Genomic DNA, 54,217 nt, shown 5'->3' with positions numbered 1-54,217 from the left:
AGTGCCCCGAGCCGGAGAGCTGGAGGCCCACCACGCCGATGATCACCAGCGTGATGGAGACGATCTTCAGCACGGAGACCAGGTCGTCGAGGAAGACCATGCCGTAGATCGCCGTCCCGGCCGCGCCGATGCCCGTCCACACCGCGTACGCGGGCCCCACGTCGAGTTTCTTCAGGGACAGCGTCAGCAGTCCGAAGCTGCCGAGCGCGAAGGCGCAGAAGGCGACCGTCGGCCAGAGCCTGGTGAAGCCGTGCGAGAGCTTGAGGCAGACGGCGAAGCCCGTTTCCAGAATCCCGGCGACCACGACCAGCAGCCACGCCATGCAGGTGTCCTCCCGTACCGTCCGACGGCTGCCTTCGCCTGGTTGTCCCTCGCCCGGGTTGTCTCGGTGGTGCGATTATCCCTTTACCTCACCGAGTGGGCGGCAAACGTGGCCGTCGGCAGTGGCCCGGGCCGGGTCAGTCGCCCTCCCGCCGTTCGCGGGTGGCGAGCAGCCTCCGCAGGGAGTACAGCCGGGCCGGGTCGGCGTGGCCGTCGGTCACCCACTGGTCCAGGGCGCAGTCCGGCTCGTCGTGGCTGCAGGCGCGCGGGCAGCCGTCGGTGCCGGGTTCCAGATCGGGGAAGGCGTGGATGACCCTCGTCGGGTCCACATGGTGCAGCCCGAAGGACCGGACGCCCGGCGTGTCGATCACCCATCCCTTGTCGTCCGGAAGGGGCAGCGCGAGCGCCGAGGTGGTGGTGTGGCGGCCGCGGCCGGTGACCGCGTTCACCCGTCCGGTGGCCCGCTTGCGCTCCGGCACCAGGGCGTTGACCAGGGTGGTCTTGCCGACGCCTGAGTGGCCGACGAAGACCGTGGTCCGGTCCGCCAGCCGCTCCCGTACCCGGTCCGCGGCCTGTCCGTCGGCCAGTTCGTCGCGGTTGGTGACGACATAGGGCACGCCGAGCGTCCGGTAGGTCTCCAGGAGGTCGTCGGCGGGCGCCAGGTCGGACTTGGTGAGGACGAGCAGCGGCTCCAGCCCGGCGTCGAACGCGGCCACCAGACAGCGGTCGATCAGCCGCGGCCGGGGCTCGGGATCGGCGAGGGCGGTGACGATGGCCAGCTGCTCGGCGTTGGCGACGACCACCCGCTCGAACGGGTCGTCGTCATCGGCGGTCCGGCGCAGCACCGAGGACCGCTCCTCGACGCGCACCACGCGCGCGAGGGTGTCCTTGGCGCCGGACAGGTCGCCGACGACCGCGACCCGGTCGCCGACCACGACGCCCTTGCGGCCGAGTTCACGGGCCTTCATGGCGATGATGGTGCGGCCCTCGATGAGGACATGGAGCCGGCCGCGGTCGACGGTCAGGACCATGCCCTCGGAGGCGTCCTCGTGTTTGGGGCGGATATGGGTGCGCGGGCGGTTCCCCTTGCGGTTCGGGCGGACCCGTACGTCGTCCTCGTCGGTGTGCTTGCCGTAGCGGCGCATGGCGGAACGCCCTCAGGCTCCCCGCGCCGCGGATGGTGTCGCGTCGAGCATTCCGGTCCACAGGCCGGGGAAGTCCGGCAGGGTCTTGGCCGTGGTCGCCACGTTCTCGATCTGGACGCCCTCGACGGTCAGGCCCAGGACCGCGGCGGCGGTGGCCAGCCGGTGGTCCTCGTAGGTGTGGAAGATCCCGCCGTGCAGCGGGCGCGGGCTGATCCGCAGCCCGTCCTCGGTCTCCGCGACCTCACCGCCGAGTTCGTTGATCTCCTTGGCGAGGGCGGCCAGCCGGTCGGTCTCGTGGAGCCGCAGATGGGCGATGCCGCGCAGGACGGACTCGGAGTCGGCCAGCGCCGCGACCGCGGCGATCACCGGGGTCAGCTCGCCGACCTCGTGCAGATCGGCGTCGATGCCGGTGATCCGGCCGCCGCCGGTGAAGGTCAGCCCGGCGTCGGTCAGCTCGCAGGAACCGCCCATGTCGGTGAAGATCCGGCGCAGCGCGTCACCGGGCTGGGTGGTGTGCTCGGGCCAGTCCGGGATGGTCACCCGGCCGCCGGTGACCAGGGCGGCGGCCAGGAACGGCGCCGCGTTGGACAGATCGGGCTCGACGACCAGGTCCCGGCCGAGCAGCGCGCTCGGCGCGACCCGCCAGACGCCCTGCTCGCCGCCCGCCTCCGGGGTGTCGACCCGCGCGCCCGCCGCGCGCAGCATGTCGACGGTCATCCGGATGTGCGGCAGGGAGGGCAGCGCGGCGCCGATGTGGCGCACCTCGACCCCCTGGTTGAAGCGCGGCGCGGACAGCAGCAGCGCGCTGACGAACTGGGAGGACGCCGAGGCGTCGATACGGACGGGGCCGCCGTCCAGCGCCCCGCCGCCGTGCACGGTCAGCGGCAGCGCGCCGCGGCCGTCGTCGTCGATGCGGGCGCCGAGCGCGCGCAGCGCGTCGATCACGCCGTGCAGCGGGCGCTCGTGCGAGCGCGGGTCGCCGTCGAAGCGGACCGGGCCGTCGGCGAGGGAGGCGACCGGCGGCAGGAAGCGCATCACGGTGCCCGCGTTGCCGACATCGATGGTGGCCGGGCCGTGCAGTCCGGCGGGGATGACCCGCCACGCCTCGCCGCCGCCGGAGGAGCCGCCCGCGCCGAAGGCGCCGTCGGAGACCGTCTCCTCGATGCCGACGCCCATCGCGCGCAGCGCGTCGGCCATCAGCAGGGTGTCGCGCGAGCGCAGCGGCCGGCGCAGCCAGCCGGGTTCGGCGGCGAGCGCGGCCAGGATCAGACCGCGGTTGGTGACGGACTTCGATCCGGGCACGGTGACGGTCGCGTCGACCGCCCCGTCAGCGGTCGGGGCGGGCCAGAGGGCGGTGTGGTCGCCCGGGGAAGTCTCAATGCCGGTCATGGGTCTCACTTTAGTGGCTCACCGAGAGTGCGAATCTCGATCAAAAGTGGCGAAACCCAGTCGAAACACAGCGCTGGTACAGGCGGTGGAGGGGTGCGCCGAGGGTGTGTACGGGTCACAGCCGCAGCAGCCAGCGGCCGCCGCCGATCAGTGAGCACAGCGAGACGACGTGGAAGAGCAGCAGCCACACCACGGCCGGGACATTGGTGAGCCGGGCCAGCTGGTCGGGGTCGGAGTCGTACGCGCCGCCGCGCCGCCGCTTGCCCTGGAGCTCGAACGGCGGACGCACGCCGCCGATCAGCAGGAACCACACCACGCCGTACGCGAACGCGGCCTGTACGTCCGGCTCGGTCAGCCAGGAGACGAGGAAGAAGGCGGCCCCGGCGGTGACGACCGTGAGCACGCCGTACGCGTTGCGGATCATCACCAGCATCGCGGCCAGCAGCGCCGTCGTGCCCCACAGCAGCGCGGTGATGTGGTTCGCGGCCAGCAGCCAGGCGCCGAGCAGCCCGATCAGGGAGGGCGCGGTGTACCCGGCGGCCGCCGTGAGGACCATGCCGATGCCGGTGGGCTTGCCGCGCGAGACGGTCAGCCCCGAGGTGTCCGAGTGCAGCCGTATGCCGTCCAGGCGCCGCCCGCTGAGCAGTGCGATCAGTCCGTGACCGCCCTCGTGGGCGATCGTGATCGCGTTGCGGGATATGCGCCAGGAGGTGCGGAAGACGACGACGGCGAGGGCTATCAGCCCGGTGGAGGCGACCAGCCACAGCGTGGGGTCGGGCTGAGCGCCCACGACCCGGTCCCACAGATCGGCGGCGTTCGTTGCGTCCATGTGCGGGCGGCTCCTCGCGTCGGTTTGCGTCGTGGCAGTGTGGCACCTATGTGCGGTCGATACGCAGCGAGCCGGAGACCCGAGGATCTCGTCGGGCTCTTCGGGGTGGAGAAGTGGGAGCCGGAGGAGACTCTGGCGTCGGACTGGAACGTCGCGCCCACCAAGGACGTGTACGCGGTGCTGGAACGCCCGCTCAAGGGCCCCGAGGCCGAAGCCGCCGGGCCGCGGCCGGTCCGTCAGCTGCGGGCGCTGAAGTGGGGCCTCGTCCCGTCCTGGGCGAAGTCCCCCGAGGGCGGCCCGAAGATGATCAACGCCCGGGCCGAGACCGTGCACGAGAAGCCCTCGTACCGGCGCCCGTTCGCCTCGCGCCGCTGCATCCTGCCCGCCGACGGCTACTACGAGTGGGTCACCGGCTCGGGGGAGCGGCAGCTGGAGGAGAAGGGGAAGCGCAAACGGCCGCGCAAGCAGCCGTACTTCGTGACCCCGGTGGACGGTTCGGTCATGGCGATGGCCGGGCTGTACGAGTTCTGGCGGGACCGCACGCTGCCCGACGAGCATCCCCGCGCCTGGTGGGTGACCTGCACCGTGATCACCACCGAGGCGGAGCGGGAGCCATTCGCAGGCGGCGGCGTCGGCGCCGGGGGAGAGGGCCCGGGCTCGCTGGCCGATATCCATCCGCGGATGCCGCTCGTGCTCACCGAGGACCGCTGGGACTCCTGGCTGGATCCCGCCCGTACCGACCCCGAGGATCTGCGTCCGCTGCTGGCGCCGCCGCCCGCGGGGCTGCTGCGCGCGTACCCCGTCGCGACCGGGGTGAGTGATGTCCGTAACAACGGCCCGGAGCTGCTGACGGAGCTGGAGGCTCCGGAAGAGGGCACCCTGTTCTGATGACGCGCACCCCTCCGTCCGGCACCACGCCCGGCACCACGCCCACCACCGAGACCGTGCCGACCCCGGTCGGCGACGCCCGCATCACCTGGCACCACGCCTCCGCCGCGCACACCGCGCTGGCCGTCTCGCACGGCGCGGGCGGCGGCATCGAGGCGCGCGACCTGCGGGCGCTGGCCGCCGCGCTGCCGCCGCTGGGGGTGAGCGTGGCGCTGGTGGAGCAGCCGTGGCGGGTGGCGGGCAAGAAGGTCGCGCCCGCCCCCAAGACCCTCGACACCGGCTGGCGCGCGCTGTGGCCCGCGCTGGAGCGGCCCGGTCTGCCGGTCGTCGCGGGCGGCCGCAGCGCGGGGGCGCGGGTGGCCTGCCGTACGGGGGCGGAGCTGGGCGCCCGCGCGGTGCTGGCGCTGTCCTTCCCGCTGCACCCGCCGGGCAAGCCGGAGAAGTCCCGCGCCGGGGAACTGCTGTCCACGGGCCTGCCGACGCTGGTCGTCCAGGGCGGCCGCGACCCCTTCGGCCGCCCCGGGGAGTTCCCGGAGCTGCCGGAGGGCACGGAGCTGGTCGAGGTGGAGCACGGTGACCACGGCTTCGCCGTGCCGAAGTCGGCGGACATCACCGAACCCGAAGCCCTCGCCGTGATCACCGACGCGGTGGGGGAGTGGCTGGTGCGGCTCGCGGGCTGAGCGCCGTGTGCGCGAGGTCACGGGAATGCGGGGCGGGGGGCTGGTGTTGTAGGCGTCGTAGGTACTGACCGCGACCAAGAGGCACCAGCACGAGGAGAGGGAGTTCCCCACATGGGTTCGCTTGCTTGCCCGGCCCGCCCGCAGGCGGCTGACCTGGACTGGCGTCAGCTGGAGGCGGAGCAGACCGCGAAGATCGAGGCGGCGGGCGGACCGGATCGTCGTCTATTCTCCGATTCGAGCGGGTCCGCATCCGGCCCCGCCGCGAAAACGGAGGAGGTGGGTCAGGTCACTGGGACCGACGCAGAGACCGACGGCGTCATCGAGGGAGAGTCGGCCGAGCAGCGGCAGGAGACGTCCGCCGAGCGCAACGCGCGCTTCGAGCGGGACGCCCTGACGTTCCTCGACCAGATGTACTCCGCCGCGCTGCGGATGACCCGTAATCCGGCCGACGCAGAGGACCTCGTGCAGGAGACGTACGCGAAGGCGTACGGGTCCTTCCACCAATTCCGCGAGGGCACCAACCTCAAGGCGTGGCTGTACCGCATTCTCACCAATACGTTCATCAACTCGTACCGCAAGAAGCAGCGCGAACCCCAGCGCAGCGCGGCGGAGGAGATCGAGGACTGGCAGCTGGCCCGCGCCGAGTCGCATATGTCGACCGGTCTGCGGTCCGCCGAGTCCCAGGCCCTGGATCACCTTCCGGATTCGGATGTCAAGGAGGCCCTTCAGGCCATTCCCGAGGAGTTCCGGATCGCGGTCTACCTCGCGGATGTCGAGGGGTTTGCGTACAAGGAGATCGCCGACATCATGGGGACACCCATCGGTACGGTGATGTCCCGGCTGCACCGTGGGCGCCGTCAGCTGCGCGGCATGCTGGAGGACTATGCCCGTGGGCGCGGGCTCGTCCCGGCGGGCGCGTCCGGTGCGGCGGCGGACGAGTCGCACGATCGGAAAGGCGCGGACTCATGAGCTGCGGAGAGCCGCACGAGACGGATTGCTCCGAGGTCCTCGACCATCTCTACGAGTTCCTCGATCGCGAGATGCCCGACGGCGACTGCGCCAAATTCGAGGTGCACTTCGACGAGTGCTCCCCCTGCCTGGAGAAGTACGGCCTGGAGCAGGCCGTGAAGAAGCTGGTCAAGCGGTGCTGCGGGCATGACGACGTGCCCAGCGACCTCCGTTCGAAGGTCATGGGCCGCATCGAGCTGATCCGGTCGGGCGAGGCCGTGCCCGAGCGTGAGCTCACCGCGGAGACGGCGGACTCCCCCGAGGCGCGTACGCCCACCACCGCCCAGGAGTGACCCTGGCCCGCGGAGCGCGGGCGGCGTTTACCGAAGGTCCGATCATCACCCGAAGGGGTGCAATCGGGCGGTCCATCCGCTCCCGCCCGCCGCATGCGGCCCTATTCTCCCCAATCTGACCCGCCCCTGACGTGGGGCGGCGACCGGATGCGGATGGGGAGGAGGGCGGTCGTTGCGGGCACTTCCTCTCGGGGCGCGCGCCTATGTGCTGAGCGCCGTGCTCGCCGGGGCGCTGTGCGCGGCCCCGGTGCTGCGTCCCCACACGGCCGTCCCCTGGGCCACGGTGATCCTGCTCGCCGCGGTGTACGCGGTGGGGTCCCGTACGGTGCGGGCCCCGTCCCCCGAATGGTGCGGCCCCGTCCTGCTGGCCGGGGCCTTTCTGCTGCCGCCCGCCGCCGCGGCGCTCGTCGCGGTGCCCGGGGCGCTGCTGGGCCGGGTCGAGCGGCACCCCGCGCCGGTGCGGCGCGCCTGGCGCGCCGCACAGCTCTCACTGGCCGTCTGGGCCGCCGCGTACGCCTTCCGGGCGCTCGGTGGCCCGTACGCCCTGCGCGCCGCCGAGAACCCCGGTGTGCCCGGTTTTCCGCGGGCCCTGGCCGCCGCGCCGGCCGCCGCGCTCGTGCTGGGGCTGGTCACCGCCGCGCTGGAGGGCGGGGTGCTGGTCCTCGCCGAGCGCCGCTCGGCCCGTGCCGCCTGGCGCGGCCGGCCCCTGAGCGCGCTGGCGCCCCAGCTGGTCCACGGGCCCGCCGGGCTCGCCATGGCCGTGCTGTGGCGCAGCCCGTACGGACCGGCGGCGGCCCTGCTGGTGCTGCTGCCGATGTACGTCTGCGCCTGCGTCTTCGCGCTCTGTCACCGCGAGCGCGCCGCCCACCAGGCCACCATCCGCGCCCTGGTCCAGGCGGTCGACATCAAGGACCGCTACACCCGGGGCCACAGCGAGCGCGTCGGCCGCGCCTCCGTGATGATCGCCCGCGAGCTGGGCATGAACGGCGACCGGCTGGAGGCCCTGCGCATCGCGGGCATCCTGCACGACGTGGGCAAGCTCGGCGTCCCCACCCGGCTGCTGCGCAAGAACGGTCCGCTGACCCCCGAGGAGCGCCGCGTCATCGAGCTGCACCCCGAATACGGCCATGAGATGGTGCGCGGCATCCGCTTCCTGGGCGAGGCGCGGACGGCCATCCTGCACCACCACGAGCGGCTGGACGGCAGCGGCTATCCGTACGGGCTGGCCGGTTCCCAGATCCCGGAGTTCGCGCGGGTGGTGGCGGTCGCGGACGCCTTCGACGCGATGACCTCGACGCGTACGTACAGCCGGGCCCGCCCGGTGGAGACGGCGGTCGCGGAGCTGAAGCGGTGCGCGGGCACGCAGTTCGACCCGCGCATGGTGCGGGCCCTGGCCCGCGCGCTGGACCGGCACGGCTGGCACGCGGCGGTGACCGCGGACGCCCGTACGGAGGCCCGTACGGAGGCGGTGACGGGCGCCGCGTCCGCCGCCGACGAGCGCGGAAACGTCCCGCCGCCCCCGCTCGTACGCGCCGCCACCGCCCCGCGCGCCCCCGACGCCACCCCGCCGCCTCCGGAAGCCCCGCGCCCCGGCGGCGCCCCGTGACCCCCGCCCGGCGCCGCGGCGCGCCCGGCTCCGCACGCGAGCGAGAAGCCGGTGGCCCGGATCCGGACCGGGATCGGGACGCGGCGGTGTGGGCCGCGGGGCAGGCGGGAGTGGCCCGCCGCCTCGATGGGGAGCCCATGGGACTCCGGCGGCTTGCTGAAGCGCACGCGCGGGCGGTTCGGCGGGCCCGTGGGGCGCGGGGCGGGAGCGTGCGGCCCGCACCACGGCGGGGCGGCGGGGGCGTCCTCGCCGCCGTGTACGGCGCCGCCGGGGCGCTCGCCGTGGTGGCGCTCGCCTGGACGGAGTGGCACGGGATACGCGAGCCGGGGGCGGCGCTCGCCTTCGGGCTGCTCATCGCCCTCGGGGAGGCCATCCGGTGCTGCGACACCCCGGCCGCGCTCCCGCGCGCGAGCGGGGCGCACGAGCAGCGCGGCGAGCCCACGCCCCTCGCCGCCGCTGGCGCCCTCGGGTACGCCCTGCTGGGGCGGCTGGGCGGGGAGCCCACCAGCCATGGGGTGCTCCAGGTCGTCACCGTCGTCGTGGCGGCCTCGCTGACGGGCCTGGTGCCGCGCATGGCGCTCGGGCGCCCGGCCGACCCGGGCCACACCGCCCGCCGCGTGCTGACCGTGGGATTCGCGGCCACCTGCTTCCAACCGTTGCACCACACCGGCCGGTTGGCCTCCTGGCTGGGGCACGGCCCCGCCCTCGTCGGCTACTTGCTGGGCGTGCTGGCCCTGACCGCGCTGTGCGACGCGGTGCTCGCCGCCGCCCTGGCCCGCGCCCGCACCGGCTGGCCGTACGGTCCGCTGCTCCGCGACGAGCTGCGGGCGCTGACCGGCATAGGGTCGGCGATCTGCGCGACCGGGGTGGTGATGGCGCTCACGGTGGCCGTCGCCGGGCTGTGGGCGCTGCCGGTGCTGGCGCTGCCGCCGCTGCTGATCCAGTACTCGTTCCGCCGCTACGCCGCGATCCGGGCCACCTGCCGCCAGACCATCGCCTCCCTGGCCCGCTCGACCGAGATCGCCGGCTACACCCCGGCCGGACATGCCCGCAAGGTCGCCGGGCTCAGCCGGGCGGTCGGGCGTGAGCTGGGGCTTTCCGAGCCCGCCCTGACTGTGCTGGAATACGCGGCGCTGATGCACGACATCGGGCAGCTGTCCCTGGTGGACCCGGTCCCGGCCGGGGCGACCGAGCCGCTGCCCCGCGCCGAGCAGCGGCGGATCGCGCGGCTGGGCGGCGCCGTGGTACGGCAGACGGGGGTCCCCGCGGAGGTCGCGGTGATCGTCGAACGGCAGGCGGACCCGTACCGCGAACAGCCGCTGTCCGCGCGTATCGTGCGCGCGGTGAACGCGTACACCGAGGCGGCGGGCGGCCCGGCGGCCGCGGGACAGGGGGGAGCGGCGCCGCTGCGCGCCCTGGAGCGGCTGCGGCTGGGCACCGCGCGGGACTTCGACCCGGCGGTGGTCGAGGCGCTGGCGACGGTGTTGTCCCGCCCGGCGTACGACCGCCCCCGGTGAGGAACCCGGTGAGGAACCCGGTGAGGAACCCGGAGGGAAGGCCGGGGTGGAACCCGGTGGGTAACCGGGTGAGGAACCCGGAACTCGCGGGTAATGAGCGGGTCTCCCAAAAGGCATGGTTGGATGCGAGAGAGGGGTGTCGGGCCGATGGCCGGTGGCAAGGAGGTGTGGTGGGCATCGTCTCCCGGCCGAAGGGGGAGGGGCTGGGCTGAGATGTCCGCGGATGTGTGGCAGGTTGTCTTCCAGGGAGGGCGACGCCGTCCGCGTAGGGCTCTGGTACGGGACTACTTCGATACCGGCAGGCGGGAATCGTGAAGATCTTCGGCAAGGTACGGCACCGGCCGTCCGCCTCATGGCGGCAGGCCACGGACCGTGCGTTCACGCTCATCGGCGATGGCCGGTACGAGGACGCGGGCGCGCTGCTGACGCGCGCCGCCGATCTGGAGCCGTGGCTGTCGGAGTCCTGGTTCAACCTCGCGCTGCTGCACAAGTTCCGGCACGACTGGGAGCAGGCCCGGGCCGCCGGGCTGCGCGCGGTCGCGCTGCTGGACCGCGAGGCGGGCGCTCCCGACTGGTGGAACGTGGGCATCGCAGCGACCGCCCTCCAGGACTGGCCGCTGGCCCGCCGCGCCTGGCAGGCGTACGGGCTGAAGGTGCCCGGCGAGGCGTCCGCGTCCGGTGAGCCGCTCGGCATGGAGCTGGGCAGCGCGGCGGTGCGGCTGTCGCCGGAGGGCGAGGCCGAGGTCGTGTGGGGCCGCCGGCTGGACCCGGCCCGGATCGAGGTGCTGTCCATCCCGCTGCCGTCCTCCGGGCGGCGCTGGGGCGAGGTGGTGCTGCACGACGGCGTTCCGCACGGGGAGCGCGTCACCGCCGCCGGGCCCGCGTATCCGGTGTTCGACGAGATCGAGCTGTGGGCGCCGTCCCCGGTGCCGACCTGGGTGGTGCTGCTGGAGGCGGCCACCGAGGCCGACCGGGACGCCCTGGAGCGGCTGGCGGCGGACGCGGGCTTCGCGGCGGAGGACTGGTCGTCGTCGGTGCGGCTGCTGTGCCGCTCCTGTTCGGAGAGCCGGATGCCGAGCGACGAGGGCGAGGGCGACCACCTGGACCCGCACGACCACAGTGAGCCGGGCCACCCCGGCCCGCTGGGGCACCGTACGGCGGGCTCGGGCTCGCTGTGGGTCGCCGAGCGCGAATGCGGGATCGCGGCGCCCAGCGGGCTGGTGCGGGGGCTGCTGGACGGCTGGGTCGCCGACAGCCCGGACACCCGGGAGTGGCGGGACCTGGAAGAGGTCTGCTGACGGCCCGGAAGGGGCCGCGGGGGCCGCTGATCGGGCGCTGCTCCCCCTGCCTTCCGGGTGGGCCGTACCCTGTAGGGCGACGCATCACGGTTACAGGGAAGGCCTACGGCGGACGATGTCGCAGCAAGGGACCACGAAGCAGCAGGTGGACGACGAGTTCGTCGTGGACACGGAGGACTGCGAGGAGCGCGAGCGGGCGTACCGCGAGCGCGGCACCGCCCGCCCGATCACCGTTGTCGGCAATCCGGTGCTCCACAAGGAGTGCAAGGACGTCACCGAGTTCGACGAGAAGCTGGCGGCGCTGATCGACGACATGTTCGCCAGCCAGCGGGCGGCGGAGGGCGTGGGCCTGGCCGCCAACCAGATCGGCGTCGACCTCAAGGTCTTCGTCTACGACTGCATGGACGACGAGGGCGTACGCCACGTCGGCGTGGTCTGCAACCCGGTGCTGGAGGAGCTGCCCGCCGACCGCCGGGTGCTGGACGACTCCAACGAGGGCTGCCTGTCGGTCCCCACCGCCTACTGCGAGCTGGCCCGCCCGGACTACGCGGTGGTGCGCGGCCAGGACGCCGAGGGCAAGCCGATCGCGGTGCGCGGCACCGGCTACTTCGCGCGCTGCCTGCAGCACGAGACCGACCACCTCTACGGCTACCTCTACATCGACCGGCTCTCCAAGCGCGACCGCAAGGACGTGCTCCGGCAGATGGCCGAGGGCACGGCGCGCTACGAGACGGTGCCGAACGACTGAGCGCGCTCACCCGCGCGGCACCGCACACGGCGAAGGGCCGGACCCCGCCAGGGATCCGGCCCTCGCGCTCTACGCCCGGATCAGAAGTCGTCGTCGAAGGAGACCGAGCCCTCCACCGCGACCTGGTAGGCCGAGGCGCGGCGCTCGAAGAAGTTGGTCAGCTCCTGGACGTCCTGCAGCTCCATGAAGGAGAACGGGTTCTCCGAGCCGAAGACCGCGGGGAAGCCGAGGCGCTTCAGGCGCTGGTCGGCCACGCACTCCAGGTACGCCCGCATCGACTCGGTGTTCATGCCCGGCAGCCCGTCGCCGCACAGGTCGTGGGCGAACTGCAGCTCCGCCTCGACGGCCTCCTTCAGCATGTCGGTGACCTGCTGCTCCAGCTCGTCGTCGAAGAGGTCGGGCTCCTCCTCGCGGACGGTGTCCACGACCGAGAACGCGAACTCCATGTGCATGGACTCGTCGCGGAACACCCAGTTGGTGCCGGTCGCCAGGCCGTGCAGCAGACCGCGCGAGCGGAACCAGTACACGTACGCGAAGGCGCCGTAGAAGAACAGCCCCTCGATGCACGCAGCGAAGCAGATCAGGTTGAGCAGGAAGCGCCGCCGGTCGGCCTTGCTCTCCAGCCGGTCGATCTTCTCCACCGAGTCCATCCAGCGGAAGCAGAACTCCGCCTTCTCCCGGATGGAGGGGATGTTCTCGACCGCGGCGAAGGCCGCCGCCCGGTCGTCCGGGTCGGGCAGGTAGGTGTCCAGCAGCGTCAGATAGAACTGGACGTGCACGGCCTCCTCGAAGAGCTGCCGCGACAGATACAGCCGCGCCTCGGGGGAGTTGATGTGCTTGTAGAGCGTCAGCACCAGGTTGTTGGACACGATCGAGTCGCCGGTCGCGAAGAACGCCACCAGGCGGCCGATCAGGTGCTGCTCCCCGGGGGAGAGCTTGGCGAGGTCGGCGACGTCCGAGTGGAGGTCGACCTCCTCCACGGTCCAGGTGTTCTTGATCGCGTCCCGGTAGCGGTCGTAGAACTGCGGGTACCGCATCGGCCGCAGGGTCAGCTCGAACCCGGGGTCCAGCAGGTTCTTGGTATGGCCCGGCGCGGTGTTCACGGTGGTCATCTCGGATGCGGTGGGCATTACTGGCAGGCCTCGCAGGACTCGGGGTTTTCCAGGGAGCAGGCGACCGCGTCGTCGTCGGCGGGCGTCGCTTGAGCGGGGACGGTCGCCGTGGCGGCGCCCCCGCGGGCGCTCTGGGCGATCCGGGTCGCCGGGCGGGAGCGCAGGTAGTACGTCGTCTTGATGCCGCGCTTCCAGGCGTACGCGTACATCGAGCTGAGCTTGCCGATGGTCGGCGCCGCCATGAAGAGGTTCAGCGACTGGCTCTGGTCGAGGTACGGGGTACGGGCCGCCGCCATGTCGATCAGGGCGCGCTGCGGGACCTCCCACGCGGTCCGGTACAGGTCCCGTACCTCCTGGGGCACCCAGGAGAAGTCCTGGACCGAGCCGTTGGCCTCGCGGAGCGCGTCACGGGTCTGGGCGTCCCAGACGCCGAGCTTCTTCAGGTCGTTCACCAGGTAGTTGTTGACCTGGAGGAACTCACCGCTGAGCGTTTCGCGCTTGAAGAGGTTGGAGACCTGCGGCTCGATGCACTCGTACACGCCCGCGATGGAGGCGATGGTGGCGGTCGGCGCGATCGCCAGCAGCAGCGAGTTCCGCATGCCGGTGGTGGCCATCCGCCGCCGCAGCGCCTCCCAGCGCTCGGGCCAGGTGACCTGGGCGTCGGCGTAGTGGTCCGGGTGCAGCACGCCGCGCGCGGTGCGGGTCTCGGCCCAGGCCGGGTGCGGGCCGTGGCGCTCGGCGAGGTCGCAGGACGCCTCGTACGCGGCGAGCATGATGCGCTCGGAGATCCGGGTGGACAGGGCCTGAGCCTCGGGGGAGTCGAACAGCAGGCGCAGCCGGAAGAAGACGTCCTGGAGGCCCATCAGGCCGAGCCCGACCGGGCGCCAGCGGGAGTTGGAGGCCCCGGCCTCGTCGGTGGGGTAGAAGTTGATGTCCACCACGCGGTCGAGGAAGGTCACGGCGGTGCGGATGGTGCGGTCCAGCCGCTCCCAGTCCATCTGGCCGTCCTCACCGAGGTGGGCGGCGAGGTTGACCGAGCCGAGGTTGCACACGGCGGTCTCGCCGTCGTCGGTGACCTCCAGGATCTCGGTGCACAGGTTGGAGGAGTGGACGACCCGGCCCGGCTCGGCGGTCTGGTTGGCGGTGCGGTTGGCGGCGTCCTTGAACGTCATCCAGCCGTTGCCGGTCTGCGCGAGGGTGCGCATCATCCGGGCGTACAGCTGGCGCGCCGGGACCTGCTTGACCGCCCGCCCCTCGGCCTCGGCCTTGCGGTACGCGGCGTCGAACTCCTCGCCCCACAGGTCCACCAGCTCGGGCGCGTCCACCGGCGAGAGCAGCGACCAGTCGGCGTCCGCCTCGACCCGGCGCATGAACTCGTCCGGGATCCAGTGCGCGATGTTGAGGTTGTGCGTGCGGCGGGCCTCTTCGCCCGTGTTGTCCCGCAGCTCCAGGAACTCCTCGATGTCCGCGTGCCAGGTCTCCAGGTAGACGCAGGCCGCGCCCTTGCGCCGGCCGCCCTGGTTGACGGCCGCCACCGAGGCGTCCAGCGTGCGCAGGAACGGCACGATGCCGTTGGAGTGCCCGTTGGTGCCGCGGATCAGCGAACCGCGGGCGCGGATGCGGGAGTACGACAGGCCGATGCCGCCCGCGTGCTTCGACAGGCGCGCCACCTGGTGGTAGCGGTTGTAGATCGAGTCCAGCTCGTCCAGCGGCGAGTCCAGCAGATAGCAGGACGACATCTGCGGGTGCCGGGTGCCGGAGTTGAACAGCGTGGGGGAGCTGGGCAGGTACGACAGCGTGCTGGTCATCCGGTACAGCTCGGCGACGTCCGCCAGCGCCCGGTCCGACAGGTCCTCGGCGAGCCCGCAGGCCACCCGCAGCAGGAAGTGCTGCGGGGTCTCGATCACCTGACGGGTGATCGGGTGGCGCAGCAGATAGCGGCTGTGCAGGGTGCGCAGCCCGAAGTAGCCGAAGCGGTCGTCGGCGCCGTCGGCCAGCGCCTGGTCGACCAGCGCGTCCAGCCGGGCGGCGTGGGCGGTCACGAACTCGGCGGTGGAGTCGGCGATCAGGCCCTCGCGGTGGCCCACGGCGACGGAGGCGGAGAAGGAGTCCGCGCCCTGCCCGGCCGCCTCCTCGGCGATCGCGCGGGTCAGCAGCCGCGCGGCGAGCCTGGAGTACTCCGGCTCCTCGCCGATGAGTCCGGCCGCCGCCTCGGTCGCCAGGGAGCGCAACTCCGCCTCGTCCGAACCGGGATGGCGGCCGCGCAGGGCGGCGGCCGCGACCTTGCCGGGGTCGGTGGCGGGCAGGTCGGCGGTGAGCGCGGTCAGGGTCCGCAGCAGGGCGGTCCCGGGCGCGTCGGCCGCTGCCGATGTATCCGCTGCCTCTGAAACCGGATCGGCGGGCGCGATGGTCACTGAAGTGTTCTCCCTCGCTCGGCTGGGGGCCTTCGAGGGCGGAGCGCGATGGCCGCTCACGGGCATGCCGATTCCGCTCCACGGCACTCCACGCAGCGTCCATCGACCCAACCCGCGGGGCCCGGACGTATGCAGACGGCCATCGGCAGGTCATCGGACTCACGGGTACGCAAAAGCGCACACGTACACCGTTGCGGGACAGTTCCGGATTCGCGCCGGATTCCCCTGCGGCGACAGCGAGCACGAGCATACATCTTGTGTCGTGCTGCGCACGCGCCCCCAGATGTTGTGTCGTCAGCTGGGTGGATTCGCATATATGTGCTGGTTGCGTCGGACCTTGGCCGCGTCGGAATCCCAGGGAAAACTAGCTCGCCGGGCCGCTCGCCCGCCATTCGTCCAGGGCACGGGCGAGGCGGCCGCGGTAGTCGGCGTAGCCGTCCTCGTAGGCGCCGCGAAGCTCGCTCCGGGGTTCGACGGTACGGGACGCGGCGCGCCGGCGGGACGCGTCCCCGGGGTCGCCGAGCGACCGCCGGGCGACTGCGACCGCGCCCCGCGCGCCGACCTCCGGCTCGTCGGGAATGGCCACCGGGTGGCCGATGACGTTCGCGAAGATCTCGGTCCAGGCGGCGGAACGCGCGCCTCCGCCGCACAGCGCGAGCCGCCCCGAGAGCCCGGCCGCCTCCAGGCAGTGCCGGGCGGCGTAGGCGATGGATTCGCACACGGCCCGTACGGTGTCGGCGCGAGTGGAGGCGAGGGTGAGGCCGTCCAACCGCCCCTGGGCGGCGGGCTCCACGAACGGGGCGCGCTCCCCGGCGCCGGACAGGAAGGGCAGCGCGGTCACGCCGTTCGCGCCCGGCGGGCTCTGGCCGAGCAGGGTGTCCAGGGCGGCCGTGGTCGTCCCTGTGAGATCGAGCACCCACTCCAGGGCGGCGGTGCCGACCATCGCGGGCATCGCGCGCAGCCAGCGGTCCGGGTCGGGTGTGCACAGCCACATTCCGGCCGGATCGGCGGCCGGGTCGACCACCGCGCGGTCGGTGAGCACCTGACAGGCCAGCGTGGTGCCGACGATGAGCAGCCCGTCGCCCACGTCCCGCACCCCGCTGCCGATGGCACACGCCGGAAGGTCGTACGGGCCGGAGACGACGGGCAGCCCGGGCGGCAGCCCGGTCAGCCGGGCCCCCTCCCCGTCCAGCGCCAGGACGGTGCCGGGCGCGGCGGGCGGGGGCAGCAGCCGGGCGTGGCCGGCCAGCCCGCACAGCTCCAGGGCGTCCGGCACGTACGTACGGGTGGTGACGTCGAGGAACGGCAGGGAGGCGTCGGAGGCGTCCACGGTGATGACGCCGGTCAGCCGCTGGGCCACCGCGTCCACGCAGTAGCCCGCGACCGCCGCCCGCTCCAGTGCCTCCGGCTCGTGCTCGGCCAGCCAGCGCAGCAGCGGGGCGTGGCAGCCCGGGAACAACCCCGAGCCGGTGAGGGCGTGGAGGGCGGCGAGCGTGCCGTCGGCGCGCCAGCGGGCGACGGTCCCGCCTCCCCGGCCGTCCAGCCAGGAGATCGGCGGACGGACCGCCCGGCCCGCCTCGTCGCGCAGCCACAGCCCGTCGCCCTGGCCGGTGAGCGCGAGCGCGGCGGGCGGGCCGGGGAGCGCCGCGGCCACCTCGCGCACCACCTCGGCGACCGTGCCGAGCACGTCCTCCAGGTCCTGTTCGACCCGGCCGCCGGGCAGCCGGTTCAGCCGGCTGGGGCGGGCCGCGGAGGCGAGCGCGGCCCCGTCGGGGCCGAAGGCCACGGCCTTGGTGACGGAGGTGCCGACATCCACTCCGATGATCACGCGCATGGCCTGCTGCCCTCCGGAAACCTCGGAACCCCGGCGCTCCATCACATGAGCGATGCTAGATTTAACATCTGAGACGTGATCAGGCAATGGCTGACGCATCGGAGGCCCCGGATGACCGCCCGACTGCTGCTCGTACGCCACGGAGAGACCGTGTGGCACGCGGAGAACCGGTACGCCGGAACCTCGGACATCGCACTGACCGAGCGCGGCCACCGGCAGGCGCGGGCCCTCGCCCAGTGGGTGAAGGGCCGCGGGATCGACGCGGTGGCCTGCTCGCCGCTCAGCCGGGCGCGGCACACCGCCGAACCGGCCGCCACCGCGCTGTCCCTGGCCCCCGAAGTCGTCGAGGACCTGCGCGAGATGGACTTCGGCTGGGGCGAGGGCCGCACCCTCGCCGAGATGGAGGCGGAGGACCCGGCGGCCGTCCGGGCGTTCCGCGACGACCCCGAGTCCGGCGCCTTCCCCGGCTCGGAGCGGCCCGGCGAGGCCGCGGCCCGCGCCGTCGCCGCGCTGCGGCGGCTGGCCACCGCGCATCCGGACCGCACCGTGCTCGTGGTCGCGCACAACAGCCTGCTGCGGGCGGCGCTGTGCACCCTGCTCGGCATCCCGGTCGGCCGCTACCGCGCGGTCTTCCCCCGGCTGGACAACGCGGCGGTGACCGAGATCGGGATCGACGGCGAGCGCACGGCGCTGCGTTCCCTGAACGTGCCCACGGACGGCGCTGCGGGAGGGTCCCGCCCATGACCACGGTCCGCTCCCAGGACGCCCGCCGGCAGACCATCACCGAGCACGTCCTCGCGCACTCCACCGCCACCGCGGCGGAGCTGGCCGACCTCACCGGGGTCAGCCTGATGACCGTGCACCGGGACCTGGACGAGCTGGCCCGGCTCGGCGTGCTGCGCAAGTTCCGGGGCGGGGTCTCGGCCCTGCCCTCGTCGGTCTTCGAGTCCAGTCTCGCCTACCGGATGGGCGCCCACCGGGCCGAGAAGGAGGCGGTGGCCGCCACCGCCGCGCAGCTGGTCGAGCCGGGGATGTCGGTGATGCTGGACGACTCCACGACCGTCCTCGCGCTGGCCCGGCTGCTGGTGGAGTCCGCCCCGCTGACGGTCGTGACCAACGCCCGCCGGGTGATCGAGGTCTTCGCCGGGGTGCCCCGGATCCGGCTGATCGGGCTCGGCGGGGAGTACTCGCACACCCATGACTCCTTCCTCGGCGTGCCCTGCGCGGAGGCGATCGCGGCGCTCTCGGTGGACCTGGCCCTGGTCAGCACCTCGGCCATGGACGGGGCGACCACGTACCACCAGGAGCAGGACGTGGTGCTGGTCAAGCGCGCCATGCTGGCCGCCGCCGCCCGCACGGCGCTGCTGATGGACGCGTCCAAGACCCGGCGCACGGCGCTGCACCGGCTGCGCCCGCTGGCCGACTTCGACCATCTGGTGGTGGACGGCGCGGCGGACGCCCGGCTGGTGGGGGAGTGGCGGGAGCGTACGGACGTGAGGATCGCGCCGGGGCCTTCCTGACGCCGCCCTTCTTAACGTCGTCAGTGTTAACTTAACTCCACGCGTGAGGGACGTGATACGTGATGTCCGACCGGCCCGAGGTCGTCGCGGGAATCGACATCGCCACGGCGGCCGTGCGCGTGGTGTGCGCCGACGCGCGGGGGCGCGTACGGGCGCGGGGCGGTGCGGAACTCCCGCCCCCGCGCCGGGGCGCGGGCGGCCACAGCGAACAGGACGCCACGGCCTGGTGGCCCGCCGTCGCGGCGGCCCTGCGCCAGGCCACCGGGGCGCTTCCGGCGGGCGGCCGCGAGGTCGTGGCGGTGGCCGTCGCCGCCACCTCCGGCACGATCGTCCTCGCGGACGGCCGGGGCGAACCCCTCGGCCCCGCCCTGATGTACGACGACCGCCGCGCCGCCGCGCTCAACGCCCGGGCCCAGGAGGCGGGCGCCGCGCGCTGGCGGGCCCTCGGCCTGTCGGTCGGCCCGACCGCCGCCCTGGGCCGCATCGCCTGGCTGGCGGGCGGCGGCGGTCAGACGGCCCACGGCGGGGGCCGTCACCTCCTCCACACCCCCGACCTCGTCGGGTGGCGGCTCACCGGCGGGCCCGTCGCCACCGACTGGTCGCACGCGCTCAAGAGCGGCTACGACGCGCGCGCCGGGGAGTGGCCGGGCGAGGTCTTCGACGCGCTCGGCGTACCCGCCCGGTGGCTGCCGTCCGTCCGGGCACCGGCCACCCCGGTCGGCACGGTGTGCGCGGACGCCGCGGCGGAGACCGGGCTGCCGACCGGTTGCGCGGTCCGTCTCGGCATGACCGACGGCTGCGCCGGGCAACTCGCCACCGGGGCCGTGCGGCCCGGGCAGTTCGTGGGGATCCTCGGCACCACGTACGTCCTCAAGGGCGTCACCCGGGACCTGGTCGCCGACCCCTCCGGCGCGCTCTACAGCCACCGCCACCCCGACGGCTGGTGGCTGCCGGGCGGCGCCTCCAACACCGGGGGCGAGGCCGTCGCCCACCTCCCGTCCGAGCGGCTGCCCGCGCTCGACCGCGCCGCCGCGGAGCGCGGCCCGGCCTCCGTGGTCGCGTATCCGCTGAGGGGTGAGGGCGAGCGGTTCCCGTTCGTCAGCGGCGCGGCCCGGGGCTTCGTCCTCGGTACTCCGGCCGACGACGCCGACCGGCACCGCGCCACGCTGGAGGGTGTGGCCTTCCTGGAACGCCTCGCGCTGGAGCGGGTGGCGGAGCTGGGCGTGACGGTCGAGGGCCCGCTGTGGGCCGCGGGCGGCGGCAGCCGCAGCCCGCTGTGGTCCCGGATCCGCGCCACCGTGCTCGGCCGCCCGTTGCGCGTCGCCGACTACGCCGAAACGGCCTTCGGCGCCGCCCTGCTGGCCGCCTCCGGGACCCTCCACCCGGACCTCACGGCGAGCGCCGCCGCGATGGTCCGCCCCGGCCGGGACGTCGAACCGGACGCGCGCGAGCAGGCCGCCCTCGACGCCTCGTACGCCAGGTTCACCGCCGCCCTGCGGGCACGCGGCTGGCTGCCGTGACGTAACCGGCGGGCCCGGCCCGTATCTCCGCGGCTATATCTCCACGGTGAACGCCCACAGCGCGACCCCCGGGACCGGCTCCCAGTCCCGCTCCGGCGCCCGGACGAAGCCGAGCCGCCCGTACAGCCGGTGGGCGGCCGTCATCTTCCGGTGGCTGCTGATCACGATCCGCCGCAGCCCCAGCTCCCGCGTCCGGTCCATGCAGGCCCGCACCAGCGCCTCGGCCGCACCGCGCCGCCGCGCCTCGGGCCGTACCGCGAGCATCCGGAACTCGCCCTCGCCCGGACGGGCCAGCTCCGCATACGTCCCCCCGTGCACGGCGAACGCCAGCGCGCCCAGCACCGCGTCGCTCGCCGCGTCCGCCGCGACCAGCACCTCGGCCTCCGCGGCCCGCCGCTGGGCGTCGCGCAGCGTGGCCAGGTAGGGGTCGTCGTCTCCGAAGTCCAGCAGCCCGTCCCCGAGATACACCCGGGCGGTGAGTTCCCCGATGTCGTCCAGTTCCTCGTCCCGCGCGCGTCTGATCGTGACATCCATGCCCGCAGTCTGCCGCAGAGCGCCGACAGCCGGCCGGTCACGGGGTGACGGCGGTGATCACTCCGGTGGAACCGGCGCGCTTGTTGGCCGCCTCGGCCTCCTGAAAGGTCACATAGCGCCGGACCGTGCCGTCCGGCATCGTCAATTGGTAAACGACGGTTCTTTGCGGTGTTCCGCCACCACAGTTACAGCCCATGGGTGCTTTCTCCTTTCAGTCGAGCCACCGCGACGCCACACCGGCGAGATAGGAAAGCGTCAGGGCGGTGGCCGGGATGTGGAACCACGCGGTGGTGTGCAGCGATGCGGCGTACACGGCGGTGGCCCCGCCCACCCATGTGCTGGTGCACCAGCCGCAGTTGACCAGATAGGTGACCGGAGAGTCGTCGCCGAACCGGTCGGCTATCCACATCCGGAACCCCGCCGCCAGGGTGTCCTTGGTGAGGAAGCGGGTGATACGGCAGGTGGTGCCGAGGGCGAGGAGGAACGCTGCCAGGCTCATGGGGGTCGTTCCCTACCGGTTCGGTCAAGCCAGTGACGGGGAGACGGACTCCGGCCGAGGATGGGCGACCTCAACTGCCGATACCACTCATTACAAGCGCGACGGACGCCAGCGAGCCATACGCCGAACGAGTGATGACCGCCGCTGGGTCTTGAGCGAAGCGGGGGTGCGTGGATAACTGGAAAGTGGCCGCCGGGCCTGTTCCCTACCTCGTCGGCCATTTTCAGGAGCCGGGCATTCGCCTCGTTTCTCCGTACCTTTTCCGCGCGCCACTTCCGCGCCCTGATCGGCCGCTTCCCCTTTCTCTCTTCCGGTGTCGGCCTGCATCGTGCGGCGGCCGACGGGTGCGCGTCCCTCACCCTTCTCCGGGAGGATCGACCATGACCTCGACCGATCTCGCGTCCGCCGCACCCACCGAGGGCCACTGGCCCTGGTGGCCCCCGGCACCGTGGGGACCGCCGCTGCTGCTGTCCGTGGTGCCCAACTCGGGCCCCACCGGCGGTGGCAACCTCGTCCAGTTGACCGGGGTGAACCTGCACAACGTCATCAGCGTGACCTTCGGCGGCATTCCCGCCCCCATCGTCAGCCAGAACGGCAACGACACCATCGTGGTGATCGCTCCGCCGCACGCGGCCGGGCCCGTCCAGGTCCTCGTCACCACCACCGCCGGCACCAGCAACAGCCAGCCGTACAACTACGTGGCGCCGCCCCCGCCCACCGCCACCTCCATCACCCCGGCGTTCGGCCCGACCACCGGCGGCACGGTGTTCCTGATCAACGGCACCAACCTGAACACCGTCACCAGCGTCACCTTCGCCAACGTCCCCGCGACCATCGTGGCCGTGAACCCCGCCGGTACCCAACTGGTCGGCGTCACCCCGGCGCACTCGGCCGGCACCGTCGCCGTGGTCGTCACCGGACCCGGTGGCGCGGTCACCATTCCGGGCGGGTTCACCTACTTCGTGGCTCCGCCCCCGCCGGTGGCCACCACGATCACGCCCAACACGGGAACGGCGGCCGGTGGTACGGCGTTCACCATCACCGGCACCAACCTCGGCGGCGTGCTGGGCGTGCTGTTCAACGGCGTTCCCGCCACCGGTGTGACCGCCACCGCCACCACGGTCACCGGCGTCACTCCGCCCGGAGTGGTCGGCCCCGCGACCGTCACCCTGGTGACGGCCACCGGAACCACCACCGTCCCCGGCGGCTACACCTACACGTGACCCGTACGGCACCGGCAGCCCGGGGCGCACCCGGGCTGCCGGTGTCACGTGTCCTAGGCGACGCCGTGGTGGCCGCCGCCCGGGCGGTGGTGGTCAAAGACCAGCACCTCGCCCGGAGTCACCAGGAACGGCCGCATCATGGCCATGTCCTCGTGCTCCAGGATGTGGCAGTGGTACATGAAGCGGCCCGTCGCGCCGGTGAAGTGTCCGATGATGTTGACCATCTGACCGCCCGCGACCTGGATGGTGTCCTTCCAGCCCCGCTCGCTCGGCAGCACCTCCAGCTCACCGGAGTAGGCGACCGGTGTGTCCTTGCCGGTGCCGCCCACCGCCGGGGCGAAGCCGTCCGCCGCGTACGCCTGACGGCTCATCGCCTGGAAGCTGATCAGGTGGATGTGCATCGGGTGGGTCGGACCGCCCAGGTTGAGGAAGCTCCACTGCTCCCAGGAGTCCAGCTCGACGCTGAAGCCCATGGTGTCGTCGAAGGAGCGGGAGATCCGCTGGTAGGTGACCGTCTCACCCTTCTCGTTCCTGACCTGGATGACACCGTCGCCCGGGATCGTCACATCGGCCTCCGCGACCTGCCGGAGCTCCCAGATCTCCGGGTGGCCGTTGCCGCCGGCCGTGCCGGGCGGGGTGAGGGCGATGATCCGGTGCCCGTGCGCCGGGGCGTTGTCGTGGGTGATCCGCTGGAAGGACGAGAGCACCTTCGGCAGCACGAAGCGGTCACGGACCGGCGTGCGGTCCACCCGGAACTGCATCACCTGCGGGTACGGCACGCCGCTCACCTCGTCGGCCTCGCCCGGGGCCTTCCCGGCCGGGGTGTTGACCAGGCGCAGCGTGCGGCCGCGCAGCCGGGAGAAGTCGATCAGCAGGTCCATCCGCTCGGACGGCGCGATGGACACCGGCGCGTCGAGATCCACCGGGCGGTCCAGCAGACCGGCGTCGGTCCCGATCTGCTTGACCGCCCCCGTCACCTGCTCGCCGGTCTCCTCGTCGATCAGCGCCAGCCGGTAGAAGCGCGCGTTGGACGCGTTGACCAGCCGGAACCGGTACCAGCGCGCCTCGACGTCGAAGTGCGGCCAGATGACCCCGTTGACCAGCGTGTACGGCCCGTTGAACGGGGTCGTGACGTTGCGCCCGTCGGGGTCCTTGCCCACCGACTGCACCTTGTGCAGCAGCCGCCCGGTCAGCCGCCCGTCGGGGTCCTTGTCGAGGTTGCGGTCCATCAGGACCAGCGGGACCTCGTACTCGTCCCGCGGCAGCCGCAGCGCGTCCTCCTCCTCGTCGCGGACGAGGTACATGCCCGCCAGGCCGGTGTAGACGTTCCACCGGGTGATGTGCATGGCGTGGTCGTGGTACCAGAGCGCCGTCGCGCGGCAGTCGTTCGGGTACTCGGAGAGCTGCGTGTCACCGGGCGGCACCGCGTTCTGCGCCCATCCGTCGTTGCCGGCGCCGGTCGGAGCGCCGTGCAGATGCGTCACCGACCACGGCGGCAGCTCCGCCACGCCCTTGACCTCCTCGGCGCCCGCCTCGTCATGCCCCGGGGCGTTGCTCGCGGGCGGGTTGGTGATCGGAACCTCGTACGCGGTGACCGGGTACGCGCCGGACAGCCGGTTCGTCCAGGCCACCCGCAGCCGCTGCTTGCGGCGCACCTCGATGGTGGGCCCGGGGAAGTGTCCCTCGTAGGCCCACACCCGGGTCGGCGGCAACTGCGAGTGCAGCCGCACCCAGGTGGCGCGCAGATCGACCGTGATCCCCTCCAGCGCCTCCGCCTTGCCCGGGCGCAGCCGCGGCGGTACGCGCAGGGCGTCCATGAAGGGCACGAGCCCGGCCGCGGGAGGCGCGGGCGGAGCGGTCCGCCCCTCCGGACCGTCCTGGCCCTCCGGTCCGGTCTCCTCGGACTCCTCGAAATCGTTGTGGACAAGCGTGTCGGACATCGCCGAACCCCCGTTGTGTCGCTTTCGTGCCGCCCACGTACGGCGGCACACTTATCACCCATTCGGACGAGCACAGGCGCACAACAGTTGCCACAATGATGGCGGAATGCGCCATTCTGCCCCGGATTGGCTCGAACAAGTTGGTGGAATCAGGGTGTCCGGGAAGAAAGGGGACCGCCGCTCGCCTCACGGCCTCACGGCCTCACGGTCAGGCGCTCCCCGCGGCCGCAGCGGAGCACCGTGGACGGGAAGCCCGGGCGTCGCGTCTCCTCCAGGAACGCGGACAGCGGGGAGCTGAAGGCGGCGTAGCGTCACGGGCCGACCACTGATTCCCGCTCTTCCGGCCGTGCGGTGGCGAACAGCGCGGCGGCCGCGGTGTCGTGCAGCGACTTCAGCGCCGTGCGCTGCCGCCGCGCCCGGTCCAGCAGCTCGCTGAGCCGGTCGGGCTCCAGGCGTGCGTCGTGGCCCGCCGCGACCAGCAGCGTGTGCCACAGCATCGCCTTGCCCTCGACCCCGATCCGCAGCCCCTCCAGCTCGATGAGCGTGCTGAGCCCCGAACGACGCAGCACCCGGCCGTTGAGCTTCAGCCGCCCGGCCTTCTCGCCCAGCCAGCCACCGCAGAGCTTGTAGCGGCGTACGGGCACCTCGAGGGCGGCCATGACGGCCCGGAGCGCCTCCCGGTCCTCCATGATCTGCACGGCGAGGTTCTCCAGGTCGGCGCCGAAGGCCGACCGCCGGTGCTGCCGGGCCATCCGGCGGGCCAGCTCCGCTCCGCCGGTCGCTCCCGCCAGGTGGTCGTTGAGGTAGATGCCGAGCATGTGGGGGCTCATCCTGGGCTCGCTCATGATCGCCCTCCCGGATCGGGCAAGGTCGTTCCGGCCAACGCGCCCCTACGGAGTGCCCACCCCTCACCACCTCAACCAGCCCCCGGTCGGCCCCGGCGCCGCCGGCCCGCTGTTAGGTTGGGGCGCGGTGCCCCCGGCACCCCGGACGAGCGCGTCGTACCCGGTCAGGACAAGACGACGTAGTAAGCGTGCCTGTTACTACGTGAGGTTCCTGTCATGGCGTGGATTCTTCTGATGCTGTCCGGTCTGCTGGAGACGGTCTGGGCGGCGGCCCTCTCCGCCTCGCACGGCTTCAGCCGGCTCCGTCCCACCCTGCTGTTCGTCATCGCTGCCGCGCTGAGCATGGCCGGACTGTCGTACGCGATGCGCTCCATCCCCATCGGCACCGGCTACGCGGTGTGGGTCGCGATCGGAGCGGTGGGCACCGCGGTCTACGGCATGGCCGCGCTCGGCGACCCGGTGAGCGCGGGGCGCATCGTCTGCCTGGGCCTGATCGTCTCGGGCGTGGTGGGCCTGAAGCTGATGCACTGAGCGTCACGATGCCTCATCGTCACCCGGAAGATGACCGCCGCTGCAAGCTTCCGCCGCATCAGCGTGCCCTGGTCGGTCTCGTGTACCTGCGCCGGCACGACACGCTCGCGCAGATCGCCGCCGGCTTCGGTGTCTCCATCGGTACCGCACATGCCTGCACCGCCGCGGTGGTCGGCCTGCTGGCCGACCGTGCGCCGGGCCTGCGCAGCCGCAGTCGTTGAAGAGGCGGCGAATCACCGTAGCCGAGTCAAACGCACGGGACGCCCGCCCGGTTTTCGCGTCCTCCAGGACGCATGACAACGGGCCGTCGGCTCCCATGAGGGAGCCGACGGCCCGTACACGTGAATCCGGCCGGACCGCCGCAGGCGTCAGTGGCCGCCGGGGGCGCCCGCCGTGGCCGGGGGGAGGTCGGCCTGGACGCCCGGGTCGCCCGCGTCCGCCGTGTAGTCGGCCGGGGACGTCTCGTCGATACCGTCGGGGGCCTTCAGCGCCCGCAGGACGACCGTGAGCACCACGGTGACCGCGACGTTGAGGACGAAGGCGGTGAAACCGATGTAGCCGATCTCGCCTATGCCGGGGATCTCGTCCGAGCTGCCGCCGAAGTGCTTCTGGGTGGGGCTGGCCACGCCGTACGCCGCGAGCGTGCCGTAGAGCATGCCGACCGCCCATCCGGCGAGCAGCGCCCACCGGTGGAACCAGCGGGTGAACAGGCCGCCCACCAAGGCCGGGAAGGTCTGCAGGATCCAGATGCCGCCCAGCAGCTGGAAGTTGATGGCGACGGTCTTGTCCATGGTCAGGACGAAGGCCAGCGCGCCGACCTTGACCAGCAGCGAGACCAGCTTGGAGACCTTGGTCTCCTGCGCCGGGGTGGCGTCCGGCCGCAGGAAGTCCTTGTAGATGTTGCGGGTGAACAGGTTCGCCGCGGCGATGGACATGATGGCCGCCGGGACGAGGGCGCCGATGCCGATGGCGGCGAAGGCGACACCCGTGAACCAGTCGGGGAACATGTTCTCGAAGAGCTGGGGGATCGCCAGCTGTCCGTTGTCCACCTTCACGCCCGCCGCGATCGCCATGAAGCCGAGCAGCGCCAGCAGGCCGAGCATCAGCGAGTACAGCGGCAGGATGGTGGCGTTGCGGCGGATCACCTCGCGGCTGCGGCTGGAGAGCGTGGCGGTGATCGAGTGGGGATACATGAACAGCGCCAGCGCCGAGCCCAGGGCGAGCGTGGCGTAGCCCCACTGCTGTTTGTCCCCGCTGGCCAGCGCCCCCTTGGGCGCGCCGGTCGGGCCCGGCTGCGACAGCGCGTGGCCCGCCTTGGCGAAGATGTCGTCGAAGCCGCCCAGCTTGATCGGGATGTAGATGATCGCCACCGCGATGACGATGTAGATCAGGGTGTCCTTGACGAAGGCGATGAGCGCGGGGGCGCGCAGCCCGGAGGAGTAGGTGTACGCGGCGAGCACACCGAAGGCGATCAGCAGCGGCAGGTCCTTGACGAACCAGTTGGTGTCCTCGCCGCCGCCCACGCCCATGACGTCCAGCACCGCCTGGATGCCGACGAGCTGGAGGGCGATGTACGGCATGGTGGCGAGGATGCCGGTGATCGCGACGGCCAGCGAGAGCCCCTTGGAGCCGAAGCGGCCGCGGACGAAGTCCGAGGTGGTGACGTATCCGTGCTTGTGGGACACCGACCACAGCCGGGGCAGGAAGGTGAAGATCAGCGGATACACGAGGATCGTGTACGGCACCGCGAAGAAGCCCGCCGCGCCCGTCGCGTAGATGGCGGCCGGGACGGCGACGAAGGTGTACGCGGTGTAGAGGTCGCCGCCGAGCAGGAACCAGGTGATCCAGGTGCCGAAGCTGCGGCCGCCGAGCCCCCATTCGTCGAGGTTGTCGGCGTTCTCCGCGGCCCGCCAGCGGGCGGCGAGGAAGCCCATCACCGTGACGGCGAGGAAGAAGATGATGAAGACGGCGAGCGCGACGCCGTTCACGCCGTCCTTCATGCGGAACCGCCTCCCTTGCGCGCCCGCTGCTCACGGCGGACCAGGATGTACGCGAGCGTCGTCAGCGCGGCCGAGATGGGCACCCAGAGCATCTGGTACCAGTAGAAGAACGGGATGCCGATGAAGGTGGGCTCGATCTTCGCGTACGAGCCGACCCACAGCATCGCCACGAAGGGCGCGATGAGACAGAGCGCGGCCACGACACGCGAGGGCGTGACGACCGGTCTCCTGTCCGCGGACGTGTCTGACATGGCTGCGGGCTCCCGTCCCCTCGGCGCATCCGTGCTGATCAACGGTGCTGATCATTTGTGCAACGCGCAGGAATCTAAGCCCGTGGACCGGCGGTCGTCACTACCCGTCCGCATATCGGTATGAGAAAGAAGCGAAGCCGGGCGTCCGGTTCAGCCGTTCGGACGCTGGAGCCGGGCCACGAACTTGTAGCGGTCGCCGCGGTAGACCGAGCGCACCCACTCCACCGGCTCGCCCGCCGCGTCCAGCGAGTGGCGCGAGAGCATCAGCATCGGCAGGCCGACGTCGGTGCCCAGCAGCCCGGCCTCGCGCGGGGTGGCCAGGGAGGTCTCGATGGTCTCCTCGGCCTCGGCCAGGTGCACGTCGTACACCTCGGCCAGGGCGGTGTAGAGCGAGGTGTACTTGACCAGGCTGCGGCGCAGCGCGGGGAACCGCTTGGCCGACAGATGGGTGGTCTCGATCGCCATCGGCTCGCCGCTGGCCAGCCGCAGCCGCTCGATGCGCAGCACCCGGCCGCCGGTGGCGATGTCCAGCAGCGCGGAGAGCCGGTCGTCGGCGGTGACGTAGCCGATGTCCAGCAGCTGGGAGGTGGGTTCGAGGCCCTGCGCGCGCATGTCCTCGGTGTACGAGGTGAGCTGCAGGGCCTGGGAGACCTTGGGCTTGGCGACGAAGGTGCCCTTGCCCTGGATCCGCTCCAGCCGCCCCTCGACGACCAGCTCCTGGAGCGCCTGCCGCACGGTGGTGCGGGAGGTGTCGAACTCGGCGGCCAGGGTGCGCTCCGGGGGAACCGGGGTGCCGGGCGGCAGGGTTTCGGTCATCTCCAGCAAGTGGCGCTTGAGCCGGTAGTACTTCGGGACGCGCGCGGTGCGCGCCCCGCCGGAGCTGTTGCCGCTCTCGGCGGTGGCCTTCGTGGCCGTCGCCGCCATTGCCCCCTCGGTCTCCATCGCGCCCTTTCCGACGTCTTGTCTGCTGCCGTCACCGGCCTCTGATGATTTCAGCGGCTCACATCGTGGCACGGCCTGGGTCCGTGGTGGCTTCCCTGACCGGATGTCGGGAGATGTCGGTCCGGTAACGGAGCCGGAAGCGGCGTTGTCCACCCTTGACACCTCTCCAGGTCGAGAGCCACGCTGCGTAAAGTGGTCTAAACCATTAAACCTCTCATTCGGTGATGTGGGGAGTAGGCGGCCGTGAAGTGTGCGCGCGTGGCGGCGACGGGTGTCGCGGCGCTGCCGGTGTCGGTCGCCTCGCCTCGGGCGCGGTGAAGGGAAGATCCACGTCCATGACGACCCTCGCGCGCGAACCGGCCACCCTCACCCGGGACGCCCTCACCGTCCTCCAGCCCGGCTTCACCGGCACCTCCGCCCCCGACTGGCTGCTGCGCCGGCTCGGTGAGGGGCTGGCCTCCGTCGGGCTGTTCGGCCGCAACATCGCCTCGCCCGGACAGCTCGCCGCGCTCACCGCCCAGCTGCGCGCCGAACGCGACGACGTGCTGGTGGCGATCGACGAGGAGGGCGGCGACGTCACCCGTCTGGAGGTGCGCGACGGCTCCTCCTTCCCCGGCAATCTGGCTCTCGGCGCGGTCGACGACACCGGGCTGACCCATGCCGTCGCCCGGGAACTCGGCCGCCGGCTCGCCGCCTGCGGCGTCAACCTCAACTGGGCGCCGTCCGCCGACGTCAACTCCAACCCGGACAATCCGGTCATCGGCGTCCGCTCCTTCGGCGCCTCGCCCCGGCTCGTCGCCCGGCACACCGCCGCCTGGATCGAGGGGCTGCAGGGCGCCGGGGTCGCCGCCTGCGCCAAGCACTTCCCCGGGCACGGCGACACCGCCGTCGACTCCCACCACGACCTGCCGCGCATCGACGCCGACCCCGAGACCCTGGCCGCCCGCGAACTGGTGCCCTTCCGGGCGGCCGTCGCCGCCGGCACCAAGGCCGTGATGAGCGCGCACATCCTGCTGCCCGCGCTCGACCCGGCCCTGCCCGCCACCCTCAGCCGCGCCGCCCTGCACGGGCTGCTGCGCGCCCCGGTCGCCGACGGCGGGCTCGGCTTCGACGGCCTGATCGTCACCGACGGCATCGAGATGCGGGCCGTCGCCGACGCGTACGGCATCGAGCGGGGCAGCGTGCTGGCGATCGCCGCCGGTGCCGACGCGATCTGCGTCGGCGGCGGCCTCGCCGACGAGGACACCGTGCTGCGGCTGCGCGACGCGCTGGTCGCGGCCGTGACGGAGGGGCGGCTCCCCGAGGAGCGGCTGGCCGAGGCCGCGGCGCGGGTCCGGGCCCTGGGGGAGTGGGCGAAGTCCGCCGGAGGGCCGGACGCGGCGCGGCGGATCGTGCCCGCCCCGGAGGCGGGGCTCACCGCCGCCCGCCGCGCCCTGCGGATCACCCCGGCGGAGGGCGCCCCCGGGTACCGGCCGCCGGCCGGGCCCGTCCTCGTCGCCGCCCTCACCCCGGTGGCCGGCATCGCCGTCGGCGACGAGACCCCCTGGGGCGTCGCCGCCGAACTGACCCGGCTGCTCCCCGGCACCACGACCACCGCCTACGGCCCCGAGGACGTCGCCGACCGGGGCGCGCCCGCCGTGGTCGCACAGATGCTCGACGCCGGGGCGGACCGTAGGATCGTCGCTGTGGTACGCGACGTCCACCGCCACGGCTGGATGGCGGGCGTCCTGGACACCCTGCTCGCCGCCCGGCCGGACACGGTCGTCGTGGAGATGGGCGTGCCCCAGGCACCGCCCCGCGGGGCCCCGCACATCGCGACCCACGGCGCCGCCCGGGTCTGCGGGCGGGCGGCCGCGGAAGTCATCACCGGCGTCACGACCCGCGTCACCACCGGCAACGAGGCCGGGCACTGACACCCCACGCACCACCGGCACAGCCACTGGAGGCACCCAGTATGTCCGCCACGACGACGGCCCCGAGCAGCGATCAGCCGGGCCGGATCATGTCCGGCGAGATGAACGAGCAGCCCGCGGTGCTGCGCCGCATTCTCGACCAGGGCGCTCCGAGGATCCGCGAGACCGCCGAGCGGATCGCCGCGCGCGCACCGCGCTTCGTCCTGCTCACCGCCCGGGGCACCTCGGACAACGCGGCGCTGTACGCCAAGTACCTGCTGGAGGTGCTGCTGGGCAAGCCCTGCGGCCTGACCTCCATGTCCACCACCACCGCGTACGGCGCGCGGCAGGACCTCACCGATGTGCTGGTGATCACCGTCAGCCAGTCCGGCGGCTCCCCGGACCTGGTCGCCTCCACCGAGGCCGCCCGCGCGGCCGGGGCGATCACCCTCGCGGTCACCAACAACGCGGATTCGCCGCTGGCCGCGGTATCCGAATTCCACATCGACGTGCTGGCCGGGCCCGAGAAGGCGCTGCCCGCCACCAAGACCTACACCGCCGAACTCCTCGCCCTCTACCTCTTCGTCGAGGGGCTGCGCGGCGGCGACGGCGCGGCCGCCAAGGCGCTGCCCGACCTCGCCCAGCAGATCCTGGACCGCCAGGACGAGGTGAAGCAGCTCGCGGGCCGCTACCGGTTCGCCGAGCGGATGGTCCTCACCTCCCGGGGCTACGGCTACCCCACCGCCAAGGAAGCGGCCCTGAAGCTGATGGAGACCAGCTACATCCCGGCCCTCTCCTACTCCGGCGCCGACCTGCTGCACGGCCCGCTCGCCATGGTCGACAACATCTCGCCGGTGATCGCGATCGTCACCGAGGGCAGGGGCGGCCAGGCGCTGCAGCCGGTCCTGGAGCGGCTGCGCGGGCGTGGCGCGGATCTCGTGGTGATCGGCAGCCAGGCCGAGGTGGACCGGGCGTCCGCCGGTTTCCCCCTGCCCACCGAGGGCGTCGCCGAGGAGGTCCAGCCGATCCTGGAGATCCTGCCGCTGCAGATGCTGGCGTACGAGGTGACCATCGCCCGGGGGCAGGACCCGGACGCGCCGCGCGCGCTGGCGAAGGTCACCGAGACGCGCTGAGGCTTCGAGGACGGCCCGCAAAAACACCCGCGGGCCGCGGCGCCGGGGCGGGACCCTCAACCCACCCGGCACCGCAGCCCGGAGCTCGTCGGCCGAGCAGCCGACCTCAAGAGGCGTACGGAGCGGTCAGGGCAGAGCGCGCCGTGTGCCTCCGATCCGCCCTCCTGTGCGGGGAGAGCGGAAGATCGCATCGCTGGCTATTCTGGACTAGACCAGTGCCGTCTGTCCATGCTTGTGTGCGAATAGGGTCATCCCTTGTCCGGGTAGGCTCGTCATGTGCCCTCCATGAACGATCTCGTACACCAGCACACCGCCCTCGACGAATCCGATCTCGAGTGGCTTCACCTGCTGGTATCGGAGTGGCAGCTGCTCTCCGACCTCTCCTTCGCCGATCTCGTCCTGTGGGTGCCCACCAGCGATGGCACCCGCTATGTCTCGGTCGCGCAGATGCGGCCCAACACCGGGCCCACCTCCTATCAGGACGACATGGTCGGCCATCTCGTTCCCCGTGGCCGCCGTCCCATGCTCGATGCCGCGCACGATGAGGGACGGATCGTCCGCGAGGGCGATCCCGAGTGGCGCGAGGAGGTCCCGGTCCGGGTGGAGTCCATCCCGGTCCGCCGGGAGAGCCGGGTCCTCGGCGTCATCGCCCGGAACACCAATCTGCTGACCGTGCGGACCCCCAGCCGGCTGGAGCTGACCTATCTCCAGAGCGCGTCCGACCTGGCCCAGATGATCGCCGCCGGAGCGTTTCCCTTTCCCGGCCAGCAGGTCGACATGGACGCCTCGCCGCGCGTCGGCGACGGGCTGATCCGGCTCGACGCGGACGGCGTGGTCCAGTACGCCAGCCCCAACGCCCTCTCCGCCTACCACCGGCTCGGGCTCGCCGCCGACCTCGTCGGCCACCACCTGGGCGAGACCACCGCCGAACTGGCCCCGGCGCGCGGCCCGGTGGACGAGGCGCTGGTCAAGCTCGCCAGCGGCTGGGCGCCCCGCGAGTTCGAGGTCGAGAGCGGCGAGAACGGCGTCATCCAGCTGCGGGCCATCCCGCTCAAGCCCAAGGGTGTGCACATCGGCTCGCTCGTCCTGCTGCGGGACGTCACCGAGCTGCGCCGCCGCGAGCGGGAGCTGATCACCAAGGACGCCACCATCCGGGAGATCCACCACCGGGTGAAGAACAACCTGCAGACCGTGGCCGCGCTGCTGCGGCTGCAGGCCCGCCGCATGGACTCCGCCCAGGGGCGGGAGGCGCTCAACGAGGCGGTGCGCCGGGTCGGTTCGATCGCGATCGTCCACGAGACCCTGTCCCAGACGCTCGACGAGCGGGTCGAATTCGACGACATAGCCGACCGGGTGCTGGCCATGGTGGCCGAGATATCGCCCGGAAAGGTCACCGGCCGCCGCACCGGACGGTTCGGGATCCTCGACGCCGAGGTGGCCACCCCGCTGTCCATGGTCCTCACCGAGGTGCTGCAGAACGCGCTGGAGCACGGCTTCGGGCCGGGGGAGCAGGGCACGGTCGAGGTCTCGGCGGTGCGCGGCGGCACCAGCGAGGAGAGCCGGCTGATGGTGATCATCCAGGACGACGGGCGCGGGCTGCCCGAGGGGTTCGACCCCCAGCGCGCCGGAAACCTCGGCCTCCAGATCGTCCGCACCCTGGTGGAGGGCGAACTCGGCGGCACCTTCGACATGGTGCCCGCTCCGGAGCGCGGCACACGTGTGGTCCTCGACATACCGGTGCGTGCGGAGAAGCACTGAGCATCTTCACGACCCCTTCACGGGGTCCGTCGCCGGGGACGTGCGGGCCGGGGCAACGCACTGAGCCCCGGACCAGGATGGTCCGGGGCTCAAAAGCTCACGTTGCTGTGCGCATCGGGGCTACTGCGCGCTGCGGCTCGGGGGCCACGGGGTGTCTCAGGGTCAGGCGCTGGCGTTCCGCGCCCGGTTCCGAGCGGCACGGCGCTTCATGGCGCGGCGCTCGTCCTCGCTGAGTCCACCCCAGACGCCGGAGTCCTGGCCGGACTCAAGCGCCCACTGCAGGCACTGCTCCATGACGGGGCAGCGGCGGCAGACGGCCTTGGCTTCCTCGATCTGCAGCAGCGCAGGACCGGTGTTGCCGATGGGGAAGAACAGCTCGGGGTCTTCCTCGCGGCAAACGGCGTTGTGACGCCAGTCCATGGCTGCTCCATCTCCTCGTATTGCGGGCTTGCTGCTTGTGAATGTGAACGCTTTCACGAATCCCTCGACAAGGACAGGGACGCCGCCAGTTTGGGCGCTGGTGCGTTCCCGTGGGTTTGAGGAGGGGGTTCGGACTCTCAAGGGGGCCTTCTGTGGGGCCGTCCCGATCGCCAAGAAGAGATTCGCAAACCTCGGCGGCGGATACAACCCCTTCCGGAAAGTTTTTTTTGATTCCTTGGTGTCGGCTGTATCACAGCCGTACTTCCCGGGGGTGGATCCCAGCCTAAACGTTCGACTACAAGGACTTTATGGGGTCTGACTCACACAATCACACGCAGTGCACGGCGTACGCCTGTGAACGTCACGCTCGTACGCAGTCCCAGGTGGTCTCCGTCCATCTGGAACGGCAGTGGCGCCTGGGATTGCAAGGTGAAGTCCGTCAGATCGTGGAGCCCCACCACATGCTTGCCGTGGGGCCCCCGCTCGGGCGTCGACATCAGCAGCTGAGTCGCGTAGCGGGTCATTGCCGGAGCCGACAGCTTGGCGAGTCCCAGCACGTCGAGGGCGGTGTCGAAGGACGCGCGGGGCGCCGCGTAGACCGGGCGGTTGCCCAGGAAGGTCCACGGGGAGGTGTTGCAGACTATGGACAGCGCCAGCTCCCGGATCGGGTCCTGGCCGGGCCGTCCGAGGGTGATGGTGCCCTGCCGCCGGTTCGGCTCCCCGAAGAACTGGCGCATCATCTGCCGTATGTACAGGGCGTGGGTCGAACGCTTGCCGCGTTCGCGCTGCTGCTCGACCCGGCCGATCACGCTCGCGTCGAAGCCGAAGCCCGCGCAGAAGGTGAACCAGCGGGCGGGCACCGACTCGTCAGCGGTGCCCGGGGTGCCGGCCGCGAGGCCGAGGCCCACCGTGCGCTCGGTGCCGTCGCGCAGCGCGTCCAGCAGGGCGCCGGTCGCCTCGACGGCGTCGTTGGGCAGACCGAGGGCGCGGGCGAACACATTGGTCGAGCCGCCGGGGACCACCGCGAGGCGCGGCAACTCGCCTGGGGCGGGGCCGTTGTGCAGCAGCCCGTTGACGACCTCGTTGACCGTGCCGTCGCCGCCCAGCGCCACGACCAGCTCATGGGTGCCGCTGTCCACCGAGCGACGGGCCAGGTCGCGTGCGTGTCCCCGGTACTCCGTGGTCGCCACGTCGAGCTTCAGATCGCTGGCGAGCGCGTGGATCAGGACGTCACGGGTGCGGGCACTGGTGGTGGTTGCTGCCGGATTGACCACGAGGAGTGCGCGCATGGGCGCCAGCCTACCGACCCGTCGGGCCGTTCCCCGAACCCCGGGGCCGCCCGCCGGGGTCCAACGGCGGCTACGCTGCTGGGGTGAGCAGGAAGAAGCCCGCCCCCGCCAAGACGGCCACCAAGACCGCCCGGCCCGCCACGAAGGCCGCCGACGCCGCCAAGCCTGCCGACGCCGCCGAGCCCGCCGAGGCCGGCGCCGCGCCCGCGGGGCCCCGGCCGGTCCGGCTGACCGTGGCCGCGGTGCTCGCCGGTGTCGAGGGCCTGGTGCTCGTGGGCTTCGGTGTCTATGTCCTGATCATGGGCCTGGCCGGGAACCCGGAGAGCCCGGAGCAGGCGGAGACGCTCGGGATCACCGTGCTCGCCCTGGCCCTGCTGCCGCTGCTGGCGGCCCGCGGGCTGTGGCTGCGCCGCCGCTGGAGCCGCGGCCCCGCGATGATCACCCAGCTGATGGCGCTGCCGGTGGCCTGGACGCTGGTGCAGAACGGTGGCGGGCTGATCGCCATCGGTGTGCTGACCGCCGTCGCGGCCGTCACCGTCCTGGGGCTGCTCATCAACCCGACCGCGACGGAGGCGCTGGGCATCGGCCCGCGCGACGCCTAGGAGTCCAGTTCAGGGAGTGCCCGGGGCTCGCCCCGGGCACCGCTCGCTACTCCTCCACCAGCAGCCTGTCCCGCAGCTGGGCGAGAGTGCGCGCCAGCAGCCGCGAGACGTGCATCTGGGAGATGCCGACCTCCTGCGCGATCTGCGACTGCGTCATGTTTCCGAAGAACCGCAGCAGCAGGATCTTCTTCTCGCGCGGCGGCAGATCCTCCAGCAGCGGCTTGAGGGATTCGCGGTACTCGACGCCCTCCAGCGCCTCGTCCTCCGCGCCGAGGGTGTCCGCCACCGCCGGGGACTCGTCGTCCGTGTCCGGTACGTCCAGCGACAGTGTGCTGTACGCGTTGGCGGACTCCAGGCCCTCCAGCACCTCTTCCTCGGAGATGGCCAGATGCTCGGCCAGCTCATGGACGGTCGGGGCGCGCCCGTGCCGCTGGGACAGCTCGGCGGTGGCGGTGGTCAGCGAGAGCCGCAGCTCCTGGAGCCGGCGGGGCACCCGCACCGCCCAGCCCTTGTCGCGGAAGTGCCGCTTGATCTCGCCGACGACCGTGGGGGTCGCGTAGGTCGAGAACTCCACACCGCGGTCCGGGTCGAACCGGTCCACGGACTTGATCAGTCCGATGGTGGCCACTTGGGTCAGGTCGTCCAGCGGCTCACCGCGGTTGCGGAAGCGCCGGGCCAGGTGCTCGACCAGGGGCAGGTGCATGCGCACGAGGTTGTTGCGCAGCTCGGCCCGCTCCGTGGAGCCCTCGGGGAGCCCCCGCAGCTCGACGAACATCGCCCGCGCGCCACTCCGGTCGTGCGGATCGTGCTGCTGATGCACCTGCTCCTGCTCGTGCTGATCCATGTGGTCCGCCCGCTCTGGTCGGTCTCCTGCCGCCTCCGAGTCCGCGGGATGCGGTCGGGCCGGCGGGTGCGGGATGGCCGGGGTGCGTACTCCCCGCGATGATGCAGTGCTCACGGAGCCCCCTTTTTCCGTCACGGCTGTCCGGGGCCGGCGCCGCGCTCCTTGTACAGGCTGATGCTGACCGTGCGGTCCTCGGCGACGGTCGAATCCACCTTGCCCGCCAGTGCGGAGAGCACCGTCCAGGCGAAGGTGTCGCGCTCGGGAGCGCGGCCGTCGGTGGTCGGAGCCGCCACGGTCACCTGCAGTGCGTCGTCGATCAACCGGAAGACGCAGCTCAGCACACTGCCGGGGACGGCTTGCTGCAGCAGGATCGCGCAGGCCTCATCGACCGCGATGCGCAGATCCTCGATTTCGTCGAGGGTGAAGTCCAAGCGGGCTGCCAGGCCGGCGGTCGCCGTACGCAGCACCGACAGATAGGCCCCCGCAGCGGGCAGCCGGACTTCCACGAAGTCCTGGGTCCCGGGCTCGCCTGCGATCTGGGACACCCTCACCTCCAAGGTGACACAAGCTGTTTGAGCTGAGCTGATTGGAGCGTCGGCCATATGCCCTTATGGTGGAGGGATAACGGACCGGCGCGATGTGCGGTTCGGCTGCGACGCTATCGCGATCTGCCACTCGGTGTCGCCCGGACGAAGCACGGCCCCCGTCGCGGGTGAACCCCCGAGATGAGCATTCCCGATATCACTCATAGTAAGCATATGAGTACGCAGCGTGGCTAGGGGTCTGCGGTCTCAATTCGAAAGAGATGTCGCCTCACTCAACGAACCGCTGGTCGAAGCCATGCCCGGAGCCTGGGCGGCCAGCGCCCGCAGCGGCTCTCCCGACAGCCTTCGCACGGTCCATTCCTCCATCGGCTCCGCGCCGAGGGACGCGTAGAAGCCGATCGCCGGTTCGTTCCAGTCCAGCACCGACCATTCGAAGCGGGCATATCCCCGCTCCACGCAGATCCGTGCCAGCTCGGCCAGCAGCGCCTTGCCGTGGCCGCCGCCGCGGGCTCGCGGCGTGACGTACAGATCCTCCAGATACACCCCGTGGGTGCCCGTCCAGGTGGAGAAGTTACGGAACCACAGGGCGAACCCGACCGGCCCGGCCGCCCCGTCGCCGATCTCCTCGGCGATCAGCGCGAACACCGCCGGGTGCTCCCCGAAGAGCGCCGCGCGCAGCTGCTCCTCGGTGGCCTTGGCCTCCTGCGGTGCCCGCTCGTACTCGGCCAGCTCGCGGATCATCGCGAGGATGGCCGGGACGTCGGACGGCTTGGCTGATCGGATCATGTGGTGAAGGCTAGCTCGCCGCACCGACAACGCGGCAGCGGATTCCCCCGCGCACCGGATCCCGGTGCGCTCGTCCGCCCCGCTCCGGGGTCCGGGGGCGGCTAGACAATCAGCAGGTCCACGTAGCACCAGCGCCAGTCCTCGCCCGGTTCGAAGCTGCGCATCACCGGATGCCCGGTCTCCTCGAAGTGCCGTGTGGAGTGTCGATAGGTCGATGAATCGCAGCACCCTACATAGCCGCACTCCAGACATATCCGCAGCTGCACGGGGTGACTGCCGAGCGCCAGGCACTCGGAGCAGGTGGTGCCCCGCGGCTCCGGTTCGGGGCGCGGCAGGGCCGGAACGTGTGGGCACTCCTTCATGATTGCCAGACTAAATGCTGACGAGCTGACGAAACGGGACGGGGCATGGATGTAACTCCGCTGTTGATGCTGGTCGCGGGCAGCGCGGCGGTCGCGGGCGCGGCCCGGCGCACCCCCGTGCCCCCGCCGCTGCTGCTGGTCGCGGCCGGGCTGGCGGCCTCGTACCTGCCGGGGGTGCCGGACTACACCCTGGAGCCGGAGATCGTGCTCCCCCTGGTGCTGCCCCCGCTGCTGCACACCGCCGCGCTCGACAGCTCCTATCTGGACCTGCGCGCCAATCTGCGGCCGGTGGCGCTGCTGTCGTTCGGCTATGTGCTGTTCGCCACCCTCGCCGTCGGCTGGATCGCCCATCTGCTGGTGCCCGATCTGCCGCTGACCGCCGCGCTGGTGCTGGGCGCGGTGATCGCCCCGCCGGACGCGGTGGCGGCCACCGCCATCGCCCGCCGGGTCGGGCTGCCCTCCCGGCTGACGACCGTCCTGCGGGGCGAGTCCCTGGTCAACGACGCGACCGCGATCACCGCCTACCGGGTGGCGCTCGCCGCCGCGGTGGGGGAGGGCGCCACCTGGACCCATGCCGCCGGGGAGTTCCTGCTCGCCGCGGTGGGCGGCGTCGGCGTCGGCCTGGTCCTCATGGTGCCGCTGCACTGGCTGCGCACCCGGCTGCGCGATTCGCTGCTGCAGAACACCCTCTCGCTGCTGATCCCCTACACCGCCTACGCGGCCGCCGAACAGGTCGAGGCGTCGGGCGTGCTGGCGGTCGTGGTGGTCGCGCTCTACCTCGGGCACCGCTCCTGGCAGGTCGACTTCGCGACCCGGCTCCAGGAGGCGGCCGTCTGGAAGATGATCGCCTTCATCCTGGAGTCGGCCGTGTTCGCGCTGATCGGGCTGCAACTGCGGTTCGTGGTGGGCGGCCTGGGGGAGTACGGGGCGGGCGAGGCGGCCTGGTACGCGGCCGCCGTCTTCCTGGCCGTGGTGGCCGTACGGTTCGTCTGGGTCTTCCCGGCGACCTTCGTACCGCGCCAACTCTTCCGTAAGATCCGGGAGCGGGAGCCCGGCACCGACTGGCGGGCGCCGGTCATCATCGGCTGGGCCGGGATGCGCGGAGTGGTGTCCCTGGCCATCGCCTTCTCGATCCCGGAGACCGTGCACGGCGGAGGCGCCTTCCCGGCCCGCACCCTGATCCTCTTCCTGGCCTTCACCACCGTCATCGGGACCCTGGTCCTCCAGGGGCTCACCCTGCCCGCCCTCATCCGCGCGCTGGGCGTGCCGGGACCCGATGTCCAGGCCGAGACGCTCGCCGAGGCGCAGGCACAGGCCCAGGCGTCCCGGGCCGCCGAGGACCGGCTGGACGAACTCCTCGCCGACGAGCGCAACACGCTGCCGCCACCCCTGGCCGACCGGCTGCGCAATGTGCTGGAGCGGCGCCGCAACGCGGTGTGGGAACGGCTCGGCACGGTCAACGAGGTGACGGGCGAGTCGGCGGACGACACCTACCGCAGGCTGGCGCGCGAGGTGATCGGCAGCGAGCGCGCGGTGTTCGTGAAGCTGCGGGACGCGCGCCGGATCGACGACGAGATGCTGCGTACGCTGCTGCGCCGACTGGACCTGGAGGAGGCGGCGGCCTACCGGGAGGAGACGGCCGAAGGCGGGCCCTGACCGCCTCCGGCCGGGGCCCGCCCCTCCCGAGGGGGCTCTTACTTCAGCCGCTCACGGATGCGCGCGCGCATCGAGGCCATCGTGAACCCCCGGGGATCGATCTTGCCCGGCTGCCATTCGAGATGGCCGATCACCGACCGCTCGGTCCAGCCGTGGCGGCGGCAGACCGCCGCGGCCGCCCGGGCGATCGTGTCCAGCTGGACCTCGGGCCACGGGTCCTCGCCGTCACCGAGGTTTTCGCATTCGAAGCCGTAGAACGCGCGATTGCCGTCCGTGTTGGCCTCGTTGTCGGGCGGGAGCGCCTTTTCGGCGATCACCGCGCGCAGGACGTCGTCGTCGCCGAGCCCCGCGTGGTTGGCGCGGCCGTAGCCGACGAGATGCACTCCGCCGTCCTTGGCGATCACGCCGTGGCACAGCGGACCGGGCAGCTCCTCGTCGCCGTCGCGGCAGATCTCGACGGTGAGGTCGGTGCCGGAGGTGACGGTGTGGTGGATCATCACGCCGTGCACCGGGCCCCACGGCCCCTTGTGGTTGCGGTTGTGGTTCCGCCAGTCGCCGACCTGCACCACGTGCAGGCCCTCGCTCTTCAGTGCCGCCAGGAAGTCCCCCGCGGACATGGGTGAGGCCATGACCGCCTCCGTTCTGATCGTGCGGCGGTCGCCGGTCGCGGGCCGCCTGTATCACCGTATGCTTACCCAAAAACACGGTGGGTCATCGAGTCCTGGTTGAGGGGCGGTTGAGAGCGCCCGTTATGGTGCGTCTGATCCGCTCGACGACGCGCAGGAGAACCACCGCACCATGCACTACCAGGACGTACTCGACGAGGTCGCGGCCCATGTGGCGCCCCACATCGGCCGGGGGCAGGTGGCCCAGTACATCCCCGCGCTCGCGGCGGTCGACCCGGACCGCTTCGGCATCGCCCTCGCGGACGTCGACGGCAATGTCACCGGCGTCGGCGACTGGCGGCGGCCCTTCTCCGTGCAGTCCATCTCCAAGGCGTTCGGCCTCGCGCTCGTCCTCGCGCAGGACGGGGAGAAGCTGTGGCGGCGGGTCGGCCGGGAGCCCTCGGGCAACCCCTTCAACTCCCTGGTGCAGCTGGAACACGAGAACGGCATCCCGCGCAATCCGTTCATCAACGCCGGTGCGCTGGTCGTCACCGACCGGCTGCACAGCCTCACCGGCGACGCCAGCACCACCATGCTCGACTTCCTGCGCGCCGAGAGCGGCAACCCCGATCTGGCCTTCGACCCGGTCGTCGCCGAGTCCGAGTCCGGCCACGGCGACCGCAACGCCGCCCTCGCGCACTTCATGGCGAGCTACGGCAACCTCGACAACCCCGTGCCGACCGTCCTGGAGCACTACTTCTGGCAGTGCTCGATCGAGATGAGCTGCCGCGACCTGGCCCTCGCGGGCGGCTTCCTGGCCCGTCACGGACTGCGCGCGGACGGCTCCCGGCTGCTGTCGCGGCGCGAGGCGAAGCGGGTCAACGCGGTCATGCTCACCTGCGGGACGTACGACGCGGCGGGCGACTTCGCGTACCGCGTCGGGCTGCCCGGCAAGAGCGGTGTCGGCGGCGGGATCATCGCCGTGATCCCGGGGCGGTGCACACTGTGCGTATGGAGCCCCGGGCTGGACGCCCGCGGCAACTCGGTGGCCGGGGTGGCGGCGCTGGACCACTTCACCACGGTGACCGGGTGGTCGGTCTTCTAGCCGGCTTCCCTCCAGGGTGGCGCCGTGCCCGTAGCGGCGGGAGCATGGTGGTGTCAGCAGGAGGTGTGGCGCCATGCAGCACGAGATGCGCGCGGAGTACGAGGAAGGCAGCTCCGGGCGGGTGGCGGGCGCGCCGGTCAAGATCTGGCACATGGTCCGGGGAAACGGCACGACCGCGATGTGCGGCCGCGAGCTGGCCCCGGATGCCGAGACGCAGGCGGCGGACCTGTGGGCCTCGGACGACTCCGGGCCCTTCTGCCACTCCTGTGGTGCGATGTATCTGCGCGAGGTCCCTTGAGCGAGAGCGACGGCGGGAGCGACTACCGGGAGCGGGCGTCGCGGCTGGGCGGCGGCGCGGTGGTGTGGTCCCGCACCCTCGGGGCCGGGCCGCAGCGGGTCCTGCCCGACGGCTGTACGGACCTGATCTGGGCCGACGGCCATCTGCTGGTCGCCGGCCCCGACACCCATGCGCATCTGGCCGGTGGGCCCGCGGGAACGCGCGCCGTGGGGCTGCGCTTCGCCCCGGGCACGGGGCCCTCGGTGCTGGGTTTCCCGGCCTGTGAACTGCGTGATCAGCGAGTGCCGTTGGCCGCGCTCTGGCCGGAGGCCGAGGTGCGCCGGCTGAGGGAGCGGGCCTACGAGGGGCGAGTGGGGCGGGTGCTGGAGGCCGTGGCGCTGGACCGGCTGCGGGACGCGGAGCCCGCCGATCCGGTGGTGGGCGAGGTCGTGGCGGGGCTCTCGGGCGGGCAGAGCGTGGCCGAGGTGGCCCGGGTGGTGGGCCTGGGCGCGCGGCAGCTGCACCGGCGGTCGCTGGCGGCCTTCGGATACGGGCCCAAGACGCTGGGGCGGGTGCTGCGGCTGAACCGGGCGCTGGAGCTGGCGCGCGGCGGGACGCCGTTCGCCGAGGTGGCGGCGGTGGCCGGGTACGCGGACCAGGCGCATCTGGCGCGCGAGGTGCGGGGGCTGGCGGGCGTACCGCTGGGCGGGCTGCTGGGGTAGCCCGCGCCGGTGTCCTCGCGGGGTGCCGTCAGCCGGGCAGCGGGGCGAACAGGTCGACCTGGTTGCCGTCCGGGTCCAGGACGGTCGCGTAGCGCTGGCCCCAGAAGGCGTCCCAGGGCTCCTTGGAGCCCCGTACGCCCGCCTCCGTGAGCTTCGCGTACGTGGCGTCCACCTCGGCCGGGCCGTCGCACAGGAAGGCCAGTGCCATCCGTCCCGGCCCGCTGGGCGGCGGGGTCTCGGCCGCGTCCCACATCAGGCGCAGCCCGCCGGGCAGGGTGGCCTCGGCATGCGGCTGGGTGTCGGCGTCGGCGGGGATGTCCAGGCCGAGCAGGCGGTAGAAGGCGAGGGAGGCGGCCATGTCCGTGACGGCCAGGCCGAGCGCGTCGAATCGTGGTGTCATGCGGGCAGCGTAGGCGGCCCGCGACCGGCCGGTCTTGAATGAATCGGACACCGGGAAGGGGGCAGGACACCCCTACGGGCAGCGGATGACCTGGCCGCCGTACGACAGGTTGCCGCCGAAGCCGAACAGCAGCACCGGGCTTCCGGAGGGGATCTCGCCGCGTTCGACCAGCTTGGACAGGGCGAGCGGAATGCTGGCCGCCGAGGTGTTCCCGGAGTCCACGACATCGCGCGCGATCACCGCGTTGACCGCGCCGAGCTTGCGGGCGACCGGTTCGATGATCCGCAGGTTGGCCTGGTGGAGCACGACCCCGGCCAGGTCCGCCGGTTCGATCCCGGCCCGGGCGCACACCGCGCGGGCTATGGGCGGCAGTTGGGTGGTGGCCCAGCGGTAGACGGACTGGCCCTCCTGCGCGAAGCGCGGCGGGGTGCCCTCGATACGGACGGCGTTGCCCATCTCGGGCACCGACCCCCACACCACCGGGCCGATGCCCGGCTCCTCGGCCGCCGTCACCACGGCCGCGCCCGCGCCGTCGCCCAGCAGGACGCAGGAGGAGCGGTCGGTCCAGTCGGCGGCCTCGGTGAACTTGTCCGCGCCGATGACCAGCACGGCGGTGGCCGATCCGGCCCGTATCGCGTGGTCCGCGGTGGCCAGGGCGTGGGTGAACCCGGCGCACACCACGTTGATGTCCATGACGGCGGGATGGGCCAGGCCCAGCCGGGCGGCGACCCGGGCGGCCATGTTGGGGCTGCGGTCGATCGCGGTGGACGTGGCGACCAGCACCATGTCGATGTCGGCGGTGGCGAGGCCGCTGTGGGCGAGGGCCTTGGCGGCGGCCGCCGCGGCCATCTCGTCCACCGTCTCGTCGGGGCGTGCCACATGGCGGGTGCGGATCCCGACCCGGGCGCGGATCCACTCGTCGCTGGTGTCGACCATGGTGGCGAGGTCGTCGTTGGTGAGCACCTTCGCGGGCTGGTAGTGGCCGAGCGCCCGTACGCGTGATCCGGTCATCAGTCCAGTCTTGGGGCACACGGGACGGTCCGGTGCGCGGGCACGTGACAACGTATCGCCCGCAGATCTGGAGCTTTCGGCCTTCCCAGCCGTCGGTGGCGGCTCCTCGCGAGGGCCGCCACCGCGCTCAGGGCCATCCGGTCAGGACAGCTGGCCGTCGTAGTCCGGGAGCTTGAAGGCCTTCTCGGCGTGGCCGCCGGTCAGGTCGGTGGCGCTGTTGCCGATGTTGGCGATGATCGTGTAGCCCTTCTTCTCGATCTCCGCGCGCTTGGCCGTCTTGTACGTGGCGACGTCCTGGAAGAGGTCGGGGAGGCCGCGCACGTACAGTCCGGCCACCGGGTAGCCCACCGTCTCCAGGTTGTACCGGGTGGGCAGCGTGAGGATGTCCGGGCGCGCGGTGACGAAGAACAGGTCCACCCCGCGGGTGTGCGCGTAGCGGGCGAGCTGGAGGACCGGTTCCACGGCGGGCGCCGGGTAGCTGAACTTGAAGTCCGACTCCAGCGAGGTGTTGTCGATGTCGAGGACGATGGCCTGCTTCTGGTCCCCGGGGTTCTGGGTGCGCTGCTCGACGTAGGGCCGGGCCTGGTCGATGACGGCCTTCACATCGCGCTTCCAGGTCTCGTAGTCGACCTTCGCGGCGGCGGCGGTGATTTTTGCGGTGCCGGTGGCGGCCGACGTGGTCGTGGCGGTGGCCGGGGTGGCCGTACCGCCCAGACCGATGGCGAGGCCTAAGGCCACCGTCGTCACACCGAGCCGTCGTGATCGCGCGCGTGCTGCAGTCATGGGTTCCGTCCCTCGTCGTCGTGTTCGAAGTGTGTGCCCGAGTGGCATGTTCACGTTCAACGATGGACAAGAGAAGGCCGCTGCGTTTACTGATGAGTAACGATTGGCGCGGAGCGGGCCTCTCCGGATGCGAAATAGGCCAACGACACGTGCCGTGCCGTTCTTTGACTGGTCAGCTGATAGATGGGTATGTCATGTACTGAAGGGCCGACCTGGACCCCGGCGGTGCACGCACCCCGCCCGGACGTCGTGTTACCCCCAGAGCTCCGGTGTCGCGCGCCTCCACCCTGCCGAGGAGGCTTGCATGTTCGATGATCGGCCCGCCTTCGGTGTCCGTGTACAGGTGCTGGGCGGTGTCACGGTCGCTGAGGTCGCGGGAGAGCTGGACATCTTCGCCGCGGGACGGATCTCCGCACGGCTCGAATCCCTGGCCCGTACGGGATGCCCGGATCTGGTGCTGGATCTGCGGCACATCACTTTTCTGGACTGCGCCGGGGTGTCGTTACTGTGCCGCCTGCGCAATCGTGTGCTGGAGCGGGAGGGCCGGCTGCGGCTGGTCATCGTCGATCCGCGGTTCCTGCGGCTGCTGCGGATGGTCCGGCTGGAGGACGCCTTCGAGGTGCTGGAGGATCTGACACCGGCGGTCGCGGGCGCGGGGAACGCGGCGGCCGGGGGGAGTGGCGACCCCCTTGCCTGAGACGCGTATGACGTGCGGATACGGCCTGTAGCGCAGCTGATCGGACGTCAATAGGAAGAAAAGAATTTCACTCGAACGAGGGTTTTTTGCTGGGGGAATCCCGCGTCCCTCTCTCTGTAACCGACGGTCACCCCCTTACGCTCGCCTGCACGTCACCCAGGGCCCGGCGGATCCGCACCCGACGCTCCACTCTGCCCGCTTCCGGGAGTCCGAGGACGGTGAAAGGGGGCAGTGTGCCGTTCCGAGGGGAATTCGTGATGTCGCAGCAAGGCGCTCCCCGTGGCGCACCCGTGCCCCAGGGGACGTCGGACGCGACGCCGGGCGACGCGCCGGGTTCCGGCACGGCCGCCGGTGACTTATGCCTGCCGGGTCACCCGGCCCCGCCCCCGTACGCCCGCACGTCCCGGGTCGGCGGACGTACCGTGGTGGCCCTGCACGGCGAGATCGACATCGCCGGGCTGGCGGACGTCGGCCCGGCGCTGGACGCCGCCACGGGCGCCGGGGCGCCCGAGGTCGTGGTGGACTTAACGCCCACGACGTTCTTCGACTGCTCCGGTCTGGGGCTGCTGTGCCGCGCCCAGCGGCGGGTCGCCGACCGCGGCGGCCGGCTGCGGCTGGTGTGCGACGACCCCCTGATCCTGCGCACCCTGCGGGTGGGCGGACTGCTCGACGCGCTCGACGCGGTGGCCACGCTGGAGGAGGCGGTCGGTGAGGAGTGACGCGCCGGGCGGGGAGGCGTCAGCCGGGGAGTGGTGGGTCAGACGCGCGGCGGCGCCACCCGGTGGCCGCGGTGCGGCCGCCCGCGGCCCCAGCCGTGGCGACGGGAGCGGTGGCGGTGGCGGGCCGGGGCCTCGCTGTGGCGCTCGGCCGCGATCTTGTTGCCGTTCTGGGCGTTGACTCGGTGGATCACCAGCACACCCACGGCGATCATCGCCAGGATCACGGCCACGGTGACGATGGTCTCCATGGTGTTCACTCCCTGCGGCCGGGCCCCGGCCTGGAGGAATTCCGGCCGAAATGCACGAAACCTTGGTGAATACACCGTACCTCCGCCCGTGAGCGGGAGCGCCCCGCGTGCGGGGCTTTCGGGCGGGGACTTTCCGGGAAACACCGGCCGCCCGCACCGGCGTCGGGGGTCCGGGTGCGGGCGGCGTGCCCTGATCAGTGGTTCAGGGGCTCACAGGTGGTTCGCGGTGCTCAGTGGGCCTTGGCGAGGTCCTTCTTCTGCAGGGCGGCCAGGCCGTTGGCCCACAGCTGGTTCACGCGGCTGATCTCGGCCGCGTTCGGCTGCGAGTTCTTGCAGGAGGTCCCCGGGCCGCCACCGGACATCAGCTCGCTGCACGGGCCCGAGTAGTGGTCCGGCAGACCGAGCACATGGCCGGTCTCGTGTGCGACGATCCGCGTCTGGTCGTACTGCTGGCTCTGTGCGTAGTCGATGAAGACGTAGCCGCGGCCGTGTCCGTCGGTGCTCGCGTACGAACCGCTGGAGCTGTTGCCCTCGCGGTAGGTGAAGTCCGGGCTGCTGCCTTCCCGCAGCTTCACGTTGCTCACCGCGGCGTTCCATATCTGGGTGCTTCTCGCTATCACCGACTTGTAGGTCGGCGCCGAGCTCGCGCTGTACGTGACGGTCACCGCGGCGGTGGCGCTGGGTGCCTTCGCCCGCTTGGCCAGCGCCGACTTCATCACGGCCTTGATGAAGGCGTCGGTGTCGGCCTTGTCCTCGGCGCCGGGGACATACCCGGCGGACGAGGCGGTCGTGGTGGTCGTGGTGTGGTCGGGCGTGGCCGCCGACGCGGGCACGGCGGCGAGGCTCGCCGCCAGGCCGAGGCCGAGGGTCGCGGACAGCGCCAACTTGGGAAGTGTCACGTGGGGGGCTCCTCATCGTCCTCGGGCCCCGGCCGCCGTGTGGGGTGCGGCGGTGGGAGCCCTGGGATGAACTCTTGGTGCCGCAGAGTCTTGAGGAGAACCGGCGTGACGCGGAGATGCCAACCGGCGATAGTTCCATGGCATATCCCGCCGCCGGCCGGGCCGATCCCCGGGCATCCCCTGCCGACCCGCCGACTCGCCCCACAGAAAGGTGAATTGGCGCGGTTTCAGTGTCTGGTGTGACGCGCGAGAGCGCCGTTATGCTCCCGCCGTGGAGCTCGAGGTGAGGCACCTTCGTGCGCTGTGCGCCATCGCCGACACCGGCAGCCTACGGAAGGCGGCGCGGCAGCTGGGCATGACCCAGCCCTCTTTGACGACACAGCTCCGGCGCATCGAGAACACCGTCGGCGGCCGGCTGTTCTCGCGGGAGGTCACCGGCAGCCGCCCCACCCCGCTCGGCCAATCCCTGCTCAACCGGGCCCGGCCCATCGTGGCCGAGATGAACACCCTGGTCAGCGAGGTCCGGTTGGAGGTGGGGCAGACCGCGGGCGAGTGTCTGCGCATCGGCAGCACCGGCAGCCGGGCCGTGGTCGGCTGGCTGCGCAGGCTCCGCGCCCGCTTCCCGGACGCCGACACCACCATCCACATCGACGTGTCGGCGAACGCGCTGCTGGAGATGGTCGCCGCGCAGCAGCTCGACGCCGCGTTCGTCCACGAGGTCGAGGGCGCCCCGCTGCGGATCCCCGACAGCGTGCGGCGCCGGGTGCTGCTCGCCCGCGAGCCGCAGTTCGTGGCCCTCGCCGAGACGCATCCGGCCGCCGCCGCACCGGTGGTGCGGCTCACGGACCTCGCCGGCGACCAGTGGATGGTCGACCCTGCGGGCGACGGCGAAGGGCCCGGGCTGCGCCGGGTCCTCAGCGCCGCCGGGCTCAACCCGCGGGTGGTGTACGGGGACTATCTGACCGCCAGCGATCTGGTCGCCTCCGGTGAGGTCGTCGCCCCGTGCCAGCCCACGGCCCGGTCGCGTGCGGGCATGGCGGTGCGGCCGCTGCACGGGGATCCGCTGGCGGTCGGGCTGTATCTGGCCTCGCGCGTGCCGGACGCGGGCGCCCCGAAGGGCTCCGCCGACGTCGACGCGCTCTTCGCCGACCTGGAGAACGCGTACCTGGAGATCGCCTGGGCGAGCGAGGCCTACCGTCAGTGGCTGCTGCGCAACGACAGCCCGCTGGTGCGGATCCGCGACGCCCGTCCGCCGGTCCCGCTGGCCGGTATCGGCCTCGCGGGTCCGTCGGACGGTGCTTGAGGTTTCGCCGCCTCAGTCGTCGATCGCCTGGTAGGCCAGCGTCCAGAAGTCGAGATACACCGGGGAGAACATCGGGAACTGGGCGCGCTGGGTCAGCAGGACCGCCACCATCCGCTCCGCCGGGTCCGAGCCCCACGAGGTGCCGAGCCCGCCGTCCCAGCCGAACCGCCCCGGCACCGCCGCGACGCCGTCCCGCCCGGTGACCACCGAAACCCCGAACCCCCAGCCCAGGTTGTCCCACGCGCCGGGGAGCAGCCCGGACACCGCCTTCTGGGCGGGCGTCAGCTGGTCCGTCGTCATCAGCTCCACCGACGGCCGGGACAGGATGCGCTCGCCGTCGCCGTACCGCCCCCGGTCCAGCATCATCCGGCCGAACGCCAGATAGTCGTCGACCGTGGAGACCAGGCCCCCGCCGCCGTCCGGGAACGCGGGCGGCGCGGCCCACCGGCTGTCCTCGACCCCGTCGTACCGTTCGAGCTTGCCCGTCCCGGGGCCGGCGAGGTACGAGGTGGCCAGCCGGCCGAGCTTCTCCGGTGGTACGTGGAAACCGGTGTCCGCCATGCCCAGCGGTTCGAAGATCCGCTCCCGCAGAAACGCCTCCAGCGGGCGGCCGGTGGCCCGCGCGATGAGCACACCCAGCACCTGGGAGCCGGTGTGGTACAGCCACTTCTCGCCCGGCTGGTGCATCAGCGGCAGCGTGCCCAGGCGGCGCATCCACTCATCGGGTTCCGGCGCCGCGGCGGGGTCCGGCATCCCCACCCCGACCCCCAGCTCCTGGACGGCACGCGCCACGGGATACGCGTCCTCCCGCGGGCCCGTCAGCATGCCGAAGCCGAGCCGGAAGGTCAGCAGATCGCGCAGGGTGATCGGGCGGATCGCCGGAACGGTGTCCTCCAGCGGCCCGTCGATCCGGCGCAGCACGCGGCGGTCGGCCAGCTCGGGCAGCAGCCGGTCCACCGGCTCGTCCAGCCGGAGCACACACTCCTCTACCAGGATCATCGCCGCGGCCGCGACGACCGGCTTCGTCATCGAGGCGATCCGGAAGATCGTGTCCCGGCGCATCGGGTCCTCGGTGCCGGCCGCCTTCGTACCGATCACCTCGACATGCGTCTCACCGCGCCTGCTGAGCGCCGTGACGAGCCCGGGCGCCTCGCCCTTTTCCACATGGCGGGCCATGACGTCACGCATTCGGTCCAGCCGTGCGGTCGAGAATCCTCCGGCGCGCATACGCGTCCCCCTTCGTCCGGTGAGAGCTGTCCGTGAGACTCCCACAGGGCACTGACAGCCCCCCGCGAACGGCGGATCAGCCGAGGTCGGGCGGCGCGCCCGGCAGGGGCTGCTCCGCCCAGATCGTCTTCCCCTCCGCGGTCTGCCGGCTGCCCCAGCGCCGGCTGAGCTGGGCGACCAGCAGCAGCCCGCGGCCGCCTTCGTCGAAAGTGCGGGCGCGGCGCAGATGCGGGGCGGTGTTGCTGGCGTCGGACACCTCGCAGATCAGCGAGTGGTCGTGGATCAGGCGCAGCTGGATGGGCGGGATCGCGTGCCGGATGGCGTTGGTGACCAGCTCGCTGACGACCAGTTCGGTGGCGAACACCGCCTCGTCCAGCCCCCAGTCGGTCAGCCGCTCGGTGACGTCCCGGCGGGAGCGGGCGACACAGGCCGGGTCGGCGGGCACGTCCCAGGTGGCCACGTGCGCCGCGTCCAGGGCGTGGGTCCGGGCGAGGAGCAGGGCGACGTCGTCGAGTACGCCGTGCTCGGGCAGCAGCGCGCGCAGGACGGAGTCGCAGGTGCACTCCAGCGAGGCGGCGGGGTGGGCCAGCGCGTCGGCCAGCAGCACGCGCCCCTCGTCGACGTCCCGGTCCCAGCCGCCCAGCAGGCCGTTGGTGTAGAGGGCGAGCACGGTGTTCTCGGGCAGTTCGAGGTCCATCGTCTCGAACGGCAGCCCGCCCACCCCGAGCGGCGGGCCCACCGGCAGGGTGACGAACTCCACCGGGCCGCCGGGGGTGACCACGGCCGGCGCGGGATGTCCGGCCGCGGCCATCGAGCAGTGGTGCGACACCGGGTCGTAGACCGCGTACAGACAGGTGGCGCCGACATCCCCGGCGGTCTCCTCGTCCCCGGCCTCCGCCGAAAGATGGATCACGAGGTCGTCGAGATGGGTGAGGAGTTCGTCCGGTGGCAGGTCCACATCGGCGAGGGTCCGTACCGCGGTGCGCAGCCGCCCCATGGTGGCCGACGCCTGGATGCCGTGGCCGACCACATCGCCCACCACCAGGGCGACCCGCGCCCCGGACAGCGGAATCACATCGAACCAGTCGCCGCCCGCAGCCGTGTACGGCCCGGCGGGCAGATAGCGGGAGGCCACCTCCACCGCCGACGGCCGCAGCACCGCCTGCGGCAGCAGACTGCGCTGCAGGGCGAGCGCGGTGTCGCGTTCCCGGGTGAAGCGGCGCGCGTTGTCCACACAGACCGCGGCCCGCGTGGTGATCTCCTCGGCCAGCAGCACATCGTCCTGGGTGAACCGCCCGGGGCGGTGGTGACGGGTGAACACGGCCACCCCGAGGGTCGTCCCCCTGGCCCGGATCGGCACGGACATGACCGAGTGGATGCCGAACTCCCGGATCTTGGCGGCGCGGACCGGCTTGAGGGCGCCCCATTCTCTGATGAGGGGATCGTCGGCGGCGTAGATGATGGGCCGCCCCGCCACCAGGCACTCGGCCATCGGGGACGCCTCCGGGTAGGTGTTCACCTTCCCCAGTTCGACCGCGGCCTCCGGAGCCCCCGCGTAGATCGACTGCTGGGCGGCGCGACGCAGCACGACCGGTCCGGTGAGCGGGCCGGGCGGCGGCTCGTCGTCCTGGTCGAGCCGGTCCAGCAGATCGACGCTCACGAAGTCGGCCAGCCGCGGTACGCACACCTCGGCCAGCTCCTGCGCGGTGCGGGTGACGTCGAGGGTGCTGCCGATCCGTACGCTGGCCTCGCTCAGCAACAGCAGCCGCTGCCGGGCCCGGTACTGCTCGGTGATGTCGTGCGCCGCCAGGCATACGCCGTGCACCTGGCCGTCCTTGGTCTTCAGCGGCGCGAAGTGGGCCGACCAGGCGAGCTCCCGCTCCTCGCCGCCGGTGCGCGGATACGTCTCCATGTGGCGCCGTTCGCCGGTCCGCAGCACATGCCGCATCAGCGCCTCAAGACCCTCGCTGCGCAGTGTCCCGGAGATGTCCGCGAGCCGCAGCCCGTGCAGGTCCCCCTCGGGGAGGCCGATGACGCGCGCCATCTCGGCGTTCACCTTGCGCAGCCGCAGCTCGGTGTCGTAGATCGCCATGGGGCAGGGCGACTGGGCGTACGCCCACATCAGGAGCGTCGCGTCGGTGGGCGCCGCGGCATCGTCGCCGGGCAGTGGGGCGACCAGCAGCCAGGTGTCCCCGACGCGGTGGGCCAGCAGCGCCACCTCCACCCGCCGCCCGTCGCGGTGGCGCACCGCCACCGTGCCGCGCCAGCGTGTCCGCACCGCCCGGGCCCGCTCCACCACGCCCTCGACGGGCTCGGCCAGCAGTGCCGCGGCGGACCGCCCCACCACCTCCGACGGCGGATAGCCGAGCAGCCGCCGGGCACCGTCGTTCCAGCCGGTCACCGTGGCGTCACCGCTGACGGTGACCCGCGCCGCGCCCGCTTCGTCCACGTATCCCAGCCTCGTCCACATTCGGCGGGGCATCAACCGAGACGGTGCAGGCGCGGGGCGCGAAAGAAGACCGCACCCGGCCGCGGGTGGCGGGCCGGGTGCGGGCAGGGGGACTCAAGGGCCCCAGGGCCGGGTCAGGCCTTCTTGGTCTCCCAGAAGATCTTGTCGATCTGGGCGATGTAGTCCAGGGCCTTCTGGCCCGTGGCCGGGTCGGTGGAGCCCTTGGCGGCGCTGAGCGCCTTCAGGGTCTCGTTGACCAGCTGGTGCAGCTCCGGGTACTTCTCGAAGTGCGGGGGCTTGAAGTAGTCGCTCCACAGCACCGAGACGTGGTGCTTGGCCAGCTCCGCGCGCTCCTCCTTGATGGTGGTGGCGCGGGCGCGGAAGTGCGGGTCCTCGTTGGCCTGGAACTTCTCCTGGATGGCCTTGACGGACTCGGCTTCGATGCGGGCCTGGGCCGGGTCGTACACGCCGCACGGCAGGTCGCAGTGCGCGCTGACCTGAACCTTGGGGGCGAACAGGCGGGAGAGCATAGAGCTGTCCTTCCATTCGTGATCGTCTTCTCAGGTGCGAGATTACTCCGTGTGGGAAGGCTTTTCTCGGGTGCCCCGGGGGGCTTAGGTCAAAAGTCCGGTGACACTCCGGGGTGGCCGGGAGTGTGACCTGGGATGGTGGGGCGGATGGCGGCGTACGGACCGGAGGTGCCGTGATGCAGGAGCAGCTGCGTGATCGCGGGCAGGAGAGGGACCGCGAGCAGCACGGACTGCTGCGGATGGGGCTGGCCGAGGTGTACAACCCGTCGATGCAGCCGTCGCTGTATCCGGGCGACCAGTTGGTGGTCCGGTACGGGGCGCCCGTGCGGCCGGGGGACGTGGTGGTGCTCCGGCATCCCTTCCGGCAGGACCTGCTCATCGTCAAGCGCGCGGTGGAGCGGCGTGAGGGCGGCTGGTGGGTGATGGGGGACAACCCGGACGTGGAGAACGACAGCCGGGAGTTCGGGACCGTACCGGACGAGCTGGTGGTGGCCCGGGCGTGGTTGCGGGTGCGGCCGCTGCCGGGGCGGACCGGGCCCCGGGGTCAGCGGTCGACGGCGGGGCTGCTGTCGTGGGCGGTGTCGGCCGTGCGGCCGGTGCGGTCGCGGTCGCGGGCCAGGGACGCCGTGCGCGGAGTGGGCGCGGAGTCGGCCGGGCGGCCCGCGTCGAGGCGTTTACGGGCGCGGTAGGCGGCGACGTTGGCGCGGGTGGCGCAGCGGTCCGAACAGTAGCGCCGGGATCGATTTGTCGATGTGTCGAGATAGGCGTTGCGACAGGGCGGGGCCTCGCAGATGCCGAGCCGGTCCGCGCCCAGTTCGGTGAGGTGGAACGCGAGCCCCATGGAGGCGGTCGCGGCGAATCCGGCGCTGGCGTTGGCGGCGTAGTCGGCGATGTGCATGTGCCAGTCGGGGCGGCCGTCCTCGTCCCGCAGCTCGTGCCCGGAGATCTGCGGGCTCACCGGGAACTCGATGAGCAGCGCGTTGAGCAGGTCCACCGCCAGCACCTCGTCCCCGTCCGCCGCCGCCTCGAAGACCGCGCGCAGCCGGGCCCGTACCGACCGCAGCCGGG

The 54,217-nt window shown here is 72.2% G+C and carries 55 protein-coding genes, 2 pseudogenes and 2 riboswitches (3 of these 59 running past the window's edge); of the genes and pseudogenes, 27 read left to right on the top strand and 30 right to left on the bottom strand.

What is annotated here, in order from left to right:
* Positions 1–42: the end of a TetR family transcriptional regulator gene (locus ACFZCY_RS09460; protein WP_391170654.1), read on the top strand. 627 nt of this gene lie to the left of the window's left edge; the window shows 42 of its 669 coding nt (coding positions 628–669); its start codon lies off the left edge, out of view; it ends in the stop codon at positions 40–42.
* Here ACFZCY_RS09460 and ACFZCY_RS09455 read toward each other — a convergent pair.
* The 4 genes from ACFZCY_RS09455 to ACFZCY_RS09440 form a co-directional block, all read right to left on the bottom strand.
* A protein-coding gene (locus ACFZCY_RS09455; protein WP_361477476.1) for a multidrug efflux SMR transporter crosses the window boundary here: on the bottom strand, positions 1–322 show its 5' portion. The gene continues 2 nt to the left of window position 1, outside the view; only the first 322 of its 324 coding nucleotides appear in the window; the start codon lies at positions 320–322; the stop codon is cut by the window's left edge — 1 of its three bases falls inside, at position 1. The two genes, ACFZCY_RS09460 and ACFZCY_RS09455, sit on opposite strands and share 44 nt — an antisense overlap.
* 136 nt (positions 323–458) lie before the next feature.
* Positions 459–1,466 (bottom strand): ribosome small subunit-dependent GTPase A, encoded by a 1,008-nt coding sequence (rsgA, locus tag ACFZCY_RS09450; protein WP_391170652.1) that lies wholly within the window; start codon positions 1,464–1,466, stop codon positions 459–461.
* Positions 1,467–1,478: 12 nt separating this feature from the next.
* Positions 1,479–2,855, bottom strand: coding sequence for a 3-phosphoshikimate 1-carboxyvinyltransferase (gene aroA / locus ACFZCY_RS09445; RefSeq protein ID WP_391170650.1), 1,377 nt, complete (start codon positions 2,853–2,855; stop codon positions 1,479–1,481).
* Positions 2,856–2,970: 115 nt separating this feature from the next.
* On the bottom strand, positions 2,971–3,684 hold the full coding sequence (locus tag ACFZCY_RS09440) for a M50 family metallopeptidase (protein ID WP_391170648.1): 714 nt from the start codon (positions 3,682–3,684) through the stop codon (positions 2,971–2,973).
* A gap of 48 nt (positions 3,685–3,732) precedes the next feature.
* On the opposite strand from ACFZCY_RS09440, the gene ACFZCY_RS09435 reads away from it, so the two are divergent.
* From ACFZCY_RS09435 to def, 8 genes are all read left to right on the top strand, one after another.
* Entirely contained in the window at positions 3,733–4,572 is an 840-nt protein-coding gene (locus ACFZCY_RS09435) for an SOS response-associated peptidase family protein (protein WP_391170646.1), read from the top strand.
* The gene (locus ACFZCY_RS09430) at positions 4,572–5,252 is read left to right on the top strand and encodes an alpha/beta family hydrolase (RefSeq protein WP_391170644.1); all 681 of its coding nucleotides are present in this window, start codon (positions 4,572–4,574) and stop codon (positions 5,250–5,252) included. Before ACFZCY_RS09435 ends, ACFZCY_RS09430 begins: the two co-directional genes overlap by 1 nt.
* A gap of 276 nt (positions 5,253–5,528) precedes the next feature.
* Positions 5,529–6,221 (top strand): sigma-70 family RNA polymerase sigma factor, encoded by a 693-nt coding sequence (locus ACFZCY_RS09425; protein WP_391172085.1) that lies wholly within the window; start codon positions 5,529–5,531, stop codon positions 6,219–6,221.
* Positions 6,218–6,553, top strand: coding sequence for a mycothiol system anti-sigma-R factor (gene rsrA, locus ACFZCY_RS09420; protein ID WP_391170641.1), 336 nt, complete (start codon positions 6,218–6,220; stop codon positions 6,551–6,553). The genes ACFZCY_RS09425 and rsrA overlap by 4 nt, the downstream gene beginning before the upstream one ends.
* Positions 6,554–6,725: 172 nt before the next feature.
* Complete coding sequence (locus tag ACFZCY_RS09415) at positions 6,726–8,159, top strand: HD domain-containing phosphohydrolase (protein ID WP_391170639.1); 1,434 nt, start codon at positions 6,726–6,728, stop codon at positions 8,157–8,159.
* Positions 8,160–8,296: 137 nt separating this feature from the next.
* Positions 8,297–9,676 (top strand): HD domain-containing protein, encoded by a 1,380-nt coding sequence (locus tag ACFZCY_RS09410; RefSeq protein ID WP_391170637.1) that lies wholly within the window; start codon positions 8,297–8,299, stop codon positions 9,674–9,676.
* A gap of 311 nt (positions 9,677–9,987) precedes the next feature.
* Positions 9,988–10,974 carry a tetratricopeptide repeat protein gene (locus ACFZCY_RS09405; protein WP_391170635.1) on the top strand — a complete coding sequence of 329 codons (987 nt, stop codon included), beginning with the start codon at positions 9,988–9,990 and terminating at the stop codon, positions 10,972–10,974.
* Positions 10,975–11,089: 115 nt separating this feature from the next.
* Positions 11,090–11,722 carry a peptide deformylase gene (gene def / locus ACFZCY_RS09400; RefSeq protein ID WP_391170633.1) on the top strand — a complete coding sequence of 211 codons (633 nt, stop codon included), beginning with the start codon at positions 11,090–11,092 and terminating at the stop codon, positions 11,720–11,722.
* Between the two features lie 80 nt (positions 11,723–11,802).
* Here def and ACFZCY_RS09395 read toward each other — a convergent pair whose 3' ends face one another.
* From ACFZCY_RS09395 to ACFZCY_RS09385, 3 genes are all read right to left on the bottom strand, one after another.
* Positions 11,803–12,834, bottom strand: a complete 1,032-nt coding sequence (locus ACFZCY_RS09395; protein WP_234356833.1) for a ribonucleotide-diphosphate reductase subunit beta — start codon at positions 12,832–12,834, stop codon at positions 11,803–11,805.
* A 17-nt stretch (positions 12,835–12,851) separates the two neighbouring features.
* On the bottom strand, positions 12,852–15,248 hold the full coding sequence (locus ACFZCY_RS09390; RefSeq protein WP_391170631.1) for a ribonucleoside-diphosphate reductase subunit alpha: 2,397 nt from the start codon (positions 15,246–15,248) through the stop codon (positions 12,852–12,854).
* Between the two features lie 126 nt (positions 15,249–15,374).
* Positions 15,375–15,515, bottom strand: a riboswitch (cobalamin riboswitch).
* A 97-nt stretch (positions 15,516–15,612) separates the two neighbouring features.
* Complete coding sequence (locus tag ACFZCY_RS09385) at positions 15,613–17,082, bottom strand: FGGY family carbohydrate kinase (RefSeq protein ID WP_391170629.1); 1,470 nt, start codon at positions 17,080–17,082, stop codon at positions 15,613–15,615.
* Between the two features lie 111 nt (positions 17,083–17,193).
* Here ACFZCY_RS09385 and ACFZCY_RS09380 point away from each other — a divergent pair, with 111 nt between their 5' ends.
* The 3 genes from ACFZCY_RS09380 (at position 17,194) to ACFZCY_RS09370 (ending at position 20,122) form a co-directional block, all read left to right on the top strand.
* A complete protein-coding gene (locus tag ACFZCY_RS09380) occupies positions 17,194–17,826 on the top strand; it encodes a histidine phosphatase family protein (protein WP_391170627.1) in 633 nt (210 codons plus the stop codon).
* Entirely contained in the window at positions 17,823–18,602 is a 780-nt protein-coding gene (locus tag ACFZCY_RS09375; RefSeq protein ID WP_391170625.1) for a DeoR family transcriptional regulator, read from the top strand. Before ACFZCY_RS09380 ends, ACFZCY_RS09375 begins: the two co-directional genes overlap by 4 nt.
* A gap of 62 nt (positions 18,603–18,664) precedes the next feature.
* Entirely contained in the window at positions 18,665–20,122 is a 1,458-nt protein-coding gene (locus ACFZCY_RS09370) for an FGGY family carbohydrate kinase (protein WP_391170623.1), read from the top strand.
* Positions 20,123–20,155: 33 nt separating this feature from the next.
* On the opposite strand, the gene ACFZCY_RS09365 is transcribed toward ACFZCY_RS09370, so the two are convergent.
* Positions 20,156–20,656, bottom strand: coding sequence for a GNAT family N-acetyltransferase (locus tag ACFZCY_RS09365; protein ID WP_391170621.1), 501 nt, complete (start codon positions 20,654–20,656; stop codon positions 20,156–20,158).
* Between the two features lie 211 nt (positions 20,657–20,867).
* Complete coding sequence (locus tag ACFZCY_RS09360; RefSeq protein WP_391170619.1) at positions 20,868–21,155, bottom strand: hypothetical protein; 288 nt, start codon at positions 21,153–21,155, stop codon at positions 20,868–20,870.
* 380 nt (positions 21,156–21,535) lie between these two features.
* Here ACFZCY_RS09360 and ACFZCY_RS09355 point away from each other — a divergent pair, with 380 nt between their 5' ends.
* Positions 21,536–22,378 (top strand): IPT/TIG domain-containing protein, encoded by an 843-nt coding sequence (locus tag ACFZCY_RS09355; protein WP_391170617.1) that lies wholly within the window; start codon positions 21,536–21,538, stop codon positions 22,376–22,378.
* 53 nt (positions 22,379–22,431) lie between these two features.
* Here ACFZCY_RS09355 and phsA read toward each other — a convergent pair whose 3' ends face one another.
* A complete protein-coding gene (gene phsA / locus ACFZCY_RS09350) occupies positions 22,432–24,318 on the bottom strand; it encodes an O-aminophenol oxidase PhsA (RefSeq protein WP_391170615.1) in 1,887 nt (628 codons plus the stop codon).
* Positions 24,319–24,629: 311 nt separating this feature from the next.
* A complete protein-coding gene (locus ACFZCY_RS09345; protein WP_391170613.1) occupies positions 24,630–25,163 on the bottom strand; it encodes a hypothetical protein in 534 nt (177 codons plus the stop codon).
* 122 nt (positions 25,164–25,285) lie between these two features.
* Positions 25,286–25,347: riboswitch (guanidine-III (ykkC-III) riboswitch) on the top strand.
* Between the two features lie 32 nt (positions 25,348–25,379).
* On the opposite strand from ACFZCY_RS09345, the gene ACFZCY_RS09340 reads away from it, so the two are divergent.
* On the top strand, positions 25,380–25,694 hold the full coding sequence (locus ACFZCY_RS09340) for an SMR family transporter (RefSeq protein WP_391170611.1): 315 nt from the start codon (positions 25,380–25,382) through the stop codon (positions 25,692–25,694).
* A gap of 26 nt (positions 25,695–25,720) precedes the next feature.
* Positions 25,721–25,897: pseudogene (locus ACFZCY_RS09335) on the top strand (transposase family protein); the annotation flags it as partial.
* 165 nt (positions 25,898–26,062) lie between these two features.
* Here the strand turns inward: ACFZCY_RS09335 and mctP are convergent.
* From mctP to ACFZCY_RS09320, 3 genes are all read right to left on the bottom strand, one after another.
* The gene (mctP, locus tag ACFZCY_RS09330) at positions 26,063–27,694 is read right to left on the bottom strand and encodes a monocarboxylate uptake permease MctP (RefSeq protein ID WP_391170609.1); all 1,632 of its coding nucleotides are present in this window, start codon (positions 27,692–27,694) and stop codon (positions 26,063–26,065) included.
* The gene (locus ACFZCY_RS09325; protein WP_055547929.1) at positions 27,691–27,945 is read right to left on the bottom strand and encodes a DUF3311 domain-containing protein; all 255 of its coding nucleotides are present in this window, start codon (positions 27,943–27,945) and stop codon (positions 27,691–27,693) included. The genes mctP and ACFZCY_RS09325 overlap by 4 nt, the downstream gene beginning before the upstream one ends.
* A 150-nt stretch (positions 27,946–28,095) precedes the next feature.
* Positions 28,096–28,869 (bottom strand): UTRA domain-containing protein, encoded by a 774-nt coding sequence (locus ACFZCY_RS09320; protein ID WP_391170606.1) that lies wholly within the window; start codon positions 28,867–28,869, stop codon positions 28,096–28,098.
* A 353-nt stretch (positions 28,870–29,222) separates the two neighbouring features.
* On the opposite strand from ACFZCY_RS09320, the gene ACFZCY_RS09315 reads away from it, so the two are divergent.
* The 3 genes from ACFZCY_RS09315 (at position 29,223) to ACFZCY_RS09305 (ending at position 33,670) form a co-directional block, all read left to right on the top strand.
* Positions 29,223–30,800, top strand: a complete 1,578-nt coding sequence (locus ACFZCY_RS09315) for a glycoside hydrolase family 3 N-terminal domain-containing protein (protein ID WP_391170604.1) — start codon at positions 29,223–29,225, stop codon at positions 30,798–30,800.
* A 41-nt stretch (positions 30,801–30,841) separates the two neighbouring features.
* Positions 30,842–31,912 carry an SIS domain-containing protein gene (locus tag ACFZCY_RS09310; RefSeq protein ID WP_391170602.1) on the top strand — a complete coding sequence of 357 codons (1,071 nt, stop codon included), beginning with the start codon at positions 30,842–30,844 and terminating at the stop codon, positions 31,910–31,912.
* A gap of 285 nt (positions 31,913–32,197) precedes the next feature.
* Positions 32,198–33,670, top strand: coding sequence for a histidine kinase N-terminal domain-containing protein (locus ACFZCY_RS09305; protein ID WP_391170600.1), 1,473 nt, complete (start codon positions 32,198–32,200; stop codon positions 33,668–33,670).
* A 162-nt stretch (positions 33,671–33,832) separates the two neighbouring features.
* On the opposite strand, the gene ACFZCY_RS09300 is transcribed toward ACFZCY_RS09305, so the two are convergent.
* Together ACFZCY_RS09300 and ACFZCY_RS09295 are read right to left on the bottom strand one after the other, a co-directional pair.
* The gene (locus tag ACFZCY_RS09300; protein WP_003953983.1) at positions 33,833–34,090 is read right to left on the bottom strand and encodes a WhiB family transcriptional regulator; all 258 of its coding nucleotides are present in this window, start codon (positions 34,088–34,090) and stop codon (positions 33,833–33,835) included.
* Positions 34,091–34,410: 320 nt separating this feature from the next.
* On the bottom strand, positions 34,411–35,379 hold the full coding sequence (locus ACFZCY_RS09295) for a diacylglycerol kinase family protein (protein ID WP_391170598.1): 969 nt from the start codon (positions 35,377–35,379) through the stop codon (positions 34,411–34,413).
* An 83-nt stretch (positions 35,380–35,462) separates the two neighbouring features.
* Here ACFZCY_RS09295 and ACFZCY_RS09290 point away from each other — a divergent pair, with 83 nt between their 5' ends.
* On the top strand, positions 35,463–35,981 hold the full coding sequence (locus tag ACFZCY_RS09290; RefSeq protein ID WP_391170596.1) for a hypothetical protein: 519 nt from the start codon (positions 35,463–35,465) through the stop codon (positions 35,979–35,981).
* 46 nt (positions 35,982–36,027) lie between these two features.
* Here ACFZCY_RS09290 and ACFZCY_RS09285 read toward each other — a convergent pair whose 3' ends face one another.
* From ACFZCY_RS09285 to ACFZCY_RS09270, 4 genes are all read right to left on the bottom strand, one after another.
* Positions 36,028–36,939 carry an RNA polymerase sigma factor SigF gene (locus tag ACFZCY_RS09285; RefSeq protein WP_063787081.1) on the bottom strand — a complete coding sequence of 304 codons (912 nt, stop codon included), beginning with the start codon at positions 36,937–36,939 and terminating at the stop codon, positions 36,028–36,030.
* A gap of 17 nt (positions 36,940–36,956) precedes the next feature.
* Positions 36,957–37,370, bottom strand: coding sequence for an anti-sigma regulatory factor (locus tag ACFZCY_RS09280; RefSeq protein WP_009715155.1), 414 nt, complete (start codon positions 37,368–37,370; stop codon positions 36,957–36,959).
* Between the two features lie 246 nt (positions 37,371–37,616).
* Positions 37,617–38,156: a GNAT family N-acetyltransferase gene (locus ACFZCY_RS09275; protein WP_391170594.1), complete on the bottom strand. Its 540-nt coding sequence runs from the start codon at positions 38,154–38,156 to the stop codon at positions 37,617–37,619.
* Between the two features lie 101 nt (positions 38,157–38,257).
* Positions 38,258–38,518: a UBP-type zinc finger domain-containing protein gene (locus tag ACFZCY_RS09270; protein ID WP_391170592.1), complete on the bottom strand. Its 261-nt coding sequence runs from the start codon at positions 38,516–38,518 to the stop codon at positions 38,258–38,260.
* 45 nt (positions 38,519–38,563) lie between these two features.
* Here ACFZCY_RS09270 and ACFZCY_RS09265 point away from each other — a divergent pair, with 45 nt between their 5' ends.
* The gene (locus ACFZCY_RS09265) at positions 38,564–40,174 is read left to right on the top strand and encodes a Na+/H+ antiporter (protein WP_391170590.1); all 1,611 of its coding nucleotides are present in this window, start codon (positions 38,564–38,566) and stop codon (positions 40,172–40,174) included.
* Positions 40,175–40,212: 38 nt separating this feature from the next.
* Here ACFZCY_RS09265 and ACFZCY_RS09260 read toward each other — a convergent pair whose 3' ends face one another.
* Entirely contained in the window at positions 40,213–40,803 is a 591-nt protein-coding gene (locus tag ACFZCY_RS09260; RefSeq protein ID WP_391170588.1) for an N-acetylmuramoyl-L-alanine amidase, read from the bottom strand.
* A 169-nt stretch (positions 40,804–40,972) separates the two neighbouring features.
* On the opposite strand from ACFZCY_RS09260, the gene ACFZCY_RS09255 reads away from it, so the two are divergent.
* The 3 genes from ACFZCY_RS09255 to ACFZCY_RS09245 all read left to right on the top strand — a co-directional run bounded on the left by ACFZCY_RS09255 (position 40,973) and on the right by ACFZCY_RS09245 (position 42,883).
* Entirely contained in the window at positions 40,973–41,884 is a 912-nt protein-coding gene (locus ACFZCY_RS09255) for a glutaminase (protein ID WP_361476090.1), read from the top strand.
* A 73-nt stretch (positions 41,885–41,957) separates the two neighbouring features.
* Entirely contained in the window at positions 41,958–42,182 is a 225-nt protein-coding gene (locus ACFZCY_RS09250; RefSeq protein WP_391170585.1) for a hypothetical protein, read from the top strand.
* The gene (locus ACFZCY_RS09245) at positions 42,179–42,883 is read left to right on the top strand and encodes a helix-turn-helix domain-containing protein (protein ID WP_391170583.1); all 705 of its coding nucleotides are present in this window, start codon (positions 42,179–42,181) and stop codon (positions 42,881–42,883) included. The genes ACFZCY_RS09250 and ACFZCY_RS09245 overlap by 4 nt, the downstream gene beginning before the upstream one ends.
* 28 nt (positions 42,884–42,911) lie before the next feature.
* On the opposite strand, the gene ACFZCY_RS09240 is transcribed toward ACFZCY_RS09245, so the two are convergent.
* The 3 genes from ACFZCY_RS09240 to ACFZCY_RS09230 all read right to left on the bottom strand — a co-directional run bounded on the left by ACFZCY_RS09240 (position 42,912) and on the right by ACFZCY_RS09230 (position 45,077).
* Positions 42,912–43,283: a VOC family protein gene (locus ACFZCY_RS09240; protein ID WP_391170581.1), complete on the bottom strand. Its 372-nt coding sequence runs from the start codon at positions 43,281–43,283 to the stop codon at positions 42,912–42,914.
* Positions 43,284–43,355: 72 nt separating this feature from the next.
* Positions 43,356–44,294, bottom strand: coding sequence for a beta-ketoacyl-ACP synthase 3 (locus tag ACFZCY_RS09235; protein WP_391170579.1), 939 nt, complete (start codon positions 44,292–44,294; stop codon positions 43,356–43,358).
* Positions 44,295–44,435: 141 nt separating this feature from the next.
* The gene (locus ACFZCY_RS09230) at positions 44,436–45,077 is read right to left on the bottom strand and encodes an HAD family acid phosphatase (protein ID WP_391170577.1); all 642 of its coding nucleotides are present in this window, start codon (positions 45,075–45,077) and stop codon (positions 44,436–44,438) included.
* A gap of 304 nt (positions 45,078–45,381) precedes the next feature.
* On the opposite strand from ACFZCY_RS09230, the gene ACFZCY_RS09225 reads away from it, so the two are divergent.
* Both ACFZCY_RS09225 and ACFZCY_RS09220 read left to right on the top strand, forming a co-directional pair.
* The gene (locus tag ACFZCY_RS09225; protein ID WP_391170575.1) at positions 45,382–45,774 is read left to right on the top strand and encodes an anti-sigma factor antagonist; all 393 of its coding nucleotides are present in this window, start codon (positions 45,382–45,384) and stop codon (positions 45,772–45,774) included.
* 257 nt (positions 45,775–46,031) lie between these two features.
* Positions 46,032–46,493, top strand: a complete 462-nt coding sequence (locus tag ACFZCY_RS09220; protein WP_391170573.1) for an anti-sigma factor antagonist — start codon at positions 46,032–46,034, stop codon at positions 46,491–46,493.
* 38 nt (positions 46,494–46,531) lie between these two features.
* On the opposite strand, the gene ACFZCY_RS09215 is transcribed toward ACFZCY_RS09220, so the two are convergent.
* Positions 46,532–46,741, bottom strand: coding sequence for a hypothetical protein (locus ACFZCY_RS09215; RefSeq protein WP_391170571.1), 210 nt, complete (start codon positions 46,739–46,741; stop codon positions 46,532–46,534).
* Positions 46,742–46,971: 230 nt separating this feature from the next.
* A complete protein-coding gene (gene snpA / locus ACFZCY_RS09210; RefSeq protein ID WP_391170569.1) occupies positions 46,972–47,640 on the bottom strand; it encodes a snapalysin in 669 nt (222 codons plus the stop codon).
* A 271-nt stretch (positions 47,641–47,911) separates the two neighbouring features.
* On the opposite strand from snpA, the gene ACFZCY_RS09205 reads away from it, so the two are divergent.
* A complete protein-coding gene (locus tag ACFZCY_RS09205) occupies positions 47,912–48,943 on the top strand; it encodes a LysR substrate-binding domain-containing protein (RefSeq protein WP_391170567.1) in 1,032 nt (343 codons plus the stop codon).
* A 12-nt stretch (positions 48,944–48,955) separates the two neighbouring features.
* Here the strand turns inward: ACFZCY_RS09205 and ACFZCY_RS09200 are convergent, their stop codons facing one another.
* The 3 genes from ACFZCY_RS09200 to sodN form a co-directional block, all read right to left on the bottom strand.
* Positions 48,956–50,170 carry a serine hydrolase gene (locus ACFZCY_RS09200; RefSeq protein WP_391170565.1) on the bottom strand — a complete coding sequence of 405 codons (1,215 nt, stop codon included), beginning with the start codon at positions 50,168–50,170 and terminating at the stop codon, positions 48,956–48,958.
* 76 nt (positions 50,171–50,246) lie between these two features.
* Positions 50,247–52,652, bottom strand: a complete 2,406-nt coding sequence (locus ACFZCY_RS09195) for a SpoIIE family protein phosphatase (RefSeq protein WP_391170563.1) — start codon at positions 52,650–52,652, stop codon at positions 50,247–50,249.
* Between the two features lie 101 nt (positions 52,653–52,753).
* Positions 52,754–53,149 carry a superoxide dismutase, Ni gene (gene sodN, locus ACFZCY_RS09190; protein ID WP_055547886.1) on the bottom strand — a complete coding sequence of 132 codons (396 nt, stop codon included), beginning with the start codon at positions 53,147–53,149 and terminating at the stop codon, positions 52,754–52,756.
* 176 nt (positions 53,150–53,325) lie between these two features.
* Between sodN and sodX the strand changes: the two are divergent.
* Positions 53,326–53,769 (top strand): annotated as a pseudogene (sodX, locus tag ACFZCY_RS09185) (nickel-type superoxide dismutase maturation protease); the annotation flags it as partial.
* Here sodX and ACFZCY_RS09180 read toward each other — a convergent pair.
* Positions 53,694–54,217 carry the 3' portion of a CGNR zinc finger domain-containing protein gene (locus ACFZCY_RS09180; RefSeq protein ID WP_391170561.1) on the bottom strand. The gene runs 154 nt beyond the window's last position, so only the last 524 of its 678 coding nucleotides appear in the window; the start codon falls outside the window, past its right edge — the gene reads right to left on this strand; the stop codon is at positions 53,694–53,696. The pseudogene sodX and the gene ACFZCY_RS09180 overlap by 76 nt on opposite strands.

Source organism: Streptomyces sp. NPDC007983, from assembly GCF_042958345.1.
GTDB lineage: Bacteria > Actinomycetota > Actinomycetes > Streptomycetales > Streptomycetaceae > Streptomyces.
This window is presented reverse-complemented; position numbering and strand designations above follow the sequence as displayed.

Excerpts from the sequence above, each read along its gene's own strand:
- ACFZCY_RS09200 (WP_391170565.1), bottom strand. The coding sequence starts at position 50,170 with ATGCGCGCCGGAGGATTCTCGACCGCACGGCTGGACCGAATGCGTGAC.
- ACFZCY_RS09385 (WP_391170629.1), bottom strand. The coding sequence starts at position 17,082 with ATGCGCGTGATCATCGGAGTGGATGTCGGCACCTCCGTCACCAAGGCC.
- aroA (WP_391170650.1), bottom strand. The coding sequence starts at position 2,855 with ATGACCGGCATTGAGACTTCCCCGGGCGACCACACCGCCCTCTGGCCC.
- ACFZCY_RS09345 (WP_391170613.1), bottom strand. The coding sequence starts at position 25,163 with ATGAGCGAGCCCAGGATGAGCCCCCACATGCTCGGCATCTACCTCAAC.
- rsgA (WP_391170652.1), bottom strand. The coding sequence starts at position 1,466 with ATGCGCCGCTACGGCAAGCACACCGACGAGGACGACGTACGGGTCCGC.
- ACFZCY_RS09435 (WP_391170646.1), top strand. The coding sequence starts at position 3,733 with ATGTGCGGTCGATACGCAGCGAGCCGGAGACCCGAGGATCTCGTCGGG.
- ACFZCY_RS09380 (WP_391170627.1), top strand. The coding sequence starts at position 17,194 with ATGACCGCCCGACTGCTGCTCGTACGCCACGGAGAGACCGTGTGGCAC.
- ACFZCY_RS09265 (WP_391170590.1), top strand. The coding sequence starts at position 38,564 with ATGGATGTAACTCCGCTGTTGATGCTGGTCGCGGGCAGCGCGGCGGTC.
- mctP (WP_391170609.1), bottom strand. The coding sequence starts at position 27,694 with ATGAAGGACGGCGTGAACGGCGTCGCGCTCGCCGTCTTCATCATCTTC.
- ACFZCY_RS09235 (WP_391170579.1), bottom strand. The coding sequence starts at position 44,294 with ATGACCGGATCACGCGTACGGGCGCTCGGCCACTACCAGCCCGCGAAG.
- ACFZCY_RS09215 (WP_391170571.1), bottom strand. The coding sequence starts at position 46,741 with ATGGAGACCATCGTCACCGTGGCCGTGATCCTGGCGATGATCGCCGTG.
- ACFZCY_RS09255 (WP_361476090.1), top strand. The coding sequence starts at position 40,973 with ATGCACTACCAGGACGTACTCGACGAGGTCGCGGCCCATGTGGCGCCC.
- ACFZCY_RS09375 (WP_391170625.1), top strand. The coding sequence starts at position 17,823 with ATGACCACGGTCCGCTCCCAGGACGCCCGCCGGCAGACCATCACCGAG.
- def (WP_391170633.1), top strand. The coding sequence starts at position 11,090 with ATGTCGCAGCAAGGGACCACGAAGCAGCAGGTGGACGACGAGTTCGTC.
- ACFZCY_RS09310 (WP_391170602.1), top strand. The coding sequence starts at position 30,842 with ATGTCCGCCACGACGACGGCCCCGAGCAGCGATCAGCCGGGCCGGATC.
- ACFZCY_RS09395 (WP_234356833.1), bottom strand. The coding sequence starts at position 12,834 with ATGACCACCGTGAACACCGCGCCGGGCCATACCAAGAACCTGCTGGAC.
- ACFZCY_RS09295 (WP_391170598.1), bottom strand. The coding sequence starts at position 35,379 with ATGCGCGCACTCCTCGTGGTCAATCCGGCAGCAACCACCACCAGTGCC.
- ACFZCY_RS09260 (WP_391170588.1), bottom strand. The coding sequence starts at position 40,803 with ATGGCCTCACCCATGTCCGCGGGGGACTTCCTGGCGGCACTGAAGAGC.
- ACFZCY_RS09270 (WP_391170592.1), bottom strand. The coding sequence starts at position 38,518 with ATGAAGGAGTGCCCACACGTTCCGGCCCTGCCGCGCCCCGAACCGGAG.
- rsrA (WP_391170641.1), top strand. The coding sequence starts at position 6,218 with ATGAGCTGCGGAGAGCCGCACGAGACGGATTGCTCCGAGGTCCTCGAC.
- ACFZCY_RS09430 (WP_391170644.1), top strand. The coding sequence starts at position 4,572 with ATGACGCGCACCCCTCCGTCCGGCACCACGCCCGGCACCACGCCCACC.
- ACFZCY_RS09300 (WP_003953983.1), bottom strand. The coding sequence starts at position 34,090 with ATGGACTGGCGTCACAACGCCGTTTGCCGCGAGGAAGACCCCGAGCTG.
- ACFZCY_RS09355 (WP_391170617.1), top strand. The coding sequence starts at position 21,536 with ATGACCTCGACCGATCTCGCGTCCGCCGCACCCACCGAGGGCCACTGG.
- ACFZCY_RS09240 (WP_391170581.1), bottom strand. The coding sequence starts at position 43,283 with ATGACACCACGATTCGACGCGCTCGGCCTGGCCGTCACGGACATGGCC.
- ACFZCY_RS09315 (WP_391170604.1), top strand. The coding sequence starts at position 29,223 with ATGACGACCCTCGCGCGCGAACCGGCCACCCTCACCCGGGACGCCCTC.
- ACFZCY_RS09360 (WP_391170619.1), bottom strand. The coding sequence starts at position 21,155 with ATGAGCCTGGCAGCGTTCCTCCTCGCCCTCGGCACCACCTGCCGTATC.
- ACFZCY_RS09225 (WP_391170575.1), top strand. The coding sequence starts at position 45,382 with ATGTTCGATGATCGGCCCGCCTTCGGTGTCCGTGTACAGGTGCTGGGC.
- ACFZCY_RS09440 (WP_391170648.1), bottom strand. The coding sequence starts at position 3,684 with ATGGACGCAACGAACGCCGCCGATCTGTGGGACCGGGTCGTGGGCGCT.
- ACFZCY_RS09410 (WP_391170637.1), top strand. The coding sequence starts at position 8,297 with ATGGGACTCCGGCGGCTTGCTGAAGCGCACGCGCGGGCGGTTCGGCGG.
- ACFZCY_RS09195 (WP_391170563.1), bottom strand. The coding sequence starts at position 52,652 with ATGCCCCGCCGAATGTGGACGAGGCTGGGATACGTGGACGAAGCGGGC.
- ACFZCY_RS09320 (WP_391170606.1), bottom strand. The coding sequence starts at position 28,869 with ATGGCGGCGACGGCCACGAAGGCCACCGCCGAGAGCGGCAACAGCTCC.
- ACFZCY_RS09275 (WP_391170594.1), bottom strand. The coding sequence starts at position 38,156 with ATGATCCGATCAGCCAAGCCGTCCGACGTCCCGGCCATCCTCGCGATG.
- ACFZCY_RS09325 (WP_055547929.1), bottom strand. The coding sequence starts at position 27,945 with ATGTCAGACACGTCCGCGGACAGGAGACCGGTCGTCACGCCCTCGCGT.
- ACFZCY_RS09340 (WP_391170611.1), top strand. The coding sequence starts at position 25,380 with ATGGCGTGGATTCTTCTGATGCTGTCCGGTCTGCTGGAGACGGTCTGG.
- ACFZCY_RS09250 (WP_391170585.1), top strand. The coding sequence starts at position 41,958 with ATGCAGCACGAGATGCGCGCGGAGTACGAGGAAGGCAGCTCCGGGCGG.
- sodN (WP_055547886.1), bottom strand. The coding sequence starts at position 53,149 with ATGCTCTCCCGCCTGTTCGCCCCCAAGGTTCAGGTCAGCGCGCACTGC.
- ACFZCY_RS09365 (WP_391170621.1), bottom strand. The coding sequence starts at position 20,656 with ATGGATGTCACGATCAGACGCGCGCGGGACGAGGAACTGGACGACATC.
- ACFZCY_RS09230 (WP_391170577.1), bottom strand. The coding sequence starts at position 45,077 with ATGACTGCAGCACGCGCGCGATCACGACGGCTCGGTGTGACGACGGTG.
- ACFZCY_RS09370 (WP_391170623.1), top strand. The coding sequence starts at position 18,665 with ATGTCCGACCGGCCCGAGGTCGTCGCGGGAATCGACATCGCCACGGCG.
- ACFZCY_RS09220 (WP_391170573.1), top strand. The coding sequence starts at position 46,032 with ATGTCGCAGCAAGGCGCTCCCCGTGGCGCACCCGTGCCCCAGGGGACG.
- ACFZCY_RS09305 (WP_391170600.1), top strand. The coding sequence starts at position 32,198 with ATGAACGATCTCGTACACCAGCACACCGCCCTCGACGAATCCGATCTC.
- phsA (WP_391170615.1), bottom strand. The coding sequence starts at position 24,318 with ATGTCCGACACGCTTGTCCACAACGATTTCGAGGAGTCCGAGGAGACC.